The organism is Stenotrophomonas sp. GSD10 (assembly GCF_056172695.1).
Window position 1 is genome coordinate 3,488,243 of the sequence record NZ_JAOCMC010000002.1, and the last position, 57,671, is coordinate 3,545,913.

Annotated in this window: 45 protein-coding genes and 1 pseudogene (1 of these 46 cut by a window edge); 17 read left to right on the forward strand and 29 right to left on the reverse strand. The window is 66.7% G+C overall.

The window, feature by feature from the left end:
- The first annotated feature begins 623 nt into the window (after nucleotides 1-623).
- A complete protein-coding gene (locus tag N4G47_RS16320; protein ID WP_475288761.1) occupies nucleotides 624-1,598 on the forward strand; it encodes an MBL fold metallo-hydrolase in 975 nt (324 codons plus the stop codon).
- A 97-nt stretch (nucleotides 1,599-1,695) separates the two neighbouring features.
- On the opposite strand, the gene yihA is transcribed toward N4G47_RS16320, so the two are convergent.
- Nucleotides 1,696-2,298, reverse strand: coding sequence for a ribosome biogenesis GTP-binding protein YihA/YsxC (gene yihA, locus N4G47_RS16325; RefSeq protein ID WP_107232034.1), 603 nt, complete (start codon nucleotides 2,296-2,298; stop codon nucleotides 1,696-1,698).
- Nucleotides 2,299-2,454: 156 nt separating this feature from the next.
- Here yihA and N4G47_RS16330 point away from each other — a divergent pair, with 156 nt between their 5' ends.
- The 4 genes from N4G47_RS16330 to N4G47_RS16345 all read left to right on the forward strand — a co-directional run bounded on the left by N4G47_RS16330 (nucleotide 2,455) and on the right by N4G47_RS16345 (nucleotide 5,741).
- Nucleotides 2,455-3,255: a c-type cytochrome gene (locus N4G47_RS16330; RefSeq protein WP_107232033.1), complete on the forward strand. Its 801-nt coding sequence runs from the start codon at nucleotides 2,455-2,457 to the stop codon at nucleotides 3,253-3,255.
- Nucleotides 3,256-3,361: 106 nt separating this feature from the next.
- On the forward strand, nucleotides 3,362-4,009 hold the full coding sequence (locus N4G47_RS16335; RefSeq protein WP_057497386.1) for a thiol:disulfide interchange protein DsbA/DsbL: 648 nt from the start codon (nucleotides 3,362-3,364) through the stop codon (nucleotides 4,007-4,009).
- Between the two features lie 107 nt (nucleotides 4,010-4,116).
- A complete protein-coding gene (locus tag N4G47_RS16340) occupies nucleotides 4,117-4,950 on the forward strand; it encodes a thiol:disulfide interchange protein DsbA/DsbL (RefSeq protein ID WP_475288765.1) in 834 nt (277 codons plus the stop codon).
- A 53-nt stretch (nucleotides 4,951-5,003) separates the two neighbouring features.
- Nucleotides 5,004-5,741 (forward strand): endonuclease/exonuclease/phosphatase family protein, encoded by a 738-nt coding sequence (locus N4G47_RS16345; protein WP_181358691.1) that lies wholly within the window; start codon nucleotides 5,004-5,006, stop codon nucleotides 5,739-5,741.
- A gap of 78 nt (nucleotides 5,742-5,819) precedes the next feature.
- Here the strand turns inward: N4G47_RS16345 and N4G47_RS16350 are convergent, their stop codons facing one another.
- Nucleotides 5,820-6,695 carry an EamA family transporter gene (locus N4G47_RS16350; protein WP_475288769.1) on the reverse strand — a complete coding sequence of 292 codons (876 nt, stop codon included), beginning with the start codon at nucleotides 6,693-6,695 and terminating at the stop codon, nucleotides 5,820-5,822.
- An 86-nt stretch (nucleotides 6,696-6,781) separates the two neighbouring features.
- Here N4G47_RS16350 and N4G47_RS16355 point away from each other — a divergent pair, with 86 nt between their 5' ends.
- The 3 genes from N4G47_RS16355 (at nucleotide 6,782) to fhuE (ending at nucleotide 10,215) form a co-directional block, all read left to right on the forward strand.
- Nucleotides 6,782-7,249: an Lrp/AsnC family transcriptional regulator gene (locus N4G47_RS16355; protein WP_475289961.1), complete on the forward strand. Its 468-nt coding sequence runs from the start codon at nucleotides 6,782-6,784 to the stop codon at nucleotides 7,247-7,249.
- 66 nt (nucleotides 7,250-7,315) lie between these two features.
- Nucleotides 7,316-7,876: a M23 family metallopeptidase gene (locus N4G47_RS16360; RefSeq protein ID WP_475289962.1), complete on the forward strand. Its 561-nt coding sequence runs from the start codon at nucleotides 7,316-7,318 to the stop codon at nucleotides 7,874-7,876.
- 176 nt (nucleotides 7,877-8,052) lie between these two features.
- Nucleotides 8,053-10,215 (forward strand): ferric-rhodotorulic acid/ferric-coprogen receptor FhuE, encoded by a 2,163-nt coding sequence (gene fhuE / locus N4G47_RS16365; protein ID WP_475288773.1) that lies wholly within the window; start codon nucleotides 8,053-8,055, stop codon nucleotides 10,213-10,215.
- 282 nt (nucleotides 10,216-10,497) lie between these two features.
- On the opposite strand, the gene N4G47_RS16370 is transcribed toward fhuE, so the two are convergent.
- The gene (locus N4G47_RS16370; protein WP_475289963.1) at nucleotides 10,498-13,308 is read right to left on the reverse strand and encodes a TonB-dependent receptor; all 2,811 of its coding nucleotides are present in this window, start codon (nucleotides 13,306-13,308) and stop codon (nucleotides 10,498-10,500) included.
- 360 nt (nucleotides 13,309-13,668) lie between these two features.
- On the reverse strand, nucleotides 13,669-14,076 hold the full coding sequence (locus tag N4G47_RS16375; protein WP_475288776.1) for an ExbD/TolR family protein: 408 nt from the start codon (nucleotides 14,074-14,076) through the stop codon (nucleotides 13,669-13,671).
- Between the two features lie 150 nt (nucleotides 14,077-14,226).
- Between N4G47_RS16375 and N4G47_RS16380 the strand changes: the two are divergent.
- Both N4G47_RS16380 and N4G47_RS16385 read left to right on the forward strand, forming a co-directional pair.
- Nucleotides 14,227-16,211, forward strand: a pseudogene (locus N4G47_RS16380) (transglycosylase SLT domain-containing protein).
- Nucleotides 16,212-16,329: 118 nt separating this feature from the next.
- Nucleotides 16,330-17,550: a multifunctional CCA addition/repair protein gene (locus N4G47_RS16385; RefSeq protein WP_475288778.1), complete on the forward strand. Its 1,221-nt coding sequence runs from the start codon at nucleotides 16,330-16,332 to the stop codon at nucleotides 17,548-17,550.
- A gap of 43 nt (nucleotides 17,551-17,593) precedes the next feature.
- Here N4G47_RS16385 and N4G47_RS16390 read toward each other — a convergent pair whose 3' ends face one another.
- The 10 genes from N4G47_RS16390 to N4G47_RS16435 all read right to left on the reverse strand — a co-directional run bounded on the left by N4G47_RS16390 (nucleotide 17,594) and on the right by N4G47_RS16435 (nucleotide 29,051).
- The gene (locus N4G47_RS16390) at nucleotides 17,594-18,340 is read right to left on the reverse strand and encodes a putative type VI secretion system effector (RefSeq protein ID WP_475288780.1); all 747 of its coding nucleotides are present in this window, start codon (nucleotides 18,338-18,340) and stop codon (nucleotides 17,594-17,596) included.
- 231 nt (nucleotides 18,341-18,571) lie between these two features.
- On the reverse strand, nucleotides 18,572-19,222 hold the full coding sequence (locus tag N4G47_RS16395) for a putative type VI secretion system effector (protein WP_475288783.1): 651 nt from the start codon (nucleotides 19,220-19,222) through the stop codon (nucleotides 18,572-18,574).
- Between the two features lie 383 nt (nucleotides 19,223-19,605).
- Entirely contained in the window at nucleotides 19,606-20,355 is a 750-nt protein-coding gene (locus N4G47_RS16400) for a putative type VI secretion system effector (protein WP_475288786.1), read from the reverse strand.
- Nucleotides 20,356-20,903: 548 nt separating this feature from the next.
- Nucleotides 20,904-23,270: a T6SS effector BTH_I2691 family protein gene (locus N4G47_RS16405; protein ID WP_475288791.1), complete on the reverse strand. Its 2,367-nt coding sequence runs from the start codon at nucleotides 23,268-23,270 to the stop codon at nucleotides 20,904-20,906.
- Nucleotides 23,267-23,620 (reverse strand): hypothetical protein, encoded by a 354-nt coding sequence (locus N4G47_RS16410; RefSeq protein ID WP_475288795.1) that lies wholly within the window; start codon nucleotides 23,618-23,620, stop codon nucleotides 23,267-23,269. The genes N4G47_RS16405 and N4G47_RS16410 overlap by 4 nt, the downstream gene beginning before the upstream one ends.
- Nucleotides 23,584-24,195 carry a DUF4123 domain-containing protein gene (locus tag N4G47_RS16415; RefSeq protein ID WP_475288799.1) on the reverse strand — a complete coding sequence of 204 codons (612 nt, stop codon included), beginning with the start codon at nucleotides 24,193-24,195 and terminating at the stop codon, nucleotides 23,584-23,586. The genes N4G47_RS16410 and N4G47_RS16415 overlap by 37 nt, the downstream gene beginning before the upstream one ends.
- The gene (locus tag N4G47_RS16420) at nucleotides 24,185-26,941 is read right to left on the reverse strand and encodes a type VI secretion system Vgr family protein (RefSeq protein ID WP_475288803.1); all 2,757 of its coding nucleotides are present in this window, start codon (nucleotides 26,939-26,941) and stop codon (nucleotides 24,185-24,187) included. Before N4G47_RS16420 ends, N4G47_RS16415 begins: the two co-directional genes overlap by 11 nt.
- Before the next feature lie 250 nt (nucleotides 26,942-27,191).
- On the reverse strand, nucleotides 27,192-27,626 hold the full coding sequence (locus tag N4G47_RS16425) for an SseB family protein (RefSeq protein ID WP_107232016.1): 435 nt from the start codon (nucleotides 27,624-27,626) through the stop codon (nucleotides 27,192-27,194).
- A gap of 49 nt (nucleotides 27,627-27,675) precedes the next feature.
- A complete protein-coding gene (locus N4G47_RS16430; protein ID WP_475289964.1) occupies nucleotides 27,676-28,011 on the reverse strand; it encodes a hypothetical protein in 336 nt (111 codons plus the stop codon).
- Complete coding sequence (locus tag N4G47_RS16435) at nucleotides 28,011-29,051, reverse strand: S41 family peptidase (RefSeq protein ID WP_475288807.1); 1,041 nt, start codon at nucleotides 29,049-29,051, stop codon at nucleotides 28,011-28,013. The genes N4G47_RS16430 and N4G47_RS16435 overlap by 1 nt, the downstream gene beginning before the upstream one ends.
- Nucleotides 29,052-29,466: 415 nt before the next feature.
- Here N4G47_RS16435 and N4G47_RS16440 point away from each other — a divergent pair, with 415 nt between their 5' ends.
- Entirely contained in the window at nucleotides 29,467-29,901 is a 435-nt protein-coding gene (locus N4G47_RS16440; protein WP_475288809.1) for a hypothetical protein, read from the forward strand.
- Nucleotides 29,902-30,150: 249 nt separating this feature from the next.
- On the opposite strand, the gene N4G47_RS16445 is transcribed toward N4G47_RS16440, so the two are convergent.
- The 6 genes from N4G47_RS16445 to N4G47_RS16470 all read right to left on the reverse strand — a co-directional run bounded on the left by N4G47_RS16445 (nucleotide 30,151) and on the right by N4G47_RS16470 (nucleotide 39,004).
- Nucleotides 30,151-33,174: an autotransporter family protein gene (locus N4G47_RS16445; RefSeq protein ID WP_475288811.1), complete on the reverse strand. Its 3,024-nt coding sequence runs from the start codon at nucleotides 33,172-33,174 to the stop codon at nucleotides 30,151-30,153.
- A 182-nt stretch (nucleotides 33,175-33,356) separates the two neighbouring features.
- Nucleotides 33,357-34,424: an acyltransferase family protein gene (locus N4G47_RS16450; protein ID WP_475288813.1), complete on the reverse strand. Its 1,068-nt coding sequence runs from the start codon at nucleotides 34,422-34,424 to the stop codon at nucleotides 33,357-33,359.
- Nucleotides 34,424-35,572, reverse strand: a complete 1,149-nt coding sequence (gene nagA, locus N4G47_RS16455) for an N-acetylglucosamine-6-phosphate deacetylase (protein WP_475288815.1) — start codon at nucleotides 35,570-35,572, stop codon at nucleotides 34,424-34,426. The genes N4G47_RS16450 and nagA overlap by 1 nt, the downstream gene beginning before the upstream one ends.
- Entirely contained in the window at nucleotides 35,572-36,600 is a 1,029-nt protein-coding gene (locus N4G47_RS16460; RefSeq protein WP_107232007.1) for an SIS domain-containing protein, read from the reverse strand. The genes nagA and N4G47_RS16460 overlap by 1 nt, the downstream gene beginning before the upstream one ends.
- Before the next feature lie 7 nt (nucleotides 36,601-36,607).
- Nucleotides 36,608-37,675 (reverse strand): LacI family DNA-binding transcriptional regulator, encoded by a 1,068-nt coding sequence (locus N4G47_RS16465; protein ID WP_006391719.1) that lies wholly within the window; start codon nucleotides 37,673-37,675, stop codon nucleotides 36,608-36,610.
- A 39-nt stretch (nucleotides 37,676-37,714) separates the two neighbouring features.
- Entirely contained in the window at nucleotides 37,715-39,004 is a 1,290-nt protein-coding gene (locus N4G47_RS16470; protein WP_107232006.1) for a sugar MFS transporter, read from the reverse strand.
- Nucleotides 39,005-39,380: 376 nt separating this feature from the next.
- On the opposite strand from N4G47_RS16470, the gene N4G47_RS16475 reads away from it, so the two are divergent.
- From N4G47_RS16475 to N4G47_RS16485, 3 genes are all read left to right on the forward strand, one after another.
- Nucleotides 39,381-40,397 carry a glucokinase family protein gene (locus tag N4G47_RS16475; RefSeq protein WP_475288820.1) on the forward strand — a complete coding sequence of 339 codons (1,017 nt, stop codon included), beginning with the start codon at nucleotides 39,381-39,383 and terminating at the stop codon, nucleotides 40,395-40,397.
- 143 nt (nucleotides 40,398-40,540) lie between these two features.
- Nucleotides 40,541-43,204 carry a TonB-dependent receptor gene (locus N4G47_RS16480; protein WP_107232004.1) on the forward strand — a complete coding sequence of 888 codons (2,664 nt, stop codon included), beginning with the start codon at nucleotides 40,541-40,543 and terminating at the stop codon, nucleotides 43,202-43,204.
- Nucleotides 43,205-43,315: 111 nt separating this feature from the next.
- Entirely contained in the window at nucleotides 43,316-45,673 is a 2,358-nt protein-coding gene (locus N4G47_RS16485; RefSeq protein WP_475288823.1) for a beta-N-acetylhexosaminidase, read from the forward strand.
- Between the two features lie 120 nt (nucleotides 45,674-45,793).
- On the opposite strand, the gene N4G47_RS16490 is transcribed toward N4G47_RS16485, so the two are convergent.
- Both N4G47_RS16490 and N4G47_RS16495 read right to left on the reverse strand, forming a co-directional pair.
- Nucleotides 45,794-46,195, reverse strand: a complete 402-nt coding sequence (locus N4G47_RS16490; RefSeq protein ID WP_309338264.1) for a VanZ family protein — start codon at nucleotides 46,193-46,195, stop codon at nucleotides 45,794-45,796.
- Complete coding sequence (locus N4G47_RS16495) at nucleotides 46,183-47,367, reverse strand: class I SAM-dependent methyltransferase (protein WP_475288825.1); 1,185 nt, start codon at nucleotides 47,365-47,367, stop codon at nucleotides 46,183-46,185. The genes N4G47_RS16490 and N4G47_RS16495 overlap by 13 nt, the downstream gene beginning before the upstream one ends.
- A 59-nt stretch (nucleotides 47,368-47,426) precedes the next feature.
- Here N4G47_RS16495 and N4G47_RS16500 point away from each other — a divergent pair, with 59 nt between their 5' ends.
- Nucleotides 47,427-48,164, forward strand: a complete 738-nt coding sequence (locus N4G47_RS16500; protein ID WP_475288826.1) for a pteridine reductase — start codon at nucleotides 47,427-47,429, stop codon at nucleotides 48,162-48,164.
- 31 nt (nucleotides 48,165-48,195) lie between these two features.
- Here N4G47_RS16500 and folK read toward each other — a convergent pair whose 3' ends face one another.
- Nucleotides 48,196-48,681: a 2-amino-4-hydroxy-6-hydroxymethyldihydropteridine diphosphokinase gene (gene folK / locus N4G47_RS16505; RefSeq protein WP_475288828.1), complete on the reverse strand. Its 486-nt coding sequence runs from the start codon at nucleotides 48,679-48,681 to the stop codon at nucleotides 48,196-48,198.
- A 92-nt stretch (nucleotides 48,682-48,773) separates the two neighbouring features.
- Here folK and N4G47_RS16510 point away from each other — a divergent pair, with 92 nt between their 5' ends.
- Nucleotides 48,774-49,517, forward strand: a complete 744-nt coding sequence (locus N4G47_RS16510; RefSeq protein WP_475288830.1) for a proteasome-type protease — start codon at nucleotides 48,774-48,776, stop codon at nucleotides 49,515-49,517.
- 75 nt (nucleotides 49,518-49,592) lie between these two features.
- Here the strand turns inward: N4G47_RS16510 and N4G47_RS16515 are convergent, their stop codons facing one another.
- The 4 genes from N4G47_RS16515 to N4G47_RS16530 form a co-directional block, all read right to left on the reverse strand.
- A complete protein-coding gene (locus tag N4G47_RS16515; protein WP_475288832.1) occupies nucleotides 49,593-51,104 on the reverse strand; it encodes an ATP-binding response regulator in 1,512 nt (503 codons plus the stop codon).
- Between the two features lie 4 nt (nucleotides 51,105-51,108).
- Nucleotides 51,109-51,549: a response regulator gene (locus N4G47_RS16520; protein ID WP_057496590.1), complete on the reverse strand. Its 441-nt coding sequence runs from the start codon at nucleotides 51,547-51,549 to the stop codon at nucleotides 51,109-51,111.
- Entirely contained in the window at nucleotides 51,546-53,363 is a 1,818-nt protein-coding gene (locus tag N4G47_RS16525; RefSeq protein ID WP_475288834.1) for a sensor histidine kinase, read from the reverse strand. Before N4G47_RS16525 ends, N4G47_RS16520 begins: the two co-directional genes overlap by 4 nt.
- A gap of 252 nt (nucleotides 53,364-53,615) precedes the next feature.
- Entirely contained in the window at nucleotides 53,616-53,999 is a 384-nt protein-coding gene (locus tag N4G47_RS16530) for a BON domain-containing protein (protein ID WP_049447825.1), read from the reverse strand.
- A gap of 170 nt (nucleotides 54,000-54,169) precedes the next feature.
- Here N4G47_RS16530 and N4G47_RS16535 point away from each other — a divergent pair, with 170 nt between their 5' ends.
- Nucleotides 54,170-55,213 carry an oxidoreductase gene (locus N4G47_RS16535; protein WP_475288836.1) on the forward strand — a complete coding sequence of 348 codons (1,044 nt, stop codon included), beginning with the start codon at nucleotides 54,170-54,172 and terminating at the stop codon, nucleotides 55,211-55,213.
- A gap of 371 nt (nucleotides 55,214-55,584) precedes the next feature.
- On the opposite strand, the gene gnd is transcribed toward N4G47_RS16535, so the two are convergent.
- Together gnd and N4G47_RS16545 are read right to left on the reverse strand one after the other, a co-directional pair.
- The gene (gnd, locus tag N4G47_RS16540) at nucleotides 55,585-56,490 is read right to left on the reverse strand and encodes a phosphogluconate dehydrogenase (NAD(+)-dependent, decarboxylating) (RefSeq protein ID WP_107231993.1); all 906 of its coding nucleotides are present in this window, start codon (nucleotides 56,488-56,490) and stop codon (nucleotides 55,585-55,587) included.
- A 10-nt stretch (nucleotides 56,491-56,500) separates the two neighbouring features.
- Nucleotides 56,501-57,671, reverse strand: partial view of a hypothetical protein gene (locus N4G47_RS16545; RefSeq protein ID WP_475289965.1) — the 3' portion only. Its footprint extends 68 nt past the window's final position; 1,171 of the gene's 1,239 nt are visible here — the last part of the coding sequence; its start codon lies beyond the right edge, outside the window; it ends in the stop codon at nucleotides 56,501-56,503.

Consider the following 57,671-nt stretch of genomic DNA (forward strand, 5'->3'; position numbering starts at 1 on the left):
AGGGCTTGCAGCCCTGCACCTGCAGAAGCAACGGCAACAGCGAAAGCAACAGCGAAAGCAACAGCAACAGCGTGCATTCCGTGGGATGGCGGGGCGGTGCCGGAGTGCGGGGACGCCGTGAACCCATCCCTGGGGGCTTGGCAGCCGCATCCATGCGGCTGACACCCCGCACTCCGGCACCGCCCCACCTTCGACAGGTTCACTCGGCTGTTGGTAGGTGTCGACCTTGGTCGACACGTCTGTCAGAGATCGAATGAATTTCTGGGTCAGATCCGTTTTCCTGCGGAAAACGGATCTGACCCCAAGGGCATTCCCAACAGATCGCAGGAATCTGTCGAAGGCGGGGTGGGTCCGGTTGCGGGAGTGTCCGCGGCATGGATGCCGCGGCCAAGCCCCCATGGACGGGTTTACGGCGTCTCCCGCAACCGGACCCACCCCGCCTCCCCACAGGAAACTCGGCTCTTGACGTTGACGTTGACGTTGACGTTGATTCTGCGGGTGCAGGGCTGCAAGCCCTGCAAGCAACACCCCTGAGCATTCCGCGCACTGCTTTGAGCGCCGTGCGCACGCCGGCCCCGGCACGCTAGGCCAACGGAACCACCCGTCGTCCACCGAGAACCGCCATGACCCTGCGTCACCTGCCGCTGCGCTCCGCCCTGCTGCTGGCCTTGTCCTCCCTGCCCTTGGCCTCACTGGCCGAAGCCACCTCGCCCGCCCCCACCCAGCAGGTACCCGGTGTCTACCACCAGCGCATCGGCGCGCTGCAGGTCACCGCCCTGTTCGACGGCGTGGTCGCGCTGGGCCGGCAGGAAGTGGTCGACGTTGCACCCTCGCTGGTCAGCCGCCTGCTCGATGGCCGCTACGTACCCGAAGACAAGAAAGGTCTGCAGACCGCAATCAATGCCTTCCTGGTGCGCCAGGGCAACCACCTGACCCTGGTCGATACCGGCACCGCGCAGTGCTTCGGCCCTGGCCTGGGCCAGGTGCTGGGCAACCTGCGTGCGGCCGGCGTGGACCCGGCCGAGGTGGATGACGTGCTGCTCACCCATGCCCATCCGGACCACCTGTGCGGCGTGCTCGACGCCCAGGGCAAGCCGGCCTACCCCAATGCCATGGTGTGGCTGTCCAAGGCCGATGCCGATTACTGGCTCGATCCCGCCAGCGAGGCCGGCGCGCCGCAGGGCGTGCGTTTCGCCTTCCCGTTGGCGCGCAACGCGGTGGCGCCGTACCAGGCCGCCGGTCATCTGCGCACCTTCAGCCCCGGCGATGCCCTGCCCGGCGGCGCGGTGGCGATGGATACCCACGGCCATACTCCCGGCCACGTCTCCTATCGGTTCGACAGCCAGGACCAGTCGTTGCTGGTGTGGGGCGACGTGCTGCACTTCCATGCGGTGCAGTTCGCGCACCCGGAGGCGGCGTTCGAAGCGGACTCGGACCGCAAGGCGGCCACCGCCAGCCGTCGCAGCCTGCTGCAGCAGGCCACCACCAAGGGTTGGTGGGTGGCCGGTGCGCACCTGCCGTTCCCCGGCCTGGGCCACGTGCGCAGCGAAGGCCAGGCGTATGCCTGGGTGCCGGCGGAGTATTCGCCGTTGAAATGAGGTGCCGCCGGGCATGGCGACGTTGCCGGCCAGCGGCCGGCACTACCAGGAAACAGGTCGGTAGCGCCCGGCTGCCAGCCGGGCAACCGGAAATGCCTTACGCCAGACCCAGCCAGCCGCCGATCACGCCGCGGGCTTCGTCCACGCCGGTGCGGTCCTCACCGGAGAACACCTGCACGCTGACGCTGTCGCCGTAGGCCGAATGCAGTTCCTTTCGCACCTTCTGCAGGGTCTGCATCTGCTGGCTGCGGCTGAGCTTGTCGGCCTTGGTCAGCAGCGCGTGCGCCGGCATGCCGCGCTGTACGGCATAGGACAGCATCTGCCGGTCGTAGTCCTTCAGCGGATGGCGGATGTCCATCACCACCACCAGGCCCTTGAGGGCTTCGCGGGTGCGGAAGTACTTGTCGATGAAGGCCTGCCAGTGCGCCTGCAGTTCCAGCGGCACCTTGGCGTAGCCGTAACCGGGCAGGTCGACCAGGCTGGCTTCGGGGGTGATCTGGAAGAACACCAGCTGCTGGGTGCGGCCGGGCGTCTTGGAAACACGGGCCAGCGCGTTCTGGCGGGTCAGCGCGTTGAGCGCACTGGACTTGCCGGCGTTGGAGCGGCCGGCGAAGGCGACCTCGGCCCCTTCATCGGGCGGCAGCTGCCGCGCGTTGTGGGCCGAAAGGTGGTAACGGGCGCGTTCGATGAGCAATGACATATGCCTAGGATCGCATGTTGCGGCGCCGCGCGCCCGTTCCGGGGGCCGCGCGGGGCATTTTGCTGCACTGCTGCGTTGACCGTGCGCGGAAACGCCGTTGATAATCCGGGCGATGCCGGCGGCCACCGCCCGGCCCGGTCCATACGGAGCTTTAGCATGCGCCACGCTCGCGTTCTTGCCGTATCCGCCCTTGCCACTGCTGTCGTCGTTGCCGCCGCTGCGTTCGCGCAGACCACGCTGACCCCGCTGCCCGACAACGGGCCGATCAACACCGCCTCATTGGAAGTGGATTTCAGCAAGACCCACTGGGGCGATGCCAAGGCCGGCCAGACCAAGGCCTCGGCCTGCGCGGCCTGCCATGGCGCCGACGGCAATTCCACGGTCGAGATGTACCCGTCCATTGCCGGCCAGAGCGAGCGCTACGTGGCCCAGCAGATGGCCCTGATCGCCAATGGGCAGCGCAGTTCCGGCGCAGCGGTGGCGATGGTGCCGTTCGTGCAGAACCTTACCCCGCAGGACATGCGCGATATCGGCGCGTTCTTCGCCACCCAGAAGGCCACCGCCGGCATCGCCGACGATACGGTCGTCGCCGACGGCCCCTACAAGGGCATGAAGTTCTACGAGATCGGCCAGCAGCTGTACCGCGGAGGCGACGCCAAGCGTGGGCTGCCGGCCTGCATGGCCTGCCACGGCCCCAGTGGCGCCGGCAATCCGGGCCCGGCCTATCCGCATATCGGCGGCCAGCACGCCAGCTATGTCGCCCGCCGCCTGCAGGAGTACCAGGCCGGGCAGACCCACGAGACCGACAAGACCCACTTCCAGATCATGGCCACGGTGGCGCAGAAGCTGAGCGAACAGGAAGTGCAGGCGCTGTCGAGCTACCTGCAGGGCCTGCACAACAAGGCCGACGATGTGGCCGCTGCGGCCACGCCGGCACAACCGGTCGCCGCCCCCTGACCACCACTGGTCGGCGCGGGCCGCCACCAGCGCCCGCTCCTGCGGTATGTTTCCTTCACGCCGGCGACTGCGCCGGCGTTGTTTTTTTCAACGGAGATGCGTGTCGATGAGGTTGATTTCCCGCCTGCTGTTGTCCCTGCTGGTCCTGCTGCCGCTGGCCGCGACCGCCGCCCCCGCCAGCGCGCCGCTGGTGGAAGGCAAAGACTACGAACGCATCGCCCAGCCCGGCCCGTTCCAGCCGCTGGCCGGCAAGATCGAGGTGGTCGAGGTGTTCGGCTACACCTGCCCGCACTGCGCCCACTTCGAACCGCAGCTGGCGGCCTGGGCGGCCAAACTGCCCGCCGACGTGCGCTTCACCCCGGTCCCGGCCGCCTTTGGTGGCCCCTGGGATGCCTGGGCCCTGGCCTATTACGCCGCTGACGAAGTGGGCGTGGCCAAGCGCAGCCATGCCGCCGTGTTCAAGGCCCTGCACCAGGACGGCTCGCTGCCGATGCAGAACGTTTCGGCCGATGAGCTCGCCACCTTCTACAAGGCCTACGGCGTGACCCCGGACCGCTACCTGCAGGCGCTGCGTGGCGAGGCCGTGCAGAAGAAGGTTGATGCCGCCCGCGCATTCGCCCAGCGCACCAAGGTGCCGGGCACCCCGGCCATCATCATCAATGGCCAGTACCTGGTGCGTGGCAGCAACTTCGACGACCAGCTGCGCATCGCTTCGGCGCTGATCGCCCAGGCCCGCGCCGCCCGCGGCCGCTGAACCAACCCCTACCCTCGACACGGCGCTGTCGCCGCCGCGTGTCATCATTTCCCCTTGGCCGGTGCTGCGGTGCCGGTCCCACCTTTCCAGATGCTGGAGACGTTTCCATGAAGACCCGTTTCGCCGCCCTCGCCCTCGCAGCGCTGCTGCCGATCCTGGCGGCCTGCAAGGCCGACGACGGCACCGCCAACACCACCGCGGCCCCGGCCGAACCGGCCGCTGCGCCGGCCAGCACTGAACCGGCGGCGCCTGCCGCAGGCGCCGAAGGCGCCGCACCGGCCGCTGCCGAAGGCGACAAGGCCGCTGCCGACGACGCGCCGGCCGCCGCTCCGGCGCCGACCACCACCGCACTGACCGGCCCGGCCCCGGTCGAAGGCGCCGACTACCAGCTGATCCCGAACGGCCAGCCGTTCCAGCCGGCCGCCGGCAAGGTCGAAGTCGTCGAGATCTTCGGCTATGTCTGCCCGGCCTGTGCCGCGTTCCAGCCGCTGGTCGGCCCGTGGAAGGCCGGCCTGCCGAGCGACGTGAACTTCGTCTACGTGCCGGCCATGTTCGGCGGCACCTGGGACAACTACGCCCGTGCCTTCTACGCCGCGCAGACCCTGGGCGTGCAGGAGAAGACCCACGAAGCGCTGTATGCCGCCATCCACTCGCAGAAGACCCTGAAGGGCGAGCGCGGCACCGATTCGGTTGACGACATCGCCAAGTTCTACGGCGCCTACGGCGTGGATCCGAAGCAGTTCGCCGCCACCATGGGCAGCTTCGCGGTGAATGCCAAGACCAACTCGGCCAAGCAGTTCGCCCAGCGCAGCCAGATCAGCGGCACCCCGTCGATCATCGTCAACGGCAAGTACCTGGTGAAGGGCAAGAGCTTCCCGGACATGCTGCGCATTGCCGACCACCTGATCGCCCGCGAGCGCGGTGCCGCCCAGGCTCACTGATCCAAAGGACGTTGTTCCCGGCCGTGAATTCCCCACGTACACGGACCCTGCGCTTGCTGACGGCCAACATCCAGGCCGGCTCAAGTACCCGCCGCTACAGCGACTATGTGACCCGCAGCTGGTCACATGCGCTGCCGGCGGGGCGCAAGCGCAGCAGCCTGGACGCGATCGCCAGCCTGGCGCGCGAACATGACATCGTCGGCCTGCAGGAGGCCGACCCGGGCAGCCTGCGCTCGGGCTTCACCAACCAGACCCACTACCTGGCCCAGCGCGCCGGCTTCAACTACTGGAGCCACCAGCCGAACCGGCGCATGGGCGGGGTCGCCTCCAGCGCCAACGGCTTGCTGAGCAAGCTCGAACCGGTGGAAGTGCAGGACCACGCCCTGCCCGGCCGCATCGGCGGGCGCGGCGTACTGCTGGCCAGGTTCGGCGACGGCGCCGACGGCCTGGCGGTGGCGGTGGCGCATCTGTCACTGGGTGCGGGCTCGCGGATGTCGCAGCTGGGCTTCATCGCCGAGCTGCTGTCCGACCACCCGAACGCGGTGCTGATGGGCGATTTCAACTGCCTGGCCGAGCGGCCGGAAATGCAGGTGCTGTACCAGAAGACCCGGCTGCAGCCGCCGGGCTGCATCGTGCCGACCTTCCCCAGCTGGCGGCCGGACCGCGCCATCGACCACATCCTGGTCAGCAGCGGCCTGCAGACCCGCAGCGTGGAAGCCGTACCGGCCGCGTTCTCCGATCACCTCGCCCTGGCCATGGCGATCGACGTACCGGCCAACGCCCTCCGCTGACCGCTCCTGGTAGGTGCCAACCTTGGTTGGCACGCCGCTCTGGTGGGTGCGGACCGTTGGTCCGCACGCTCTCCGGCGCTACCCGGCCTGAACCGCCGGCACCTTCAGCCGCCGCGCGGTCATCGTGCTGCCCACCGAGGCCAGCACTGTGCAGCCGATCGCCAGCCACTGCAGCCCATGCAGGTGCTCGTGCAGCAGCAACATCGCCCACAGCGCGGCCACCGCCGGCTCCATGCTGATCAGGATGCCGAAGGTCTCCTTCGGCAGGCGCTTGAGCGCCATCATCTCCAGCGACATCGGGATCGCGCTGGAGACCAGCGCCACCAGCAGGCCGGCCGCCAGGATCTTCGGATCGAGCAGCGCGGCACCGGCATGCACCACGCCCACCGGCACCACCACCAGCGAAGCCGCCAGCAGGCCCAGCGACACCGAGTGCCCCGCGTGCAGGTGTCCGGCGCGCTTGCCGAACACGATGTACAGGCCCCAGCACGCGGCTGCACCCATCGCATACAGCACGCCGGCCGGGTCCAGCGCCGGGCCGCCACCGATCGGCAGCAGCAACAGCAGCCCCACCGCCGCACAGCCCACCCAGAGGAAATCGATCGGCCGCCGCGACGACAGAATCGCCACCGTCAACGGCCCGGTAAACTCGATGGCCACCGCAATGCCGAACGGAATCGTGCGCAGCGCCATGTAGAACAACAGGTTCATCAGGCCCAGGGTCAGCCCGTAACGCAGGATGGTGATCGCATCCGGGCGGCTGGTCTTCCAGCGCCAGGGCCGCCAGAACAGCAGCAGCAACAGCGCCGAAAAGCCCACGCGCAGCGCGCTGGTGCCCTGCGCGCCGATCAGCGGAAACAGCTGTTTGGCATAAGAGGTGCCGATGGCCAGCGAGGTGACCGAGCCGAGCACCGCCAGCGCCGGCAACATCGGCGCAAGTCGTGAGGTCTGCATGCGCAAAGTCTATTGCGCCAGGGCCGAGCACTTGGCTCAATTGACAGCCTGTTCGTGCAACTTCTGCTCACCATGGCCACCGCCCCCTGCTCGACAGTTTCGACCGCGCCATCCTCGACCTGCTGCAGCGGGACAACACCCTGCCGCAACGCGAAATCGCCGAGGTCGTGCACCTGTCCACCCCGGCCGTGCAACGGCGGATCAAGCGCCTGCAGGACAGCGGGGTGATCGCCGCCAATGTGGCCGTGGTCGCCGCGGCGAAGGTCGGGCGGCCGCTGACCATCATCGTCGAGGTGCGCGTGGTCAGCGAGCAGCGTGAACGCGTAGCGCCGTTCAAGCGCCGCGTGCAGGACGACCCGGCCGTGCAGCAGTGCTACTCGATTACCGGTGATGGCGACTTCCTGCTGCTGCTTTCAGCCGCGTCTATGGAAGAGTACGAGGCGATCACCGAACGCCTGTTCGGCGCCGATGACAACATCGAGCGCTTCCGTACGTCGGTGGCGCTGGGCACGCTGAAGCGCAGTTTCGAGGTGCCGTTGCTACCACACCCGTAGAGTCGAGCTTGCTCGACTGCTTTGGGACCGCAAGGCAACAGCCGTCGAGCATGGCTCGACTCTACAATCGAAAACCATGAGCACAACGCCCTCCCCGCCCGTCGCCTGCGCCGCTGGCTGCTGCGTGGCCTGTTCCTGGCCATTGCCATCGTTGCAGCGGTGGCGTTGTGGAACAGCCGCTGGGCTGCCGTGCCGAAGATGCTCTGGTCGCTTTCGCAGATGCCGGCCGCCATGCACCTGCCGGTCCCGGTGGACGGCATACGCCCAAGCCAGATCGCCGACACCTTCGGCGCCCCGCGCGGAGGTGATCGCTCGCACGCCGGCATCGACATCTTCGCCAGGCGCGGTACACCGGTGCGCAGTGCCACGGCCGGCGTCATCGCCGATGTGCGCGATGGAGGGCTGGGCGGCCGCCAGGTGTGGGTCATCGGTCCGGCCCGCGAGCGCTACTACTACGCGCATCTGGAGGACTGGGCCGAGGGCCTGGCGCGCGGCCAGGTAGTGCAGGCCGGTGACCTGCTCGGCCAGGTCGGCGACAGCGGCAACGCCAGGGGCACGCCGCCCCACCTGCACTGGGGCATCTACGGCGCCGACGGCGCACGCGACCCGCTGCCACTGCTGCGCTGACCCACCTGCCTGCATGAACAATTGCCCCGTTCGTTCATGATTTGTAAATAGGAATAGTTCGTATTAACATTTCTTTCGTTTCCGGTGGTGCCAGGACGGCCTGCCCGCCCTTCCCCCACCCGTAGCGCCTCGCCTCCTGGATGCCGGCCGAACGCGCGTGCTCGTCCAGGAACTCCATGACCGCTCCCACCTTCCGTACCCCGCAACCGCAGCGGCTGTCCGTTGCCGTGCTCGTTGCACTGTGTGCCCTGGCCCCGGCCGCTTTCGCCGAAACCGCCGCCGACCCGGCCACCCTCGACAAGGTGGTGGTGAAGGGCGAGCGTGCCGAAGGCTACTCGGTGCGCCGCACCTCGGCCGGTACCCGCTTCGACCTGGCGCCGCGCGAGATTCCGCAGTCGGTCAGCATCATCAGCCACCAGCGCATCGAAGATCAGAACCTGGACGACATCATCGACGTGCTGGGCAACACCACCGGCATCACCAGCACCCAGTCCGACAGCGAGCGCACCGAGTTCTATGCGCGTGGTTTCTACATCGACGCCTACCAGTTCGATGGCCTGCCCACGCAGATGGTGCAGAACTGGAGCTACGGTGACTCCGGCCTGGACCTGGCGCTGTATGACCGCGTGGAAGTGGTGCGCGGCGCCACCGGCCTGCTCAGCGGCGCCGGCAATCCGTCCGCATCGGTGAACCTGATCCGCAAGCACGCCGACAGCGCCGAGCTGGCCGGCAGCGTGTCGGTCAACGTCGGCAGCTGGGGCCGCACCCGCACCACCGTGGATGTGGGCAGCGCGCTCAATGCCAGCGGCACTGTGCGCGGCCGCGTGATCGGCAGCTACCTGGACACCGACGCGCAGATGGACCGCTACAACCAGCACAAGACGCTGGGCTATGCAGTGATCGATGCCGACCTGACCCCGGACACGCAGCTGAGCGTGGGCTACGACTACCAGCAGAAGCGCGCCAACGGCGCCACCTGGGGTGGATTCCCGATGCTGTACTCCGACGGCTCGCGCACCGGCTTCGACGAATCGTTCAACGCCAGCCCGAACTGGACCTACTGGGATACCACCAGCAAGCGCGCCTTCGCCACCCTGCAGCATGCCTTCAGCAATGGCTGGAAGTTCAAGCTCGGCGCCACCCACGATGAGACCAAGGCCGACGACAAGCTGTTCTACCCCGCCTACAACGACTGGACCAGCGGCGCGTCGTACTTCGACAAGACCACCGGCGCGGGCATCTCGCCTTCGGCCGGCTTCTACAACACCGAGCGCAAGGTCACCGGCGTGGACGGCTATGTCGACGGTCCGTTCCAGCTGTTCGGCCGCGAACATCAGTTCATGGCTGGCCTGAGCTACAACAAGCGCGACTACGCCAACTACGGCGACTACCAGATCGGCGGCGCCGGCCAGACCTGGAACCCGTTTGCCAGCTACCTGAACTGGACCGGCAACATCAGCGAGCCGAACTGGAACCCGCTCGCACTGGCCAGCGAAGGCACCATCACCCAGAAGGCTGGCTATGCCGCCGCGCGCCTGTCGCTGGCCGATCCGCTGAAGCTGATCATCGGCGCCCGCTACACCGACTGGAAGAGCGAAGGCGAAGGCGCCGACCGCGCGCACAAGGTCACCACGCCGTATGCCGGCCTGGTATTCGGCATCAACGACACCTACTCGACCTACGCCAGCTACACCGAGATCTTCCAGCCGCAGACGCTGAAGGACCGCAACGGCAGCTACCTGGATCCGGTGGACGGCAAGAGCTACGAAGTGGGCGTCAAGGGTGCCTGGTTCGACAACCGCCTGAACGCCTCGCTGGCAGTGTTCCGCATCGAACAGGACAACGTCGGCCAGTCCACCGGTGAGCCGGTCATCGGCGGTACCGGCGGCGAAACCGCCTACCGCGCCGCGCGTGGCACGGTCAGCCGTGGCTTCGAGTTCGAGCTGAACGGTGAACTGGCCCCGGGCTGGAATGCCACCTTCGGTGCGTCGCGCTACGTGGCCAAGGACATCAACGGTGCCGACATCAACACCAACCTGCCGCAGACCGCGCTGAAGCTGTTCACCAGCTACACCCCGCAGTCGCTGCAGGCACTGACCGTCGGTGGCGGTGCCAACTGGCAGAACCGCATCTACTATCCGGTGCCGGCCTACGGTCGCATCGAGCAGAGCGGCTATGCGCTGGTCAGCGCCTTCGTGCGCTACCGCATCTCGCCGGAATTCAGCGTGCAGGCCAACCTCAACAACCTGCTGGACAAGCAGTACCTGTCGCAGATCAACGGCTACGGCGCGTTCGGTGATGGCCGCAACGGCTCGCTGACCTTCACCTGGTCGTTCTGATCCAGACGCGGCGCCGGTGCAACCCGGCGCCGCGCTGTCCGTAGCGTCGAGCTTGCTCGACTGCCCTGCGCTTGTAGAGTCGAGCCATGCTCGACTGCCCTGCGCTTGTAGAGTCGAGCCATGCTCGACTGAACTGCTCTTGTAGAGTCGAGCCATGCTCGACTGAACTGCGAAAAGCAGTCGAGCGAGCTCGACTCTACCAAAGCACGGCAAGCACACCGCCCGCCCGGTCCAAGCGAAGCAAGCGCCGCGCCGGGAGGATCCCGGCGCGGCATCCCGCCATCAGAACCGCAGATCCGCGCGCAGGTACCAGTAGCGCCCACGCGGGATGTCGTAGGTCGAAGCGTCGTAGCCGTTCAACGAGCACGACAGGCAGATCGGCGGATCCTTGTCGAACACGTTGTTCAGGCCGGCACTCAGCTGCAGCCCCTTCATCCAGTCGATCTTGTAACCCACCTGCAGGTCGTGGAAGGTGGTGGCCGAGAGCGTATTGGTGCCTGCCGCCTGGTTGCTGCATACCGGGAAGGCCACCGCGTCACCGCAGTTCTCGGTCAGCTCGGAGATGTGCCGCACCGTCCAGTTGGCGCTCCATCGGTCCAGCGTCCAGGCGATGCTGGCATTGCTGGTCCATTCCGGAATCGAGCTGTCGGCCACTTCCACGCCCGGCTTCTGCGGCTGCCTCTGCCCGGCCGCGCCGGTGGCCTCGTAACGGCCGACGAAGGTGTTCTTCCAGCCCAGCTTGAACTGGCCGATCGAGCTCTGCGGCAGTGTCCAGAACAGGTCCACGTCCCAGCCATCGGTCTTGATCGAACCGAGGTTGGTCAGGCGGTTGTTGAAGCTGCTGACCGCACCGGTGCTGGCGCGGGTGATGCCATCGCAGTAGACCGGGTCGAGCGTATCCACGCACAGGTCCAGCTGGGTCTGCGCGTTGATCGCCTGGATCGCACCGTCGATGGCATGGCGGTAGAAGGTCACTTCCACGTCGAAGCGCTCCGACCAGGAGGTGTTGTTGCCGAACCACGGGCTCCACACGAAGCCGGCGCTGAAGCTGCGTGAACGTTCCGGCTCCAGGTCACGGTTGCCGCCGGTGGTCACCGAAATCTGCGAGTTGGCCTGCTGGAAGCCAGCCGGCACGCCCAGCGCAGCACAGTTGGCGGCGCTGCCGCGCGGCGGCGTGCCACCCAGGCCTACCGAGCACGGATCGAACAGCTGCAGATCGGCACGCGCGGCCGAGCCGTACAGCTCACCGATCGACGGCGCGCGGAAGCCCTCGGCGTAGGTGGTGCGCAGCACGAAGTCATCGGTCACCTGCCAGCGCAGGCCGTACTTGGGGGTGAACTCACCGCCGAAGGTGGAGTAGTCCGAATAGCGGCCGGCCAGGCTCAGGTCCAGCTTCTTGCCCAGCGCGGAGTCGGCGAAGATCGGCACGCTCAGCTCCAGGTACGCCTCGTTGACGTCATACGAACCGGAGGTCGGCTGCGACGGCACGCCGTTGTAGTGGCCGATCACGGTCAGCGGATCCGGCTGGTACCAGCCCTTGTACTTGCGGTACTCGTAGCCGCTGGCGAACGACACCGCGCCGGCTGGCAAGGTGAACAGTTCGCTGGACAGGTTGGCGGTGAACAGGCTCAGTTCGTTCTGGCTGCGGTCGCGCACCACCGGCTGGATCCACTTCAGCATGTCCGGGGTGATCGAACCGGCGCCGCCGAAGATGTTCAGCGGCACGCAGCCCGGAGTGGCCGCACACACCGCCGGGTCACCCAGGGCCATGTTGACGTTGTAGATGTTGTAGCTGCCGTAGTTGGTCTGTTCGGCCTTGTTCTTGCTGTACATGCCGTTGACGTCCCAGTACCAGTTGCGGTCGGCAGCATGGAAGTCACCGACCAGGCCGGTGGCCACGTAGGTGGTGTTCACCTCCTGCTTGAACACGCGTGCGCCGCCTTCCACCGGACGCCGGCCGATCAGGCTCATGTTGCCCGAGGACACCAGGTCGAAGCCGAACGGGTTGTACGGGTTCAGGCGCGAGACCACGATGTTGTCGGCCAGCGGGTTGCCGGTGGCGCCATCGGGGCCGAAGAACAGCGGTTCCGGGCCGGCCTGGTTGGTCGACTCGCGGCGGTTGCCCAATGCCTTGATGTACCACTGCACGTTGTCGGTGATGTCGAAGCGGAACTGGCCGAACAGGCCTTTGCGTTCCGACGGCGTCAGCACCATGTTGTATTCGGCGAAGTTGAAGCGGTCGGCGCTGGTGAAGCAGTGGTAGTCATCGCTGCGGTTGCAGCCGGCGCTGCCGTCATAGCGCGGGTTGCTCACGCCGGTGTTGGGCACGATGTCCTGCTCGGCACCGGTGTTGGGATCGACGAAGGCGAAGCGCCCCTGCGGAATGCCGCCGCTGCCGAAGGCCAGGCCGGTGCCCGGAATCGGGAAGCGCGACTGCTCGCGGTCGCGGGCGAACACCGGGTCCTGCTTGGTCCAGCTGGCACCCAGGAACAGGCTGTAGCGGTCGCCGCTGGTGCCCCAGGCCAGGTCCACGCCCTTCTGCGTGCCATCGCCCTTGCTGTACTCGCCGTAGTTCAACGTGACCTGGCCGCCATCGAACTCGCGGCGGGTGATGATGTTGACCACACCGGCGATGGCATCGGAGCCGTACAGCGACGATGCGCCGTCCTCCAGCACTTCGATGCGTTCGACGATCGCCAGCGGAATGGTGTTCAGATCGGTGGCTGCGCCCACGCCCGACGCCGAGGACTCGTTGACCCAGCGGATGCCATCGACCAGCACCAGCACGCGCTTGGCACCGAGATGACGCAGGTCGACCTGGGCCGAACCGGCACCCACGCCACTGCCATCAGGCGGGAAACCGAAGTTGCCGGACGAATTGAACTTGGCGTTGAGCGCCGAGCCGGAACCGGTGAGCTGCTGCAGCACTTCGCCAATCGAACTCAGGCCGGTGCGCTCGATGTCGCCGCGGGTCAGGGTCTGGATCGGCACCTGGCCTTCCACTTCAGCACGCTTGATGCGGGTGCCGGTGACTTCCACCGCGTCCAGATTGGTGGTGGATTGCGCAGCGGCACCCAACGGTGCCAGGGCCATCACGCACAGCGCAACGGCAACCGCCAACGGGCGGTGGTGCAGGTGATTCATTCGCTCTCTCTCCAAAGGAATGTCGGGACATGGGCTGCCGCGCTCCCCCTGCATGGCGGCAGCGTCTCCTTTGTAAACAAGCGGTAAAAATCACGGCGTGATGACGAACACCCTTTCACGTGGATTTGACGCAATTTTCTGCTGATTGCGTCAGAAACCCACCCATCAAGACCGGACGGTACTGTTCACTGGAAGCGAGCTTGATGCCGGCTGCGACAGCCCGCGCCGAGTTCTGCCGCTTTCAAAGAGAGGTAGTGGCGCTCGCACCGCAACGGCGGCCCACTGAGCGCAGGCCGCCGCCAGTCAGGCCTACTGGACGAACGCGATGCGCTGCATGTCACTCGCCTCGGCTGCGGCCAGGATCCGCGCCATGCCTTCGTACTCGGCGGCTGGATCGGTGGCGATGCGCAGCTCCGGCAGGTTGCCTGCGTGTTCGCTCACTTGTGCCTGCAGGCGCGCCTGCAGCTCGTTGAAGGCCATCGGTTGGCCATTCCAGCTGAGCTGGTTGGATGCATCCAGGCGCAGCTCGATCGGCGGCGGCGGTTCGGGGCGATCGACCACGCGATCGGTGGCCTGTGGCAACTGCACGGCAATCGGCCGGGCCACGATCGGCGCGGTCACGATGAAGATGATCAACAGCACCAGCATCACATCCACCAGAGGCGTGACATTGATCTCCGCCAGTGGGCCGCTCCTTCCTGCGCTACTGAACGCCATGTGCCGCTCCCTGCAGCCGGGCGGTTCGCCCAAGTCCGACGTTACGATGGGCGACCGTGCCCGCGGCAGCAACGCTGTAGCGTCATTCAGCTGTCGTTGCCGGCGCTGCACGTGCACGCGATGCGAAACTGAATTCAGCCAACGCCCGCTATGCTGGTCGCCATGACCCGACGCACTTCGACCGCCCTGTCCCTGCTGCCCTTGGCCACCACGCTGCTGATCGGCTGCGCCAATGCCCAGTCCCTCGACGCCCAGAACGCGCAACTGAAGACCGCCATCGCTGCTGCCGAACGTGGCCAGTTCGATCCCGGCCAGGCCGCCGCGCTCAGCCGCCATCCCGCCTATGGCTGGCTGGAGTACGCCAACCTGCGCCGCAACATCGACACCGTCGATCGCGCACAGGCGCAGGCCTTCCTCAAGCGCTACGACGGCCAGGCCGTGGCCACGACCTTCCGCAGCGTGTGGCTGCCCTCGCTCGCGCGCCGCCAGGACTGGCCCACGCTGCTGGCCAACTGGGCGCCCACCGACAACGTGGGCCTGCGCTGCGCGCAGCTCACGGCCCGCCAGGTGACCGGCAAGGTCGATCCGCAGTGGATCAGCGAAGCACAGGATCTGTGGCGCAAGAATGGCAAGTCGCTGCCGGACGGCTGCGACGCGGTGTTCGCCGTGCTGCAGGCGCAGGGGGGCTGAGTGACGCCCTGCGCTGGGAACGCATCGATGCCGCCGCCGACGCACAGCAACCGGCAGTGATGCGCAGCGCCGCGCGCGGCCTGCCTGCCGCCGAGCTGGCCCAGGCCAACAGCTACGCCGCCTTCGTCGACACGCCCAATGCCAGCGCGCTGAACTGGCCGCGCACCGAGCGCAGCCGGCGCATCGCCACCGATGGCCTGGAAAAGCTGGCCAAGGCCGACCCGGGCGCCACCGAACAGCAGCTGCCGCAGTACGCACAGGCGCTGGGCCTGAGCGCCGCGCAGCAAGGCCAGGTGCTGTACCAGATCGCACTGTGGACTGTGGCCTCCTACCTGCCCGACTCGGCGCGCCGCCTCAACGCGGTACCGGAATCGGCCTACGACGAGCGCCTGCACGAATGGCGTGTACGCGAAGCGATGTCGCGCGGCGATTGGCCGGCAGCGCTGGCCGCGATCCGCAAGATGGGCAGCAAGCAGCGCAGCGATTCGCGCTGGGCCTATTTCGAAGGCCGCATGCTGGAAAAGACCGGCCAGGCATCGCAGGCGCAGCCGCTGTTCCGCGACGCCGCCCGCGCCCCGACCTTCCACGGCTTCCTGGCCGCCGACAAGCTGCAGCAAGGCTACACCCTGTGCCCGTGGAAGCCCAACGACAGCGCCCAGGCGCAGGCCACGATCGCGCGCGACCCGGCCATCCAGCGGGCGATGGCGCTGTACCAGATCGACCGCACCGGCTGGGCCGTGGCCGAATGGAACAGCGCATTGTCGCGCTTCGATGACACCCAGCGCCGTCTTGCCGTGCGCGTGGCACAGGACAACGGCTGGTTCGACCGCGCCGTGTTCGCCCTCGGCAAGCAGCCGCAGGAACAGCGCCTGTACGACCTGCGCTTCCCGCTGCACCACGATGCCACCATCCGCCGCGAAGCCGCACGCAATGCACTGGACCCGGCCTGGGTGGCCGCCGAGATCCGCGCCGAGAGCACCTTCACCCCGCGCGCGCGCTCGCCTGCCAATGCGATGGGCCTGATGCAGGTACTACCGACCACCGGCGCCGGCGTGGCCAAGTCGATCGGCCTGACCGGTTACGGCGGCGCCGACAGCCTGTACGACCCGGACACCAACATCGCCATCGGCACGGCCTACCTGCGCCAGCTGATGAACAAGTACGACGGCCTGCCGTACGTGACCATTGCCGCCTACAACGCCGGCCCGACCCCGACCGCGCGTTGGCAGAGCCAGCGCCCGGGCTACGACCCGGACCTGTGGATCGAGACCATCAGCTACAAGGAAACGCGCGAGTACGTGGCCCGCGTGCTGGCCTTCAGCGTGATCTACGACTGGCGCCTCAACGGTGATGCCCTGCCGTTGAGCGACCGCCTGATGGGTCGGCTGGTCGACAAGCGCAAGAACTTCAGCTGCGCCGCCAACGCCGACCAGGGCGGGGATTGATCACCGATTCTCTGTAGAGCCGAGCCCACGCTCGGCCGCCGTTCGCCCCGGCCACGATGCCATACGAGGAGCCGAGCATGGGCTCGGCGCTACAGGTCGAGCGTGCGATGATCCCCCCATGAAGATCTATCTTGTCGGCGGCGCCGTGCGCGACCGCCTGCTGCAGCGTCCTGCCGGCGACCGCGACTGGGTGGTGGTCGGCGCCACGCCCGCGCAGATGGAGGCGCTGGGTTACACCGCCGTGGGCCGCGATTTCCCGGTGTTCCTGCACCCGAAGAGCGGCGAGGAATACGCACTGGCGCGCACCGAGCGCAAGTCCGGCCGCGGCTATCGCGGCTTCGTGGTCGATGCCGATCCGGCAGTGACGCTGGAAGAGGACCTGCAGCGCCGCGACTTCACCATCAACGCGATTGCCTGCGACGAGGACACCGGCACGCTGGTCGATCCTTATGGCGGCGTGCGCGATCTTGAGCAGCGCGTGCTGCGTCATGTCGGCCCGGCCTTCGTCGAAGACCCGCTGCGTGTGCTGCGCGCGGCGCGCTTCATGGCGCGCTTTGCACCGCTGGGCTTCACCGTCGCACCGGAGACGATGGCGCTGATGCGCGAGGTCGCCGCCAGTGGCGAGCTGGATGCACTGGTGCCGGAACGGGTGTGGCAGGAACTGCGCAAGGCCCTGGTCAGCGCACAGCCCTCGGCGTTCCTGCGCACGCTGCACGACGCGCATGCGCTGGGCCCGATCCTGCCCGAGCTGGAAGCGCTGTACGGCGTACCGCAGCGTGCCGAGTTCCACCCGGAAGTCGACACCGGCATCCACCAGGAAATGGTCAGCGACATGGCCGCGAAACTGGCGCCGGGCGATGACCTGGTCGGCTTTGCCGCACTCACCCACGATCTCGGCAAGGGTCTGACACCGCCGGAAGAATGGCCGCGCCACGTCATGCATGAGCAACGCGGCATCGAGCCGCTGAAGGCACTGTGTGCACGACTGAAGGTGCCGACCGAGCACCAGCAGCTGGCCGAAGCGGTCTGCCGCGAGCACCTGAACGTGCATCGTATCGACGAACTGCGCGATGCCACGGTGCTGGACCTATTGGGTCGCTGTGATGCGCTGCGCCGCCCGGAACGCGTAGCCCGCATCGCGCTGTGCTGCGAGGCCGACAAACGCGGCCGGCTGGGCTTTGAGGACAGCGACTACCCGCAGGGCGAAACGCTCAAGCGCCTGCATCAGGCTGCAATGTCGGTACAGGCGCGGGACCTGGATACGACGCACCTGAAAGGCCCAGCGATTGGTGAAGCGCTGGCCAAGGCACGGGTAAAGGCGATTGCGGCGGCTCGGTAGGGATGAGCGGTTTGCTGGGGAGGATGGTGCGAGGAGCTGCTGGTCAGTACCTGAAATAGGTATCGCCCAGCGCGGGATGGTCGCCCGGCTGACGCTTCTGCTTGGTGATACGCCTCAGATTGATGCGCTTTGCGTTGGGCCAACCCAGCGTTTCGAATATCGCATCGGCCATCTTTGCGAACCGCGTGAAATGGCGGCCAATTCTGTATCCAAAGTAGAAGCAAACCAGAACGCATACCAAGTAAGCATCCGCAATCATCTCCAGGGGTGCCAGTCCGTCTCCCGTGAGAGCGTTGATCAGGGAAAACACGATGTAGATCATGTACAAGGGTACAGATAGAGCCAGCGAGTACCTGGCCACCGCGATCCAGTGGGCCCAGCTACCTGAACTGACATACGGATAAGAGACGATGAGTCTCTTCTGCTCATCAAGCACAGACAAGGCAATGAAGTTCCCCGCCTTGTCGCGACGCCCGACCACTCGCACGGAGTCGCCCTCTTTGAAGGGCCAGTTCCAGAACAGCCCCTTCACCAGCATTTCGCCAAACCGGAATTCAACTCTGGTGGCGGGTTCTTTCGTTTCCTCATTGGACATCATCGCCATGCCGGCGGCGGACCCGCTGAGGCCCAGCGCGGCGGCAACGGCGCCCGTGGCCGCCATCTTCTCGCGATCCCCGTCGCGCCAGAAGACGTTCTGCACCACATGTCTGACCCGTAGGTTGGAAATGACACCGGCATCTGTTTCGAACAGCACTTTGCCAGGTGTCCGCAATCGACTTTGAGTACTCACTACAATCTCCGCAAGGCACAGGCCTCCCAAGGGCGATAGACATCAGCCGCCTTCAGCACGCATAACCCCGCAACACTAATAGAAGCATGCGTCACCAAGTGCAACGCGATCATCCTAATTTCTCTGACCAAGGAGAACTGACTTTAATTTCCCAACAAACTCACATCACTCAGTACCTGAAATAGGTATCACCCAATGCGACATGATCACCTTTTTGACGCGCCGCCCTCGTTATCTTCCGCAAGTCAATTGCCGCCGCTCGATTCCAACCAAGCGCAGAGAATATCGAATCCGCCATCTTCGCAAAGCGAGTGAATCTGCGCCCAATCCGGCAACCAACCACGAGAGAAAAGCCACCCCTGCAAAATATGCGTACACAAGAATCTCAACCGACAATGATGTGACCACATACAAAATACCCAAGAAGACTGCCCAGTATGGAACGGCGAACATAAGAGAATATTTCACTACAGAAATCCAGTGCGCCCAACTTCCCGCACTTACATGCGGATAGGAAACGATTAATCTCTTACTCTCATCAAGCACTGACAGCGCGAAGAATTTCCCTTCGCCATTCCGCGTTCCGACGACCCTGACGAAATCTCCATCACTGAAAGGCCAGTTCCAAAGCAGCCCTTCAACAGGTACCTCGCCGAGTAAAAACTCAACCCTCGCAACCGGCTCTTCCATTTCTTCTGAAGACATCACTGCCATACCGGCAGCGACTCCGCTATGACCCAGAGCGGCGGACAAGGCACCAGTCGCAGCCATTCCCACGCGATCTCCCTCTCGCCAGAAAATATTCTCCATGACGTACTGAACCCTCTGGCCGGAAATAGTTCCGATCTCTGTTTCAAGCAACCCGTCCTCGTCAACCCTCACTTGAGCACCCCACCTATTGAGACCGCATCGAAACCGAACCAATAGCCCTGTCAAATGCCAATTGCTGTTCCTTTGCAGTCGCATAGACCTCGTCAGGCGAGCGGCGCCCTCTCAACCTGTCACCAACCCTCTTACCGAAGACGTTGGTCATACACCACTTCTCCAGGTCATTCGCGCCAACAGCCCATATCAAAACTTCGACGAGCAGAAGACCCAAAGCCACCTCCCGACCACTCAATCGCAAGATCCACACGCCGACACGCTTCACTGCTTGCGATGCGACTATATGTCCGCCTTCCCTTCCTGCGGCAACTTCAAGTCCAGCATGCAGCCCTCTCAGGCCTAAAGTAAGTGCACGCCTCCCGGCCACAACTAATTCTCGTTCAGTACCTGAAGTACGTGTCACCCAACGCAGGGTGGTCACCCGCGCTCTTCTTCAAGTTTGTGATACGCCTCAGATTCAGATATTTCCCATTGACCCAGCCAAGAGAATTGAATATTGCGTCAGCCATCCTTGCATAACGCGTGAAGCGAGAACCAATCCTAATCCCAATAATGCAAGACACAAAAACGCAACCAGCGAATGTGTATATCAACCACTCCAGAAACAACCAATCCAACGGCGTTTCGTCAATCGACCCTATTCCCACCGCAATAGTAAATACCGCAGCACTTGGCAACGAGAACATCAGCGTATATTTCAAGACACCGATCCAGTGCGCCCCGCTCCCAGAGCTGACATGGGGGTATGAAACAATCAACCTCTTATTCTCATCCAAAACTGACAGGGCAAAGAATTTCTCGCCGGCGACCCTCTTTCCAACGATCTTCACTCGATCCCCTTCACTGAAGGGCCAGTTCCAAAGCAACCCTTCCACTTGAGTTTCGCCAAGTCGGAACTCGACTCTGGTAACGGGCTCAGCCATCTCCTCAGCTGACATCATCGCCATCCCGGCTGCGGGTCCGCTCAGCCCCAGCGCGGCTGCAATGGCACCAGTAGCCGCGATGCGTGATCGATCACCTTCACGCCAGAATACAGTTTCTACAACGTGCTTGACTTGAAGATCGGAGATGATACCGGTTTCGATATCAAGCGCCCCCTTCTCGGATGACACGTCAGCGTCAATTTTCATCGGACCCTCAACGTAACCGAGCCAATTGCCTGGTCAAACGCCAGCTTCTGTTCTCGCGTTGTGGAATAGGTCATTGCACCGAGGGTACGTTCACCCTTTCCACGCTCTGCATTCTTTCCGAATGCGTTGTTCATACACCACTTTTCCAAGTCGTTCGGACTGATGGCCCATATCGAGACTTCAATGACAAGCAGAGCTAATGCAACTTGCCACCCACCCAATCGCAGAATCCATACACCAAGTCGTTTCATTGCCTTCGATGCAACTACACTCCCCCTCCGTAGCCGCCGCCGCTTCAAGCCCTGCCCTCACCCCTCTGAGACCCAAGGTCAATGAGTTGCGCCCCAGACTGCGCTCGATGACCGGAGATGAGTAGGCGAGTGCGGTCAGGAACTGCGCTCCGCCAGTAACCCAAGTAACAAACGCTTTAATATTCAAAAGCACACTGACAGCGAGCTCTTGCTGCTTGCGAGCCTCCTTAGCGTCCAAGTTGCTGTAGTAAGCCCCAATAAAGCTGCCGACTCCCGCCATCACGCTCCCGGCAACCTTCATCCGTATGGCACTGGCGCTGCCTTCGCCAAAAACTCCTTCGCCACAGCCTCATGCACACCGGCATACACAGCCACAAGCGACATTCCAGAGGCCAATAACGTCGCGTAGTCTCGCGTCTGCTTGTCCACCTTCGTGGCCAGATGGATGAAGTTCACCATCTCCAGCACGCCGGTCAGCGAGTTCAGGCGCACCACGTTGCGGCTGCTTTCTGCCGCAGCCTGCCAACGCGTGCGCATCGCCAGCGCACCGTGATGCAGCTCCAGGTCCCGAAGTGCGAACTGCATCGGCAGCGCGCTGCCCTTGGCGCGATAGAACTGAATACGCTCCAGGAAGTAACGCTTGCCCTGCTGGCCGCTGCTCAGTTCTTCGGCCACCAGGCTGACGGCCTCATCGCGCTCCATCAACGCCCGCGTCAGAAGCACGAACCGGACCATGGCATTGCCGGCGGTGTCCTGGATGCCCTTCATCGGGAATCGATTCAGCAGGAACGCGCCGGTGGTGGTGACAAATCGATCAATGCCGCTGTTGCGAAGGATGCGGGCACTGGCGGTGGATGGCACTGCCTCCTTCTGCGCAGCCTCAATCTTGCGATAGTTGGAGATGAAGGTCTTCAGATGCGCCGTCCCGGACACAAAGGCCGCCCAGCTCGCACCTGCAGCGGACAGCACGGTGTTGGCCCCAGCCTCAGCCGCCTTGAGCGTCTGCTGCAGCTCCAGCCTGGCAGCGTCCTGATTCTGCGCAATGACTCGCCACAGCAAGGACGATCTTCCGGTCACAGCCAGATCGCCAGCCAGTTCAGTCAACAGCGTTCGGCCGATCTCGTGCATGCCAAGCACCGCGATGGCGTCGGTGATGATCTCCTCGAACCACACTCCCTGCGCCGCAGATTGACCATCAAAGTCCTCCAGCGTTGCGAGCAGAAGATCATGGCGGAGCCACGCAACCAGCACCGACATCTTCGGTCCCAGCCGGTCGAGTACCTGTTGCGTCATCGCGTCCATGTTCCCCTTGAACGCGGTGAAACGGGGCTCGTCAATCAGTGGCCAGTACTTGCTATTCCACGCGTCCTGGGCGTCCTTCAGATAGAGCGGCAGGAACTGGCGCTCATACTCCCGCGCGAGTTCCCGCTTCTCCTCCTCGGAAAGCTTTACCTTGGGATCCCATGAGGGAAGCGAGGGATTGTCGAGGCGGCGCTGACGCTCCACTTCGCGCACCGTCTGTGCCGCGTAGTTCCCTGCCATTACCGCACCATTGAGCTCCAGCAAGCGCGAGATCTGTTCGATCTGGTCAACAGCGCTGACTTCCAGCTCGCGCTCGCTCTTGAACTGGTTGATGCAGGCAACCAGGTCGTTGCAATAGCCGCTGAGCTCGTGCACGACGCCAACCGCATCCCACAGCCCCAGCAGCATGGGCGGGTACTCCTGCCGATCACTGCCAATGCGCCCGTTGCTGCTGTGTTGCTGCAGGCGTTCAAAACGCTGTTGACGCGGGTCGACACCTTCGCTGCGAGGATAGTCCCGCCGTGACCAGGGGTAACGCGTTCCATGCGCGTGCAGCCGCGCCTTGCGAAGCGCTCCGTCCGGATTGGAGGCACCCGGGAGCGCACTGCTGTACGGAAGGTCTGGCGGATCACCTGAGCGGTTGTCCAGCCATCGATATTCCATGATCGAGGCCAGCCCGGCGGCATCCTTCAATGGCGCTTGATCGCCTTCTGCTCTCGCCGATGTGATCCATGTGGCTGGTTCGATCGGCTGCATCCGCTCAGCGCGCAGGTCCGGATCAGCCCCATATCGATCCAGCGTCGCTGGCGTCCAGGGATGTTGGGAGTAGGCGAGCCAGACCGTTCCGCACAGCTGCGGGCGCTGGATGGTGATGAACTCCGTGCGCATCGGATCGTGGCCACTGCGGCCACAGCTGGGCAGGCCACCGCCTGCGATCGCGCGCGCACTGTAGGCGGTGGGTTGTCGCCACAGGGTGCCGTTCTCGGCGATGGCGTAGCATTCCCAGTACTCCGGACCGTAGGGGCCCTGCTCGTAGTGCAGGTACAGCAGACCCTGGCGCAACGTTCGGAGCGCGTAGGTGTATTCCGCCTCACTGACATCAACATCGCTGGCGTGTGCGGGCGACAGGCCACCAAGGCCGACGTTGCAGCTGGCAGGTACCACCGTGTAGCGCACCGGTAGGATGGCCAGTCCAGTGGAGCGACAGATGTCGCAAACCAAGCGGTTCGGAGATTCCGATGGCACCGCGGTTACAGCAGGAAGGTCGGATATTGTTTGGCCGGCCTCGCTGCGGATTCCCCTATTGCTGGTACCCGCATAGGAACCACTCGCGTTGTTTCCATCTTCGTCGTGCGGCGTCATGTGGATTCCCCTCCCTTGATTGCAGATGCGTCTGCCGACGCCGCCGCGCGGATGCGCTGCCACTCCGCGTCTTCAAACCGCAATACGAGTTCGCCGTACCGCTCACCCTTCGCGACTTGCGCCAGCAGCGCCTGGACCGTGGGATGCCTGTGGAAATGAGGCCCGATAGAAAGCCCATGCGTGGCGAACAGATCCAGATCAGCACCGCTGGACACACCACAACGGCGCCCCTCTCCGACACTGCGCTGCACCTGCGCGAACGTGGCGCGATCCGGCGGCGTTCCGGCTTGCAGCGCGCCGATCCACGCCTGGTTCAATGCACCAATGGATTCCAGCTCGGGCCAGGACACGGCAGGGTCACCGGGCAGTGCAGGCGCCACGGCGTTGCTGATGGCCCACTCCCCCATCTATCCAGGAACATCCACGTGGTGACACCTTCAAACCGATACGCCCGTTGCGAGCGCGATGAGCACCGCAGGAACAGATCCGTCACCATCGGGTCGTAGAAGCGCAACCACCGCTTCCGGCCCTGCGCATGCGGGCAGTGCGCGACCGCACGCTCGGCCAGCTGCCTGGCCAGCTGTGGTGTCAGCAACGGCGTCCATACCCATGCACACGCACGTTGTGGGCGCGCGGCCAGCAGCGACGATGCCGAGCGCTGTGCCATCGCCATTTCCACCGCCTGGCCAGACAACAGGGAATGCGTACCTTTTCCCAGGTCGAGGGGGATCAGGGACGGCCACAGGGCCTTCGGTATCTGTCGAATGGCGACGGGGACCGGCGTTATCCCAACCGATTCCAGCAACGCGTCGAAGGCCTCATCGCTCTCGCATCGATCTTCCGCCGGCTGCATCAGCAGGTGGCATTGCCCCGCACTGCTGCGGTCGATGGCAACCAGCTGTTCGCACAATGCTTCAACCGACATCGGCGCAGGCCTCCTGCCGGCGCACGGCGGCATTCAAGTGCGGCTCACAGCCCTTGAAGCGCCCTTCAGGCACCTTCGCCTCCCCCGCCACACTCGCCGGCCCCACCCAATCCCGCTGGCTGGCCTTGAACTCCACCTTCCCCGGCGCGCCCAGCTCGATGTTGTCGCCCTCGATGCGGATGTAGGCACCGGCCGCCGTCGCCAGCAGATGCTTGCTCGGTGCCGACAGCTGCACATCCGCCTCAGTGCTGGCGATACGCACCTGGGTCTTGGCCGCCACGATCATCTGGTGCTTGTGCGCACGCGCACTCACCTTGCCCTGCGCGGCGTGCAGCGCGATGCCGCGCTCCTGGTTCGGGCTTTCGCCGCTGGGCTGCACGCCGGCGGTGTACAGCACCAACCCGCCGGCCACCGCCATCGTCAGTGAGCCCTGTGTCATCCAGTTCAGCGCCACGCCGCTGGCCAGCGTGGTGTGGGTGCCGCTTACCCAGACCTGGTCGGCCGGGGTCAGGCTCAGCACGCCGGCCACGCCGCTGCCCAGCAGTACCGGCGCGCTCCAGCCCGGCGCTTCGCCGTCGCCTCCGGCGATGCTGCCGGCGGCGCTGCCGCTGTGGGTGGCGCGCAGCGTCTCCTGCAACTCGGTCAGCGTGGCATCCACCGGCAGTTCGGTCGGGTCGTTGGGCAGCTGTGCCTGCTGGTTGATCGCCGATTCGGCCAGCTGCTGCAGCAGCTGCTGGCTTTCCTGCAGCTGGCTCAATGCCTGCGGCGCGGCCATCTGCGGCGTGCCCTGTTCGGTGGTCAGCAGCAGGCCGCGACCGGCGCGCAGCGCGCCCTGGGCCTGGGTGGACAGCTCCACGCCAAAGCCGCGCTCGCCCTCGCGTACGTTGTCCTGGCCACCCTTCAGATGGCCCAGGGTCAGCGTGGTCTGGTGCTGGGTGGTGGACAGCTGCGCGCGGCCCTGCCCCGGGGTGTCGTCGAAACGCAGCTGCTGGTAGCCACCGGTACCGCCCTGGCTGTCGGCCAGCGCCTGGCTCTTGAAGCCGGTGTACACCGCGGCGTGGTCATTGCCCTCGAACCAGGCGGCGGCGTTGCCAGTGGCGCTGGCGCCGCCGCCGTTGATCTGGTTGTGTTGTGCATCCTGCTGGCCGCGCCCGTTGTAGACCGCACCGACCACCACCGGGCGGTCGATGTCGCCTTCCAGGAACGCCACCAGCACTTCCTGCCCGCGCCGCGGCAGCACCACGCCGCCCCAGTTGTCGCCGGCCCAAGGGGTCATCACCCGCACCCAGGTCCAGGCGCCGCCGTTGGCCGGGGCGTTGTCGTCGCCACCGGGATGGGCCAGGCCGCTGCTGGCGTTGCCGCCGCGCTGCCACGGGAACTGCACCTTGATGCGGTGGTCGCGGTCGGACAGCAGCGGCTCGCCGTCGCTGACCACGATCGCGCTGAGCGTACCGGTGATGGTCGGGCGCGGATGCAGGTGCGCGCCGTGGCCGTCTTCGGTCTGCGGCCGGTAGCTGACCTCGGCCGGAATGGCGACGAAGCGGTTGTCGTAGAACGCGGTGGACACCTCGCCCGGAGCATCGCCGTAGGCCAGACCGGACAGCGCGCCCGGCAATGCCGGCGCGGCCACGCTGGACGGGCCCAGCGCCTGCTCCAGCGCATCAAACACGTCGGCATCGAGGTTGTTGCGCGCCTGGTGATGCACCGACAGGCACAGGAACTGTGCGTCTTCACCCACCTGCGGATGCTGCGACAGGCCGAAGCGCGCGCCCGGGGCCAGTGCCCGCCACTGGCCGGCACCGTCGATGGTATGCGCGCGCACGCGCAATGCGTCCAGGTGCTGCTGCGCGCGGCGCTGGCCGCGTGCATTGTCCTGCCAGCCGTAGGGCCCGCAGGTATCGCGGTCGACGATGCCCAGGTCGTTGTTCTGCGCGGCCTCGGCGCTGGCCTGGCGGCGCTCCAGGGTGCGGTAGTCCCAGGTGGCGCGCTCGACCTTGCCCGGTCGCCAGCGGTGCGCGGTGGACCACTGCTGCACGCTGTCGCTGCGCTCGCTTTCGTCGCGGCGATGGAAGCGCACGCTACCCAATTCGGCGGTGTCGTGGCTGTGGTCGGCCAGCACCAGCGTGTGCGCGCCGAAGTCCGTGCCGCCGGGCTCGCCGGCATGCTCGAACCAGTAATAGATGCCCTCTTCGGCCAGCAGGCGCTGGACGAAGGCCAGGTCGCTCTCCTGATATTGGGTGGTCAGGCTGCGCCGTGCGTACTGGCTGGCGTCACCCAGCGACCAGCGCCAGACCGGCGTCAGACCGCTGTAATCGGCGAACAGGTCTTCGACGATCTCGACCACGGTCTTGTCGTGGAAGACGTAGCTGTCCACCCGCTGCGACAGGAACGCCAGCCACGGCTGCAGGCGCAGCCGGTAGCGGGCCAGGCCGCCGTTGCTGCCCAGCCGCTCGGCGGCGGTGATGCGGCCATGCAGCGGGCGCACGCTGCCATCGGCCTGTTGCAGCTGCAGCAGCGCGCCCTGCCCGATCAGCGGCGCCAGCTGCAGCCCGGCGTCCAGCGACAGGGCGGTGATCGTCCACTGGAAGCCGAGGCCGTCGATCTGCTCGACGCCATCGAGGGTTTCGGCGACCAGCACGTCGGGGCCACACGGTGTATGCAGTCTCAGGAAGCGATGCGCGTCCCGAGGCGGCGCCAACGCCGAGCGCAGGGCAATCCATTGCGAAGAAGGTACGGAGCCATCCATGGGGCAACGCGCACAGGGCCGAGGGGCTGTGATCGTGTTGCGGGAACAGGGGCCGATGAAGAGGCAAAGACGACACGGCAGACAGGGCCACCGTGAAACGCAGGCGCTGCCTACGTGTTGTGTGCGCTAGGAAAAATACGAAACGCGCGCAAGGCATCGAACAGAACGGCGGTATCCGCCAGCAGGCCCGTCTGAAAACGGCAGCGGGCCGCGGTAGTGCCGGCCGCTGGCCGGCAACCACCTCACTGGATCAATGCGCCATGCCGCGCGTAATCGCCGCCGCGCGCTGCTTCAGCTGGGTCACCGCGTCGGGGATCATTTCCATGCCCACATCCAGGCCCGGGTTCAGCACCAGGCCGACGCCGTCGCCGATACCGGCCAGCAGCGCATGCACCGCGATCGGCATCGCGTGGGCGAACTGCGGCAGCTGCTCGTGCCACAGGCCGGCGCGCTCGGGGGCGGTGAACACCGCGAACATCGGCTCGCCGCTCTCGCTGGTCAGCACCAGCGGCGAGATGCTCTCGTCCCACGCACCGTCCTCACCGATGGCCTTGTCCAGCAGCACGAACGCCGTCGAGGTCAGCAGGCCATCGAGGAACTGCGATGCGGTCAACGTGCCGTCCTGGGCCTGCAGCAGGCTTACCTCGAGGTCGTTGAGGGGTTCGAACGGGGTGTCGTGGTCCATGGTCGGTTCCGGTACGTGATTGCAGGGCAGACTTTAACAGGCCCGGTCCTCAACCGATGAATCCGTGCCGCCACATCCACCCGGCCGCCGCCAGCGCGGCCACCCCCACCAGCATCAGCGGCAGGCCGAAACGATGCCGCCACGGGATCGGCACCCCGCCCAGCTGCTGGTCCATGCTGTCGGTATCCAGTACCCAGCCGTGTTCGCAGCGGGTGCAGGCCAGCTCGTAACGGTGCTGGTAGGTGAAGCCGAACAGCAGGTCGATGCGCGCCATCCTGTAGCGCAGCTGCGGGGCGAAGTCGGTTTCGGTCTGGCAGTGCAGGCAGTGGTGCGCTTCGGTGGGGCCCACCACCATCACCCGCTCCTGCTGGCCGATCAGCAGCATCATGTGCGGCCCTGGCAGGCAGGCTGGGCCAGCAGCCACTGTTGCGCCGCCGCCAGCGTGGCCGCATCCCCTTCGGTGTGCTGGTCCGGTTCGATCTTCAGGCCGTCGCCGCGGCCGTCACGATCCTGCATCACGCTGGTGGTCAGCACCAGGCGGCTGCCGTCGGCCAGGGTGTGCACGACGTTGCCGGTCGAGACGCCTGCCGTCGGCTGGCCGAAGCTGCGCGCCTGCGCGCGGCCACGCCACGCCAGCGCCGAGGCCTCGCCCGAACTGCCGGTGCGCGGCCCGAACAGCACCGCCACCGGCGCGCCGGGCTGCCGCAGCACATGGCCGGACTGGCCGAAATCCAGCAAGGGTTTGCCTGCCAGCTGTACGGCAGTGGCCGTCAACGTCCAGCGCTCCGGCCCGTGCGCGGTTTCGAACCTCCCCACATCCTCGTTGTTCAGCACCGAGGTGCGCAGCAGCGGTGCCATGCCCAGCAGCATCGGCCACATGGTGCCGCCGCCGTTGTCACGCAGGTCGACGATCCAGCCACAGCGCGCGCCGTCGTCCTTGCTGCGGATCACCTGCTGCCACCGTGCGGCGCGCTGGATGTCCTGGCGGAATTTTTCCTGTGGCGTCGCGCCGGGGGTGGCGGCATAGCCCTCGATGACCACCCAGCCGATACGCGCATCCACCGCATCGGCGACCTTGGCCCTGTCCACCGCGGCAGCGCCGGCCTGCTGCGCGCGCGCCAGGGAGTCGCGCTGGCGCTGAGTCGTCGTCCATAGACCATGGCGACCGGTGCTGACCGCGATGGCTTCGCGCAGCAACGCCAGCCGTTGCGTGGGGTCGCCCTGCACCGATTGCAGACGTGCACGCGTGGCGGGCCAATCCACCCGGTCGCGATACAAGGCCTGCCGTTCAAGCAGGTTGAGGATCTGCACCTGTGCCTCTGCCGAGGGCAGCTCGACTTCCTTCGGCGTATCGGCCGTGGCATTGGCCGCCAACAGCGCGATCATCAGAGCGCCGATGCGACGCACTCCCTTGCGAACCTGCATGCGACGTTTCCTTGTCGTTGACTCAGGCCGCAGCATAGCTCGCGGGCGATGCGCTTTGCCATGCGCCAGCTGTCGTATCTGGCTCCGCCGCAGGCCGAGGGAAGACGGCCTCGATGCGATCAGCACTTTGCAACTTTGCCCATGTCTTCGCTGCGTGGAACGCGGGAAGGTGGCCTCCGTCGGCGCCCCTTGTGCCGGCCGGGATTGGCGTCCTGAATGAAGTTACCTGAAGGCGGGCTTGCGACCATGTCGCGGGCGCGAATACTGCACCGTCCGTCGTTCTGCGGCGGGCGGTGCGTGGGGATCTTCCCGATCCGCCGGCTTCGTCTCCTTTGGGTAGCTTCACCGGCACGCCAACCCGCACCGCCCGCCACCTTGCATCCCGCAGGTGGCCTTGCCTTGTGAGGTTGCTGCCATGACCACGCTCTACCCCACCTATCCCCGCCTGCAAGCGCTGCTCGGCGCTGCCCTGCCCGGCCTGCAGCTGTCCAATGCCGCCGCCGAAGCGTTGGAAGATGCGCTCACCGACGCCCATGAACACGCGCCGCCCTCGGCGTTCTTCGCGCGATTGCGTGGCATTGCGCGGGGCCACGCCGTCGATGGGCAGGCGTGGCGCGAGCGGCAACTCAGCGAGGCACGCGGTCGGGAGCTGGCCGAGGCGACGCGCTGTATGGTGGCGGTGGTTGCGTGTGGCGGTGTGTTGTTGGCGGCGCAGTCCGCGCGCGAGATGGATGATGCGCAGGGGCAGTGTCCGCCGCAGGTGGAGGAAGGGTTGCTGCATGCGGTGGTGGTATTGGCCGATCATGCCGGGGCGCTGGTGGAACCGGATGCGTGCGCACCGTTGTTGTAGAGCCGAGCCTATGCTCGGCTGCGCTGGAGATCTGTGCCGACCAAGGTCGGCACCTACCAGAGCGGGGTCGTGGCGTCGGTGGGGTTGTGCCGACCAAGGTCGGCACCTACCAGAGCTGGGTCGTGGCGTCGGTGGGATCTGTGCCGACCAAGGTCGGCACCTACCAGAGCAGCGGTCGTGGCGTCGGTGGGATCTGTGCCGACCAAGGTCGGCACCTACCAGAGCGGGGCCGCCCGGAACGCGACGGCGCTACCAGTCCGCACGCAGGCCGATGTTGCCTTCGATGATGCGGCGCTTCTCGTTACGGTCGCCGCCCAGTTCGCGGGTGTAATCAGCCACGGCGTACGCACTGATGGTGCGGTTGAAACGCCCGACCACACCCACGCCGGCCTCCAGCGCGCGCGAACGCTGCGCATTGATGATCTCGTCGTCGTCGAAGCGGATGCGGTCTTCGCCAGAGCGACCGTGCCAGTAGTTGAGCTTGAAATACGGCTGCCAGCCGTTGTCGGCCAGCTGGTAATCGCCGGCCAGGCGCAGGCCGACGCGGCCGGTCCAGGCGTTGTCGTTGTCGAAGCGCACGCTCGACACCGCATCGCGTCGGTCATCCAGCGAGGTGCGTTGCCAGATCACCTGCAGCTGCGGCTCCAGCCACCATGCGGACTGACCGAAGTGCAGCAGCGGTTTGCCGGCTTCCACCGACACGCTGGTGCCGTCGCCGCTCACGCCGAAGCCCAGCCCGCGCGAGGAACGCACGCGGCCGTCATAGCGGCTCTGCATCGCCACGGCATCGATGTAGCCCCCGCGGCTGTCGGTGAACGTCCAGTACAGGCCCACGTGCTTGTCATCCAGCCTGTTCTGGCCCACCTGCACGTTCTCCCAGCCCAGCGCCAGGCCGGTGGTCCTGCCCTGCGCGCGGCTACGGCCGACGAACACGCCGATCTGGTTGCGATGGTTGTCGGAAGCAGCGGCCCACACATCCAGACCGGCCTGCAATCCCATCACATCGCCGTCGAAGCCGGGCTGTGCATCGCCCTTCCAGTGGATCTCGCTGCTCTGCCCCACCAACCGGCCCCAAGCGGTGCGGAAGGCGCCCTGGTTGTACAGCAGGCGCTGCTCGCCCTGGCGCTCGTGGAACGTGCCGAGGCTGGCCAGCGAGGTCTCGCGCAGCAATGGCGGCACCACCGCATAGGCAGCAGTTTCCACGCGGTACAGCGGCACCACCGCGCCTTCAGCCGGACGCGCGCCGGGGGTTGGCGGTGTGCCGGTGCCGGGCAACGCACCACCGGCCACCGGTACATCGGGCACCGCCGGGTCACTGGGCGGTCCCACCGGTGCGGGTTCCGGCGGCGGCGGCGGCGGTGCGGTCTCGCCCGCGGTCAGGTCGGGATCGGTTGCGCCTTCGGGCGGCGGTGGCGGCGCCGGGGTGATCGGTGGCGGCGGTGCCACCGGCGGCGTCAGCGGTGGCGGCGTGGCGGTGCCATTTCCATTCGGTGCGGGGGTGGGTCCAGTGACCAGGGTCGAGCGCAGGTACCAGTTCTCGCTGGTACCGGCACTCACTCCGCCCTTGAACAGGAAGTACTCGTAGGCACCGGCCGCCACCGGTGCGAACAACGAGAACGCGCCAGGCGCGGTACTCGCGCCGTTCAGCGCCTGCACCACCAGGATGCCATCAGCCAGCGTGGCCGCACCGCCGCCGCCGGCATTGAGGATGCCGATGCCGGTGCTGCCGGTGGCCATGCCGCCATCGATCACCAGCCGGTCGCTGGTCGAGTTGTCCGCGCCCAGCACCGTGCGCAGGTACAGGCCGCCACCATCGCCCCGGTAGTTGCCGCGCACGGTGAATACATCGCCGGCACCGCTGCCGGTCAGGTCGATGCGCCCGGCGTTGACCATGTCCACCAGTGCGGCGCTGTTGAACGGGCGGATCGCGTGGCCGCCACTGCCAGCGTAGACGGTACTGGTGTCATCCACGGTCAGCGTGCCGGTGCCGGTTGCGCTGTCGCCCAGCACAAGATCGCCGTCGAAGCTCAGTTCGGTACTGTTGGCCAGGCCGATCGCTTCCCAGTTCTGGAAGCGGCTGACGCCTGCGGTCTTGACGTTGCTGAGGTTGAGCTGGTCCACGCCGCTGCCACCCTCGAACAGGGGTACCGCGCCGAGGTTGCCCTGGTTGAGGTTGCTGAGGTTGGCCACGTCGTTGTCCGGGCCCATGTCGATCACGCCGTAGACGATGCCACCGCCATTCCAGTTGAAGGTGTCGTTGCCGGTGCTGAGCAGCACCTGCCCGCGCACGGTGCCATCGGTGATGGTCACGCTGTCGTTGCCGCCGCTGACGCTGATATTGCCGCCGATGTACGCGGTGCCGGAAATGATGATGGTATCGGTGTCGAAACCGGTGACCACGTTGCCATCCACCGTGCCGCCTGACTGATCCCAGAGATTCTTGTCCAGCTTCATGTTGACGCGGCCGATGCGGCCACCGGTCATCCAGGCCTGGTCACCGTCCTCGAACGCACCGACGATGCGGCCCCCGCTCATGCGGAACGTATCGATGTTGTCGCCCTGCTGCAGCGCGCCCACGGTGCCGCCGGTCATGACGAAATCATCGCGGCCACTGCCCTGCGTCACCAGCCCGGTGACGGTGCCGCCATTGACCGTCATCTGGTCATCGCCCGTGCCTTGGTCAACGCTGTCGATCGTGCCATTGCCGAGCAGCAGCACATCGTTGCCATCGCCCTGCAGCACGCCGCCGCTGATGCTGCCGGCCTGCATCTCCAGGCGATCATTGCCGGCATCGAACTGCACGCCGGTGCGCCCGCTGATCGTCCCGCGGTTGACCAGCACGCTGTCACCGGCACCCACGAACTGCAAGGCCGTAGTGTTGCCGGTACTGATGCTGCCGGTGTTGTCGACACGGCTGCCGCCACCGAGCTGCACGGCCACGCCACCGACGGCGCTGATCGTGCCCAGGTTGGACAGCAGATGCCCGCCTGCGCCGAGCAGCGCGATGGCACTGGCGCCGCCGCTCTGCTGCAACTGCGCGCCGCTGGCGACATTGACGGTAACGCCAGCCGCACCCGTGGCGGTGATCGGCACCGTCTGTGGGTTCGGCGCGTTGGCGTTGCAGGTGACGGTCTGGCCGGCGACCGAGGCGGCGGTATCGCAACCTGCCCACGCGGCGCCGGCGGACAACAGCAGGGAGGGGACAGCCAGGGCCTGCAGCACGGAAACAGAGAGGCGGCGCGGGCGAAGCGCACGCGGGACGGCACGGGACATACAGCACTCCTGGACAGGGGGAACAGGAACTGCGGATATGCGGCACTGCGCTGGCAGTCTGCCGTGCGGTGAACGGTTTCGATAGATGAATTTATGCGCTGAACATCACATTTTGAATGTGAAGTTGGACGATCATCACGAGCGTGTTATCTGGCTGAAATCGTTCAGCCTCGCAGGTGGGGTCAGATCTTCAGGTAAATCCTGCGCTTGTCCAGCCACCACGCCACGCCCCACCAAAGCGCAACGAACGCCAGCGCCTGCAGCATCGAGGCCAGCTCGAGCGCCTGCGGCATTGCGGTGGCCAGTTGCTGCCAGATCCAGCCCCAGGCGCCGGTAGCCAGCAGCACCACCGACATCACCGATGCGCCCAGGTAGGCGGTGATCGCGTTGACGCCGAAGCGCCGGCCCAGCGCCGGCCAACCCTTCTGGTCGATCAGCCAGTGCCCCAGCCACAGCGCCAACGCCGCAAGACCGCCCGTCCACAGCACGTAGCTGGGCGTCCACAACTGCTTGTTCAACGGCAGCACAAGGGCCAGCAGCAGGCCGAGCACGGCGGTCGCCACACCCAGCCCGGCCAGTGCAGCAGCACGCCCGTTGCGCAGCAGGCCACCGGCCAGCAGGCCGAGCACGGTGCTGGCCAGCGCGCCCAAAGTACTCAGCAACCCTTCCGGGTCATGGCCGAGGCCGGTATCGGCGTGCCATTGATAGACCCACGGCGCGAACAGCGCGGTATCCAGACGGCTGGCCGGGTTGGTCCAAGGCGCCAGGTCACCGATGCCGAGCAGCAGCACGGCATAGCCCACCAGCAGCGCGACCAGCACGCCGGCCTGCACGCGCGGTCGTGCATACACCGCCAGCACACCGACCAGCGCCGCGCACACGGCAATGCGTTGCAGCACGCCCCAGATGCGGAAGTGATGGGTATGCAGCGCCCACCAGATCAGCAGATGCAACAGCGCACCGGCCACCAGGATGCGCAGCGCGCGCTCCAGCACGCCGCGCGCCAGTGCAGGACGTGCAGCGGCATCCAGCGCGCGCGGTGCCACGCTGAAGGCCATCGAGACGCCCACCAGGAACAGGAAGAACGGGAACACCAGATCGGTGGGCGTGCAGCCATGCCATTCCGAATGGCGCAGCGGTGCGAACACTGCACTCCAGTCACCCGGGTTGTTGACCAGCAGCATCGCCGCCACGGTGATGCCGCGCAGGGCATCGATCGAGCCCAGACGGCGTGGCGACGTACTGTTCATCAGGCGGCCTCGTACTGTCCGGCAATCCAGGTACCACGCACCTGCAGGGCGTCATCCAGCAGCACCAGGTCGGCCTGGTAACCCTCGGCGATATGGCCCAGGCGGTCGTCAACGTTGAGGAACTGCGCCGGATAGGTCGAGGCCATGCGTGCCGCTTCGGCCAGTGGCTGGCCGAGCAGCTGCACGGTGTTGCGCACGGCGGTGGCCATGTCCAGCGCAGAACCCGCCAGCGAGCCGGCGGCATTGCGCACCACGCCGTCGATGGCGGTGATGGTTTCGCCGTACAGCACGTAGCTGGGATCGTCGGCACCGACCGGCGGCATCGCGTCGGTGACCAGCAGCAGGCGACCGCGCGGCTTGGCCGCCAGCGCCACACGCAGGCTGGCCGGATGCACGTGCACGCCGTCGACGATGATGCCGATCCAGCTGTCGCGGTCTTCCAGCGCAGCACCCACCGCGCCGGGCTCGCGGCCCTGCAGCGGCGACATCGCGTTGTACAGGTGGGTGAAACCGCGCACGCCGGCATCCAGCCCGGCGCGGATCTCTTCGTAGGTGCCGGCGGTGTGACCGGCGGCGACGATCACGCCGCGCTCGACCAGCGCACGGATGGTTTCCAGCGGCACCCGTTCCGGCGCCAGTGTCAGCAGGGTCACGCCGTTGTCGAGCGAGGCCGCCAGCGCGATCTCCTCCTCATCCGGCACGCGGAACTTGCTGGCATCGTGGGTGCCCTTGCGCGCCGGTGCGATGTACGGGCCTTCCAGGTGGATGCCGATCACGCCGGGCACACCCTGTGCGATGGCCTCGTGCAGCGCTGCGATCGCCTCGCGCATCACCGCCACGTCGTCGCTGATCAGGGTCGGCAGCATCGCGGTGGTGCCGAAGCGGCGGTGCGCCTGCGCGATGGTGCGCAGTGCCGCCACGTCCGGCGTGTTGTTGAACAGTGCGCCGCCCCCGCCATTGACCTGCACGTCGATGAAGCCGGGCAGCAGCCAGCCGCCGCCCAGGTCCACCTGCTCATCGGCCTGGCCGAGCTGTGGCGCAGCGTCGGGCAGCAACGCCGTGATGTGACCGTCCTCGATCAGCACGGCCAGGTCATCGCGGAAGTCGTCGCCCACCAGGATGCGGGCATTGCGCAGCACGGTGGCCATCACACGGTCTCCGTGACCTTGTTCAGGTGCGGCGGCAGATCCGGGTTGAAGCCACGACGCAGGGCCAGCGCGTTGATCGCGCGGTAGAAGCTCTGCACGGTCAGCAGCGGCGCGCACAGCGGATGCGGTGCGGCCGCGACCGGCAGGTTGCCACCGGCACCGGCCAGCCACACCCGCGCGCCACGCGCGGTGAACTCATCGACCACTGCACGGGTGCCGGCGCCGGTTTCATCCGGCTGGGCGAAGGCCAGCACCGGGAAGCCGCGGTCAACCAGCGCCATCGGGCCATGCTTCACTTCGGCCGAGCTGTAGGCTTCGGCATGCAAGCTGCAGGTTTCCTTGAACTTCAGCGCCGCTTCCTGCGCCGCGCCCAGGCCCAGGCCACGGCCCAGCACGAACAGATTGGTGGCCTCGACCAGGCCCTCGGTCACTGCGCTCCAGTCGCACTGCCACGCCTCGCGCATGGCATCGGGCAGCAGGTCCAGCGCATTGCGCAGGCTGCTGTCCTGCTTCCAGTACGCGGCCAGCTGCAGCAGCGCGGCCAGCGAGGCCAGGTAGCTCTTGGTGGCGGCCACGCTCTTTTCGGCACCGGCATGCAGCGGGATGACCGTGTCGGCCAGCTGCGCCAGCGGCGAATCCTCGACATTGACCAGCGCAACCACGCGCGCGCCGGCGGCCTTGGCGGCCTCGGCGTTGCGCAGCAGGTCCGGGCTCTTGCCCGACTGCGAGATGACGATGAACAGCGCGCCGCGCAGCTGCAGCGGCGCGGCATACACAGACCCCACCGACGGCGAGGCCGAGGCGACCACCAGGCCCAGCTGGGTTTCCAGCAGGTACTTGCCGTAGGTGGCGGCGTGATCGGAACTGCCGCGCGCGCAGGTGACCACGAACGGCGGCGGTGCCGCGCGCAGGCTGGCGGCCAGGGTTTCCATGGTGGCGTGGTTGCGCGAGAACTGGCGGGCAACCACGTCGGCCGCTTCAGCGGCCTCGGCGAACATCAAGGTGGCGGTGGGGTCTGACAGCGACATGGCAGGCTCAGGCAGGATCGGAAGGAAGGGGGCGTGCGCCGGCCGGGCGCATCGGCGCGGTCGAACCGCGCACCACCAGCTGCGGCACGAAGCCCTGGTTGTGCAGCGGAGCGGGCGCGTCGTCGTAGGCATCGCTGCGCAGCTGCGCGATCAACAGACGCGCGGCATGGCGGGCGATGTCCTCGGTGGCCTGCTTGGCGGTGGTCAGCGGCGGCCACGACTGGCGCGAGAACGGGCTGTCCTCGAAGCCGGCGATGGACAGGTCGTAGGGCACGTTCATGCCGGCCGACTTGGCCGCGGCCAACACGCCGGCAGCAATTTCGTCATTGGAGCCGAAGATGGCGGTGGGCGGTTCGCGCAGCGCCAGCAGGCGGCGCGCACCACGGAAACCATCATCGAAGGTGTAGTCGCCCTGCACCACCAGGTGCTTGTCCACGGTCATGCCGTAGTCCTTCAGCGCGGCCTCGTAACCGGCATAGCGTTCGCCCGAGGAACGGTGCGAGATGCCGCCCCAGAGGAAGCCGATGCGCTGGTGGCCGAGCTGGATCAGATGCTCGGTGATCTCGTAGGCGGCCTCGCGGTCGTCGACGAACACGCAGGCACCGTCGGCCGGGTCTTCGGTGGCGGCGATGATGCGCACCAGCTTGATGCCGCGCGCGGTCAGCGCCTGGATCAGGTCGCGGCGCTCGGACATCGGCGCAGTCAGTACCAGCCCGGCCAGGCGCGAGCGCTGCACCCAGTCGGCCAGTTCATCGGCCAGCAGCGGCGAGCTGGAATCGCAGGGATGGATCTGCAGGCCGAACCCGGTCTCGCGGCAGGCGGCCAACACGCCGTTCTGCACGCCGATGATGTGGTACGGGTTGGGGTTGTCGTAGACCAGCCCGATCACGAAGGTGGTGCCACTGCGCAGGTTGCGCGCGGACGGATCGGGCTCGTAGTCGAGCTCGGCAATGGCACGCAGCACCCGCGCACGGGTGGCCTGCATCACTGACGGTTCGTTGTTGATCACCCGCGAGACCGTCTTCAGCGAGACCTTGGCCTTCTCCGCAACGTCCTTGATGGTCGCTCTGCGCATGGGTTTTCCCTGGGGTTGGCTGCCGTCCATCATCGCCGATCAGGCCTTGTCCTGCGGCAGGCCGGCGCGATGGCCGATCACCGAGTAGAACAGGATGTACAGGTAGCACGGCACCATCAGCAGCACGAACACCAGCTGGAAGTCGATGTGCTGCTTGAGCACGGCGAACAGCTGCGGAATGATCGCGCCGCCGGCGATGCCCATCACCAGCAGCGCCGAGCCGGTCTCGGTGAAGCGGCCCAGGCCACGGATCGCCAGCGGGAAGATGGCCGGCCACATCATCGCGTTGGCAAAGCCCAGTGCGGCCACGAAGCCCACCGAGACATAGCCGTGGGTGACCCAGGCGCCGAGGCAGAACACCACACCCAGCACCGCCGAGATGGTCAGATAGCGCGACTGCGAGACCACCTTGGGGATCAGCAGCAGGCCGACCACGTAGCCGATGAGCATGGCAAACAGGGTCAGCGAGGTGAACATCTTGGTCTGGTCCAGCGGCAGGTCGAAGCCGTGGCCGTAGGTACCAATCGCATCGCCGGCCATCACCTCCACGCCCACGTAGACGAACAGGCACAGCACGCCCAGCCACAGGTGCGGGAACTGGAAGATGCTGCGGCGCTCGGCCGCACCGGCGCTGGTGGGGGTGGCGTTGGCTTCGGCGGACTTGATTTCCGGCAGCGGCGAGAACAGCACCGCCACCGCCAGCAGCACCAGCAGGCCGGCCATGGCCAGGTACGGTGCGTGGATCTTGGCGGCGAACTCGTTGAGCAGCTGCGCCTTGGTCGCTTCATCGGCAACGGCCACGCTGGCCGACAGGTCACCGATACCGTGCAGCACCACGGTGCCGATCAGCACCGGCGCCAGCATGCCGGCGATCTTGTTGCAGATGCCCATCAGCGCGATGCGGCGCGCCGCGGTCTCGATCGGGCCGAGGATGGAGATGTAGGGGTTGATCGCGGTCTGCAGCAGGGCCAGGCCGCTGCCGATCACGAACAGGCCGCCGAGCGCGCCGGGGTACCAGCGCTGGGTGGCGAACTCACCGAACAGTGCGGCGCCGCCGGCCATCACCAGCAGGCTCAGGCTCAGGCCCTTCTTCATGCCGGTGCGGCGCAGGATCCACGACGACGGCAGCGCCAGGAAGAAGTAGGACAGGTAGAACACCATCAGCACCAGGAAGGCGCCGACCTCGCTGAGCTCGAAGGCCAGCTTGACGAAGGTGATCAACGGGCCGTTGAGCCAGGTGAAGAAGCCGATCAGGAAGAACAGCACGCCGACGATGGCGATGGAGGTGGCCACGTTCGGGCGCGCGCTTGCAGCGGGGACGGCGGACATCAGGAGGGCTCCTGCGGCGACGGCCGCAGAACGCGGCGTCGGAGAGTGGCTGGGAACAACGTTGTCACATTCTTTCGATGGACCACCGCGCTTTGTCAACTTCCAAATGCAGCGCGGCGCTACCCATGCTGCACTGCGCAACCGACTCACGGGGCAGTGTGCTGAATGCGCAGTGGGCCTTGAGGCCCATGTGGCAACGGTTCCCGCGTGAAACCCATGCTCACGCCATGTAAACGTTTACCGCCCGTCGCATTCGTTGCGGCGCAGCAACGAAAGTGTCACGAACTCGTTGACATCGTTGTCAGCGCGGTTACAGACTCCGCCCCAATCGCCGGCCCCGATCCTGGGTCCGGCCCCACCTGCAGCAGGAGCCCGCGTGACCGCCAGCCACCCCGCCCCGGCCCATGTCCTGTCCCGCGTCGCGCCCTCGTTCCTGGCTGCCGACGTGGGTGGCACCCATGTGCGGGTGGCCCGGGTCCAGGCCAGCGGTGATGAGGCCCATCCGGTGCAGGTGCTGGAGTACCGCAAATACCGCAATGCCGACCACGCCGGGCTGAGCGCGATCCTGTCCGACTTCCTCGGCAACGGCCCGCGGCCCACGCACTGCGTGGTGGCCAGCGCCGGCTATGCCCGCGAGGATGGCACGGTGATCACCGCCAACCTGCCGTGGCCGCTGTCGGCGCGCCAGGTGGAGGCCGACGTCGGCCTGCAGCGGGTCTACATCGTCAACGACTTCGAAGCGGTGGCCTACGCCGCCGCGCAGGTGGACGCCAGTGGCGTGCTGCACCTGTGCGGACCGGAGACCGCTGCACGCGGCCCGACCCTGGTGGTCGGCCCCGGCACCGGCCTCGGCGCCGCACTGTGGATTCCCACCGCGCACGGCCCGGTGGTACTGGCCACCGAAGCCGGCCAGCCGACCCTGGCGGCCAGCACCGAACTGGAAATGGCCATCGTGCGCCACATGCAGTGCGACCGCGCGCACGTGTCGATCGAGCACGCGCTGTCCGGCCCGGGCCTGATGAACCTGTACCGCGCGGTGTGCGCGCTGCAGGGGCAGGCACCGACGCTGGCCAGCCCCGATGCGGTCACCGCCGCGGCGATGGCCGACAGCGATGCGCACGCGCGCCAGGCGCTGGATGTGTTCTGCGGCCTGCTCGGCAGCACCATCGGCGACATGGCCCTGTTCTACGGCGCCCATGGGGGCGTCTACCTGGCCGGCGGCATCCTGCCGCAGATCCGCGAATACCTGCATGCCAGCACCTTCGTCGAACGCTACCTGCAGAAGGGGCCGATGGGCGAGGCGCTGGCACGCATCCCGGTGAAGGTGGTCGAGCACGGCCAGCTGGGCGTGGTCGGCGCTGCCAGCTGGTACCTGCAGCAGTCGGCCGCCTGACACCGCAACCGGCTTCAACGCAATTGCAGCACGCAGTACGTGGCACGCCAACGCACGGGACTTCGCCGCCACCCCGCGCATGTCTTTGCAACCGTAACCGAACACCGCCGCCGGCATCCAATCGAGTGATGAGGAGAGACATCATGAACACCCGCAAGACCCTGCTTTCGGCCGCCATCGTCAGCTGCATCGCCTTCAGTGCGCACGCGCAGCAGGCCGCCCCGACCGCCACCGATCTGGACACCGTGACGGTCACGGGCATCCGTGGTTCGATGGAGAAGTCGCTCGATACCAAGCGCGAAGCCAATGCGCGCGTGGAAGTGGTCACCGCCGAAGACGTCGGCAAGCTGCCGGCGCACAACGTCGCCGACACCCTGCAGCGCCTGCCGGGCGTGAACATCAGCTCGTCCAGCGCCGACGAAGGCGGCTTCGATGAAGCCGACCGTGTCAGCCTGCGCGGCACCAGCCCGAGCCTGACCCAGACCCTGATCAACGGCCACACCGTCGGCTCGGCCGACTGGTTCGTGCTCAGCCAGGGCAACAACGTCGGCCGCAGCGTCAGCTACTCGCTGCTGCCCTCCGAACTGGTCAGCTCGGTGGAAGTGAACAAGTCCTCGCAGGCCAAGCTGCAGGACGGCGGCACCACCGGTACCGTCAACATCATCACCCGCAAGCCGCTGGAATTCTCCAAGCAGATCACCGCCGAAGGCTCGATCGGCATGGTGCGCTCGGACCAGGCCAAGTCGAACGACCCGCAGTACTCGGCGCTGTTCAACTACAAGAACGACGAAGGCACCTTCGGTGTGATGGTGCAGGGCTTCAGCCAGAAGCGCGAGCTGCGCCGTGAAGCACAGGAAATCCCGGGCGGCTTCTTCAAGATCGCCGCGACCGACCCGGTGGCCCAGACCAACCCGGACCTGATCGGCGTCAACGTGCCGGGCCTGCTGGGTTCGACCCTGTTCGAACAGACCCGTGAGCGCAAGGGCGGCCTGGTTTCGCTGCAGTTCAAGCCGACCGACACCCTTACCCTGGGCCTGAACGGTTTCAGCTCCAAGCTGGAAGCCAACAACTACAACCGCAACTTCATGATGTTCGGCAACAGCTTCGCCAAGTCGCAGGCGCCGAATCCGGGCTATGTGGTCAAGGACGGCGTGCTGACCAACGCCACCTACGCGGGCGTGCCGGGCACCAACTACGCGGTGTACGACATGATCTACCGCGAGTCGACGGCCAAGTCGAGCTACGTCACCTTCGATGCCGACTGGCAGATCAGCGACAGCCTGACCGCCAAGTTCCAGGCCGGCAGCACCAAGGGCACCGGCGAGACGCCGCGCCAGTACATCGCCGAAGTCACCCTGGCCAACGGCGGTGGCGCCAGCTGGGCCACCCACGGCAACGGCTCGCCGATCGACTGGAACCTGGGCGGCGACCTCTCGCCCAACGGCGTCACCAGCTTCGGCACCTGGGGCAACCAGCAGGTCACCGCCGAGGACAAGGAGAAGTGGGCAACGCTCGACTTCAACCAGTACTTCAACGACGGCGGCGTGCTGAACTCGATCGATTTCGGCCTGCGTTTCGCTGACCACAAGCGCGAAGCGCTGTCGCCGGAAGGCGCAACGCCGGGCGATATCTGGAGCGCGCTGAAGAACGGTGCCACCTCCAACTACCCCAGCGGCTTTGCCGGTGATATCGGCGGCACCTTCCCGCGCAACATCTGGTACTTCACCCCGGGTGCGCTGAAGGACGCGGTGACCAACAACTCCACCTGGCTGGCCGGCAACGATGGCCCGACCGGTCGCCACAACTACGGTGCCGAGTGGAAGGTGCAGGAGAAGAACTTCGCCGGCTACGTGCAGGCCAACTTCCGTGGTGACTGGTGGAGCGGCAACGTCGGCCTGCGCTACGTCAACATCAAGCAGGACATCGACACCTACAACGCCGTCAGCAAGGCCGCCGATGCCGATGTCAGCAGCCTGTTCGGCATGTGGGAACGCATGGCCTTCCAGAACAAGCGCAACCGCGTGCTGCCCAGCGCCAACATCAAGTTCGACCTGGACGACAACCTCGTCCTGCGCGTGGCCGCCTCGCAGACCCAGACCCTGCCGGACTACTCGGCACTGGGCGCCTCCTCCTACGGTTCGGATCTGAACAAGACCGGTGGCGGCGGCAACCCGAACCTGAAGCCGACCCTGTCCAGCAACCTGGATGCCAACCTGGAGTGGTACTTCATGCCGCGCGGCCTGCTGTCGGTGGGCGCATACCACATGAAGCTGAAGGACTACATCGCCTTCGACGTGGTCTCGCGCCAGCTGTACAGCGAACTGACCAACCAGCTCGAGACCTACCAGATCTCCACCCCGATCAATGCCGACGGCAAGGTGACCGGCGTGGAAGTGGCCTACGAGCAGCCGATCGGCGAGTACTTCGGCGTCAACGCCAACTACACCTACGCCAACGGCACCACCGCGCATACCTGGTCGGATGGTTCGCACAACCTGCTGGGTACCTCGAAGAACACCTACAACGTGGGCGCCTACTTCGAGAACGAACGCTTCGGTGCCCGCGTCAGCTACACCCGCCGCTCCTCGTTCCTGATCAGCCTGTCCGGTACCAACCCGTACTACCAGGATGACTTCGGCACGCTGTCGGCCTCGCTGAGCTACAAGGCCACCGACTGGCTGAGCATCACCCTGGACGGTCTGAACCTCAACAACCCGACCTACAAGTACTACCAGACCGCGGCCATCCCGACCTCGTTCTACAGCAACGGCCGCCAGTACTACCTCAACTTCCGCTTCAAGTACTGATCCAGCGGCGGCAACATCGCCGAGTCGTGCACGCACGCCGGGCCTGGGTCATTCCGGGCCCGGCGTTTTTCATGTATAGCGTTCATCGCACCGTTCCAAGGAGTCGTACCGATGCTCAAGCCTTCCCGCGCCCGGATGCGCAGCGCAGTGCTGCTGGGCGGCCTGCTCGCCCTGTTGCCGGCGCTGCCGGCCCTGGCCGCCGATCCCACGCCCGCCGCTGAAGCACCCGGCCCGCAGCTGCGCGCCGGCAGCCTGATGCTGATTCCCGCCCCGGCCACCGTGCAGCGCGCCCAGGGCAGCGGCATCACCGTGCGCGCCGATACCGTGCTGCAGGCCGAAGGCGAAGCTGCGCAGCGCGTCGCCGCGCAGTTTGCCGACCTGCTGGCCCGCAGTGGCGGCCCGCGCCTGGCGCTGGCCAAGGGCAGGACAGCGGCCAAGAGCGGCAGCATCCACTTCCAGATCGTGCCTACCTTCCGCGACAGCGGTGAGAGCTACACGCTGGAAAGCAGCGCGCAGGGCGTGCTGATCCAGGCCGGCAACGAGACCGGCCTGTTCTATGGCGCCACCACCCTGGCCCAGCTCGCCACCGGCGGCAGCAACGGCGTGCTGCCGGCCGTGCAGATCCAGGACGCGCCGCGTTTCAGCTGGCGCGGTTTCATGCTCGATTCCGCCCGTCACTTCCAGAGCCTGGACGAGATCAAGCGCGTGCTCGACGCGATGGCCGCGCACAAGCTCAACACCTTCCACTGGCACCTGACCGATGACCAGGGCTGGCGCATGGAGATCAAGCGCTACCCGAAGCTGACCGAGGTGGGCAGCTGCCGCCTGCCGGCCGGTGATGGCGGCATCGATCCGGTCAGCGGCCAGGAACATCCGTACTGCGGCTTCTATACGCAGGAGCAGATCCGTGAAGTGATCGCCTATGCAGCCAAGCTGCATATCCAGGTGATTCCGGAGATCGATGTGCCGGGCCACGCGACCGCCGCGATTGCCGCGTATCCGGAGCTCGGCACGATCGATACACCGCTGAAGCCGATCAGCGAATGGGGCGTGTTCCCCAACCTGTTCAACACCGAAGACAGCACCGTCACCTTCCTGGAGAACGTGCTGGAAGAAGTGATCGACCTGTTCCCAGCCAAGTACGTGCACGTCGGTGGCGACGAGGCGGTGAAGGACCAGTGGGAAGCATCGAAGCAGGTGCAGCAGCGCATGCGTGCGCTCGGCATCAACAATGAGATGGCCATGCAGAGCCACATCATCAAGCGCCTGGAGACCTTCCTGGAGGAGCACGACCGGCGCCTGATCGGCTGGGATGAGATCCTCGAAGGCGGCCTGCCGCCACAGGCCACGGTGATGTCGTGGCAGGGCACCGAAGGCGGACTGGCAGCGGCCAGCGCCGGCCATGACGTGATCATGTCGCCGGTCGGCTACCTGTACCTGGATTACCTGCAGACCGCCTCGCCGAATGAACCGCCGGGCCGCCCGACCCAGGTCAACCTCGGCAAGCTGTACAACTTCGAACCGGTGCCGGCCGAACTGGCTGCCGACAAGCGCGAGCACATCCTCGGCCTGCAGGCCAACATGTTCACCGAGCACACGCGCAGCTATGCGCGCCTGCAGCACAACCTGTTCCCGCGCCTGGCAGCGGTGGCCGAGACCGGCTGGAGCACGCCGGAACAGCGCGACTTCCGCGATTTCCTCGCGCGCCTGCCGTCCCAGCTGCAGCGCTACCGCGCCTGGGGCCTGGCCTACGCGCAGACGCCGTTTGAAGTGGGCGTGGACTACACCGGCAACCGCGCCGCCAACACCGTGACCGTGTCGCTGGCCAATCCGCTGGGCTATGAGGTGCGCTACAGCACCGATGGCCAGCCGGTGAGCGCGCAGTCGCCGCTGTACCAGCAGCCGCTGACCGCCACGCTGCCCGCCACCGTGCAGGCGGCCGCGTTCTACCAGGGGCAGATGCTGGCGGCGAAGCCGACGGTGGCGGCGTTCACCGCACAGTCGCTGCTCAGCCGCCGCAGCGATGAGCTGCTCAGCTGCGTGGGCAAGAAGGGCCTGGTGCTGCGCCTGGAAGACGATGGCCCGCGCGAAGGCGAGCGCGCCGTGTTCAACGTGGACATCTTCCAGCCGTGCTGGCGCTGGCCGCAGGCGCAACTGGACGGCATCGGCAGCGTGGAAGTGCGTGCGGGGCGTATTCCGTACTACTTCCAGCTGGCCCACGACGAGCCCAAGCGCCGCTTCGAGAAGGCCAAGCGCGCGCATGGCGAGATGCAGGTGCGCCGTGGCGATTGCAGCGGCAAGGTGCTGGCTGAAGTAGCCCTGCCGGCCAAGCCGGATGCCGATGGCTTCGTGACCCTGCGTGCGGCACTGCCGAAGGGCACGAAGGGGAACGGTGATCTGTGCATCAACTTCACCGGCGACACGCGCCCGGCGATGTGGGTGCTGGATGAGGTGACGCTGGGTAAATAACGGCAGATCGGTCCTGGTGGGTGCCGACCTTGGTCGGCACCTCGGGCAATCCTGGTGGGTGCCAACCTTGGTCGGCACCTTGGGCAATCCTGGTAGTTGCCAACCTTGGTTGGCACGCGGTTACCCGCGCCAGCGCAGCAGCAGATCGCGCAACGGAGTCAACGCGGTGGCCAGGCCCGCCAGCACGCCCACCGTGTTGGCGATGGCGTCCATCGGATCGGCCACGCGGTCATCGGTCAATGCGCCCTGCGCGAACTCGATGCCGATGCCCATCAGTACCAGGCCCACGCCCACCCACAGCAGCGGGCGCCCGCGCCGGAACAGCTGCACCGCGCTGCCGGCCAGGATGAAATAGGCGAGGAAGTGCTCCCCCTTGTCGCTGTTTTCCGGCAGCGGGATCGGCGGCGGCGGGATCAGGCAGACCACGATCACCACCAGCACCGCCAGCGCCCACAGCGCGCCCCACAGCCGCGGCCGGCGCAGCGGCTTGATCACCGGCAACGCACTGCTCACAGGCGCCAGCTCAGGTCGCCCAGTGCAAAGGCCGGCTCGAAATCAACATCGCGCTGCAGGCCGATGGCCTGGAAGCGCTCGCCCATTTCGGTGGGCAGGGTCAGTTTCTTCACCTGGTCGCGCAGCTGGATGCGGCCAACCTCGTCGGTGCGTTCCTCGGCCAGCAGCAGCACCTGGTCCAGGCCGTTGCCGAGCAGGAAACTGGCCTGGCTGCAGTAACCGGCCAGCTCGAACCCCCCATGCATGCCTGCCTCGGCCATCGCGGTGAAATCCACCGAGGCGGTGATGTCCTGCAGGCCCGGCCAGCGGTGCACGTCGTTGTGCACGTGGTGGCGATAGAACGCGCGCACGGTGCCATCATCGCGGTCGGGCTGGTAGAACTCGCCCCGGTTGTAACCGTAGTCGACGAACAACAGCGCACCACGTTGCAGGCCGCCGGCCACCGCCTGCAGCCAGTACGGCAGCTGCGGCAGCACTTCGGAGCGGTAACCCTCGGCAAAGGGCTTTTCCAGATAGCGCTCGATGTGGCGCACCGCGCCGTTGAGCAGGATGTCGGCCGGCTGCGCGCCGCGGATGAAATTGCCGTCACCATCCAGCTCGACGGTTTCCTCATACACCTCGCCGTCGCGGATCAGGAAGCGCGGTGTCGGCAACGCGTCGATCACTTCGTTGGCAAACACCACGCCTTCCCAGTCTTCCTCGAACGGGCGGTCGACCCACTCCACGCGCGCGGCCAGCTCGGCCGGCAGGTTCAGCTGCAGGCGCTGCTGCTGGCGCTCGCGCAGGTCGGCACTGGGTTCGAGGATGGCGTAGCGCGAGGGCAGTGCGTCCAGCTCGGCCAGGCGCAGCAGCACCGCCTCGGCGAAAGCGCCGGTGCCGCCGCCCAGTTCCAGCATGCGCGCCTGTGCGCCCAGCTGCGCGAACACCGGCGCCAGCGCATTGGCCACGCTGCCGGCGAACAGGCTGCCGAGCTCGGGTGCGGTGGTGAAGTCGCCACTGCCACCGAACTTGCTGGCACCGGCGCTGTAATAGCCCCAGCCGGGGGTGTACAGGCACAGCTCCATGAAGCGGGAGAACGGCATTGCCCCGCCCTGGGCAAGGATTTCGGCACGCAGGGCGGCGGCCAGCTGGTCGCTGTGGGCCAGGGCATCGGCTTCGGGCAGGGGGAAGGTGGGCTGCATGGCGTCTTCGAATGCGGTGACAATGGTGCACAGGATAGCCGAGCCTTGGAGGACCCTCGATGAGCGACACCCACCCCGTGGTCCTGATCACCGGCAGCGCACGCCGGATCGGCGCGGCCATTGCCCGCCAGTTCCACGCCTGCGGCTGGTCGGTGGTGCTGCATGCCAACACTTCCAGCGCCGAGCTGCAGCAGGCCGCGTTCGATTTCGACAACGTGCGCCCCGGCAGCGTGCTGGCCCTGCAGGCCGACCTGCGTGACGCCGACGCCCTGCCCGACCTGGTCGAACAGGCCGTCAGCCACTTCGGCCGCCTGGACGCGCTGGTCAACAACGCCTCCAACTTCTTCCCGACCCCGCTCGGCCAGGTGACCGCCGAGGCGATGGACGAGTTGTATGCGGTCAACGCGCGCGCACCGCTGCTGCTGTCCCAGGCGGCGGCGCCCTACCTGCGCCGCCAGCACGGCTGCATCGTCAACCTGACCGACCTGCACGGCACCGACCCGATGCGCGACCACATCGCCTACACCATGGCCAAGGCCGCGCTGGAAATGGCCACGCGCTCGCTGGCGCTGGAGCTGGCGCCCAAGGTGCGGGTCAATGCCGTGGCGCCAGGCGCGATCCTGTGGCCGGAACAGGGCAAGGACGATTTCGCCCGCGAGGCGCTGCTGGCGCGCACGCCGCTGGCGCGGACCGGTACGGTCGAGGAGATTGCCGAAGCGGTGTATTGGTTGGTGGCCGAGGCCAGTTTCGTCACCGGCCACACATTGCGCGTGGATGGTGGGCGTACGGTCAGTTGAGGCGTTGCCGGCCGTTGGCCGGCAACCTCCCTCATTCCAGGTCCACCACCTCGAACGCGGCGCCGTACTGCGCGTGGGCACGCCACAGCGTGGCCAGGTCATGCCCGCTGACCGGGTCGATGAAATCCGGCGCGATGTCGGCCAGCGGTTTCAGCACGAAGGCATGCTTCAGCTCCGGGCGCGGAATGCGCAGGTGGCCGGGGCCTTCCACCACCAGGTCGCCGTAGAACACTACGTCGATGTCCAGCGTCCGGTCGGAGAAGCGCGGCCCGCTGCGGTCACGGCCATGGGCGTCTTCCAGCGCATGCAGCCAGTCGTCCAGTTCCTGCAGCGGCAGATCGGTGTCGATCGCCACGGCATTGTTGAGGAAAGCCGGGCCCTCGAAACCGACTGCGGCGGTGCGGTAGGCGGGCGAGACCTGCAGCGCGCCGAAGCGCGCGCGCAGGGCCGTCACCGCAGCGTGGAGGTAGCGGCGGGGCTGGACGTTGCTGCCCAGGCTCAGGAGCACGGTGGTCATGCGGTTCCGGTGGCGGCGTACTGGGGGGCGTGGGCATGCCGTCATCACGGCGGCCTGCCTACACTCCGGGACGCACATGATAGGGCACCGACATGACCTATTGCGTTGGAATCGAGGTGGACCAGGGCCTGGTCTTCGCCGCCGACACCCGGACCAATGCCTCGCTGGACGATGTGCGCGTGCATCGCAAGCTGCACGCGTTCGAGTACCCCGGCCAGGCAGCCTACGTGCTGATGGCGGCTGGCAACCTGGCCACCACCCAGCTGCTGGTGTCACGCCTGGGGCGTGATGCCGATGAACGGCGCACGCCCAACCTGCGCGACATGACCCACCTGTTCGAGGCCGCCGAATACGTCGGCCAACTGCTGGTGGACAGCCAGGTGCACAGCCGCCACAGCGAGCATGGCCATGACGGGGTCAACACTCAGGCCACGCTGATCTTCGGCGGCCAGATCGCCGGCGAGCGGCCGGGGCTGTACATGATCTATCCGCTGGGCAATGCCATCGCCGCGTCGCCGGAGACGCCCTACCTGCAGATCGGCGAATCCAAGTACGGCAAGCCGATCCTGGATCGCATCCTCAGCCCGGCCACGCGCCTGGAGGATGCCGCACGCACGGCGATCGTCTCGCTGGACTCCACCATCCGCTCCAATCTGTCGGTGGGTCTACCGATCGATCTGGCACTGCTGCGCGACGGTGAACTGCGTATCGGGCAGCAGCTGCGGCTGGGCGCGGATTCAGCGCTGTATGCCGACATCCACCAGAACTGGTCCCGGCGGCTGGAACAGGCGGTGGATGCGCTGCCGCGGTTCCCGTGGGAAACCACCGGACGGTAGTGCCGGCCGCTGGCCGGCATCCGCGTTGATCCTGCAGCACGGGGATGCCGGCCAGCGGCCGGCACTACCCGAATGTCAGCCCAGCGCTTCGGCCACCGCGCGGAACACCTGCTGCATCTGCAGCGGCTTGCGCAGCACGTGCACCTCCACGCCGGGCGGGAAGGCATCGGCCGGCACTGCCACCGCAGCGTCCTCGAGCACCAGTGCCGGGCCGCCATAGCCCAGCGCGGCCATCTCGCCCAGCAACTGGCTGGCCGGCAGCAGCTTGGAGCCGGCATCGGCGATCACCAGCGCCGGCAGCGCTTCCTGCTGCATCCAGCGCAGCGCGGCCGGGCCGTCGGACGCCAGCTGCAGCTGGTAGCCCTGGCTGGACAGCGCATTGCCCAGCAGCGACAGGCGCGTAGCTTCGCCATCGACCACCAGGATCGACTGGCCACTGCCCAGCGCCACCAGCTGCTCGACCGGCTCACCGGTATCGATGCTTTCATGCATCGGCAGGCGCAGCTCGAAACGTGTGCCCTGCCCCAGCGCGCTGCTGACGTGGATGCTGCCGCCCGCACCTTCGACGATGCGCTTGCAGGAAATCAGGCCCAGGCCGGTGCCATCGGCCTTGGTGGTGAAGAACGGATTGAACAGGTGCGAGAGCGTGTCCGCGTCCATGCCGATGCCTTCATCGACCACGCGGATGCACATCCAGTCCACCCCGTCGCGATGGCCGGCGTGGTTGGCGGTCAGGCTCAGGCGGCCGCCGTCGGGCATGGCCTGGATTGCGTTGAGCGCCAGGTTCAACATCACCTGCTGCAGCTCGGTGTAGTTGGCATCGACCACCAGGCCCTCATCCTGCACCTGCAGTTCCAGGCGCACCGCGTCGGGCACGTTGCTGCGCAGCAGCAGTGCCACCGCATCGAACAGGCCGTTGATCTCGATGCGTTCGCTGGGTTTGCGCGAGCCGCGCACGAACGACAGCATCGACTCGGCCATCTCGTGGCCACGACGCCCGCACTCGGCGATGACATCGGCCAGATGATGCAGCTGCGGATCATCGGTGCGTGCCTTCAGCAGGTCCGGCATGATCAGCAACGGCTGCAGGATGTTGCGCAGGTCATGGCTGAGCCCGGCGGCGAGCAGCGACAGGCTTTCCAGCCGTTGTGCGCGCATCAGTTCGGTTTCCACCCGCGCGCGCTCCACGGTACTGCGCGCATCGCGGATCGCGCGCGCCACCGCCGACGGCAGACGCGCCGGCTGGTGCTTGATGATGTAGTCGTTGGCGCCCTTCTGCAGCGCCGCCACCGCGTTCTCCTCACCCATGGTGCCGGAGACGAAGATGAAGGGTACTTCCGGCGAGGTCTCACGCACGATGCGCAGCGCATCGTCGCCAGAGAAGCCCGGCATGCTCAGGTCGGACAGCACGATGTCCGGCTGGAACGCGGCCAGCGCCCGGCGCAGCTCTGCCTCGCTCTCCACGCGCTCGAAACGGGCTTCCAGGCCCGCATCGAGCATCTGTTCGGACATCAGCTCGGCATCTTCCGGGGAATCTTCCACCAGCAGGATGCGCAGCGCCCCCAGGGCGGGACCGGTCAAGGGCATGGGCTCACTCGAGTTCCGGTGCCTGGTTGATCAACGCCCAGAACTTGCCCAGGGTCTGCACCGCGCCGAAGAACTGGTCCACATCCACCGGCTTGACCACGTAGGCATTCACGCCCATGTCCCAGCTGCGGGCCAGATCGCTTTCCTCGCGCGAGGACGACAGGATCACCACCGGCAGGCGCTTGAGTTCATCGTGCTCGCGGATCTGCCGCAGCACTTCCAGGCCATCCATGCGCGGCATCTTGATGTCCAGCAGCAGCACCGCCGGCAACCCTTCCTCGCGGTTGGCAAAGGCGCCACGGCGCAGCAGGTAATCCATCACTTCCACGCCATCTTCGACGTGCACGATGGGGTTGGCCAGGCGCGCTTCTTCCAGTGCGTCGATCGCCATTTCGGCATCGGCCGCGCTGTCTTCGGCGAGCAGGATGGTGCGCAGAGTCGTCATGCAGAAGGACCTTGTTTGTCCGCGTCGATGGCGGGAGGCAGGTAGAAGTGGAAGGTGGCGCCGACGTCCGGTTCGGCCTCGGCCCAGATGCGGCCGCCATGGCGGGTCAGCACGCGGCGCACGCTGGCCAGGCCGATGCCGGTGCCGGGGTAGTCGCTGGCCTTGTGCAGGCGCTGGAACACGCCGAACAGTTTGCCGGCATAGGCCATGTCAAAGCCTGCACCATTGTCGCTGACCGTGAACTGATGACCGCCGTCGGGCTGCTGCCGGTAGTCCACGCGGATCCGAGCCGGTTCGCGGTTGCCCGAGTACTTCACCGCATTGCCGAGCAGGTTCAGCCAGACCTGCCGGATCATGTTCTCATCGGCCACCACGATCGGCAGCGGCGCGATGCTCCATTCCACCTGATGGGCGTGGCCAGTGCTTTCGGCCTCGGCCAGCAGATTGGCATCGAGCATGGCGCGGGTATCGGCCACCAGTGACTGCATGTCCACCGCCTGCTGGCGCATCGCCGCGCGGCCCAGCCGCGAATAGACCAGCAGGTCGTCGATCAGCGCCGCCATGCGCCGTGCCGAACTGGAGATCACCTCCAGGTAGTGGCGGCTCTTGTCGTCGGCCTGCTCGCCGAGGTGGCGCGACAGCTTGTCGGAGAAGCCGGCCACATGGCGCAGCGGAGCACGCAGGTCGTGCGACACCGAGTAACTGAACGCTTCCAGTTCGCGGTTGACCTCCGACACCTGCGCCACCTTGCCTTCCAGCTGGCGGTTCAACTCTTCCACGCGCAGCTGCACGGCACGCTGCACCGTGACATCGCTGATGGTCAGCAGCACGACCTCGTCATCGGTGTCAGGCAGCGGCATGCGGCGCGCGTTGAGCAGCATGTAGCGCGAGATGCCATCGGCGGTGCGCTGCTCGTGCTCGAAGTCCCAAAGCTCGCGCCCGCGCAGCAGCACGTCGGCCAGCCGCTGGCGCACCACCGGATCCTGCCAGGCGCCATCGCCAACGGTTTCCAGCAACAGGCCGTCGGCACGTTCGTCCTGCAGCCCGTACAGCTCGGCGAAGGCCGGATTGTGCAGCTGCACGCGCAGGTCGCGGTCGAGCAGTACGATCGGCTCACGCACGGTCTGCAACACCGAGGCCGCGCGCGCGGCCGAGCGCAGCGATTGCCGCTCGGCATGCAGGCGGCGGCCGATCTGCCGCTGCAGCAGCCACAGCACCAGGCCCAGCAGCGCCAGCTGCACCACCAGCGAACTCCACGACACCAGTTCGGTCTGCTTGCGCTGGCGCGCGGCCTGCTCGGCGCGCGCGGTCAACAGCGCCTGCTCGCTGGCCTGGAGTTCTTCGACCAGACCGCGGATCGGATAGCGCGTGCTCAGGTCCTGCACCAGCGCGCGCTGGTCGCTGTCCGGCTCGGACCGGGCCAGTTCGCGGGCCACCGCCAGCCGCCCCTCCAGCATCGATTCGATGCGGCCGATGCGGATCAGCTGGTCGGGATTGTCGCGGGTCATCCGGCCCAGTTCGGCCAGCCGCCCGGGAATCTCGTTGGCCTTGGCCATGCGTTCGCGCAGGCCGGGCGCGTCGATGCCCTTGGACAGGGTCAACGCCGCCGATTCAACATCACGGACATCGGCCTGCAGCTGTTGCAGGGCCACGCCTACGGCCTGGGTATGGCTGACCCAGGCCATCGCCTGTTCGTTGTCCTGCTGCAGTTTGCGCAGCGTCAACCACGGCACCACGATGATCGCGGCGGCCGCCAGCGCCAGGGCCGGCAACCGCCAGCGGTCCCAGATGTCGTCACTGAAAACCAGTGCCATGGTTCCTCGTCAACCGAGCCGCGCATCGGTGGTCGGGACGAACCCGACGGCGGCGGAACCGGCAATATAGCGCAGGCGGTCACACGGGCGGGCGTTCCGGCCCGGCTGGCTGAACGGGTTATGGGAACCCGGCCGTAGAGTCGAGCTTGCTCGACTGCTCTGCCCATTGACCTGAGGTTGATCGATGGCGCGAGTCGAGCAAGCTCGACTCTACCCGGCAGCGGGCGCCCCACGCGGGGGCGCCCACCGGGATCAGCGCTTGGCCGCCGCGCTGACCTTCAGTGCAGCGGCGTCAACACGGGTCACGCCCTTGATGCCCTTGGCGGTGGTGACTGCCTTGTCCTTCTCGGCCTGGCTGGCCACCGCGCCACTGAGGCTGACCACGCCGTTCACCGTTTCCACCTTGATTTCGGTGCCCGGCACGTTGCTGCTGGCCAGCAGGTCGGCCTTCACCTTGGTGGTGATCCAGGTGTCGGTGACCGGTTCATTGGAATCGTGGCGATCGGCATGGGTCGCCGGATGCGTGCTGGTCGGCGGGCTCTTGGCGGCCGGGTCCTTGGCGAATGCAGCCGAGGAGGACAGCGCCAGGCCCAGGGTGAGGGCAGAAGCAATCAGCGTTCGGGTGGTATTGCTCATCGTGTCGTACTCCTTCGGGATGTGCTGCCAGTCTGGACAGATGCATGTGTGGCAGGCGTGGCGCCGCGGTCATGCCGCCGTGAATCGGAGCGTCTGCAGCGGCAACCGTTCAGTTTTGGCCTGCCAGCGCCCGTCGTTTACCCTGCCCTTCCCACTGCCGGAGCTCTGCCATGCGCCCCGACCTGCACCTGGCCCTGATCGGCTACGGCCTGGCCGGCCGTGTCTTCCATGCACCGCTGATCCAGCACACGCCCGGGCTGGTGCTGCACAGCATCGTCAGTTCGCAACGCGACACGCTGCTGCGCGCGTTCAGCGACGTGCACGTGCGCGCCACGCCACAGGAGGTGTTCGACGACCCCGCAGTGGACGCGGTGGTGATCGCCACACCCAACCAACAGCACGCCTCCCTGGCGATCGCAGCGCTGGCGGCGGGCAAGCATGTGCTGGTCGACAAACCGTTCGCACTCGACGTTGCCGAAGCCGAAGCGGTGCTGGCCGCTGCGCGTGAGGCCGGCCGCATCGCCACCGTGTTCCAGAACCGGCGCTTCGATGCCGACTTCCTCACCCTGCAGGCGCTGCTGGCCGATGGCGTGCTGGGTGAGGTGGCCGAGTGCCATGCGCACTTCGACCGCTACCGGCCGCAGGTGCGTGACCGCTGGCGCGAGCAGGAAGGACCCGGCAGCGGCCTGTGGTACGACCTGGGCCCGCACCTGCTGGACCAGATGCTGGTGCTGTTCGGCTGGCCGCAGGCGATCGATGCCGATCTGGCGGTGCAGCGCGAGGGTGGCAGCGGTATCGATTACTTCCATGCAGTGCTGCATTACCCACGGCATCGCGCGATCGTGCATGCCGGTTCACTGGTGGCTGCGCAGACGCCGCACTTCAGCGTGCATGGCAGCCAGGCCAGCTGGATCAAGCACGGCCTGGACGTGCAGGAAGCGCAGCTGCGGCGCGGTGTTGCACCGGGTGCGCCGGGCTGGGGCATCGACCCGCGGCATGGCGAACTGGTGCGCTGCGATGCCGAGGACAACGTGCAGCGCAGTACCGTGGACAACCTGCCCGGCGACTACCGGCGGCTGTACGCGCAATTCGCAGCAGTGATGCACGGCGATGGCGAAGCCACGGTGAGTCCGGAGCAGGCGTTGCAGCTGATGCGGCTGCTGCAGGCCGGCATGGACAGCGCACGCGAAGGACGGCGGGTGCGGCTGGGGTGACCGGCAGGGCTGCGCCCTGCACCCGCGGTAGTGCCGGCCGCTGGCCGGCACTAGCAACGGCAACGTCAAAAGCGGGCATTCCGTGAATGGCGTGGTGGGGCCGGTTGCGGGGGCGCCGTAAATACGTCCATGTAGGCTCGGTCGCCGCATCCATGCGGCTCACGCCCCCGCAATCGGACCCACCCCGCCTTCGACAGATTTCTGCGGCTGTTGGTAGGTGTCGACCTTGGTCGACACATCCACGCCATGCGTGGATGACGTGGAAACGATCGGAACACGCCTTTGTAGAGTCGAGCCATGCTCGACTGGCTTTTGCGTCATGGGGTCAGAGCCCTTTCCTGCGGAAAGGGATCCGACCCCGGCTGCGTGGCTTACGACTTCTTGATGGCGTGGCCGCCGAACTCGTTGCGCATCGCCGACAGCAGGCGGTCGGTGAACGAATTGGATTCGCGCGAGCGCAGCCGTTCCAGCAGCGACAGGGTGATCACCGGTGCCGGCACGTCCAGCGCGATGGCTTCGGCCACCGTCCAGCGGCCTTCGCCGGAATCCTCCACGTACGGTGCGATGCCGTCCAGCGATGGGTTGCGCTTGAGCGCTTCGGTGCTCAGGTCCAGCAGCCACGAACGCACCACGCTGCCGTGGCGCCACACCTCGGCCACCTGCGCCAGGTCCAGCTCCATCTCCTGCTTGCGCTCCATCAGTGCGAAGCCTTCGGCATAGGCCTGCATCATTCCGTACTCGATGCCGTTGTGCACCATCTTGGTGAAGTGACCGGCGCCGGACGGGCCGACACGCGCCCAGCCGCGATCCTCGGCCGGTGCCAGCGTGCGCAGCAGGGGCGCGATCTGTTCCACCACCGAAGCCTCGCCACCCACCATCAGGCTGTAGCCTTCCTGCAGGCCCCACACGCCACCGCTGGTGCCGCAGTCGACGTAGCCCAGATCGTCCTCGGCCAGCGCCTTCGCACGGCGGATCGAGTCCTGGTAGTTGGAGTTGCCACCGTCGATGACGATGTCACCCTCGGCCAGGTGCGGGGTCAGCTGGCCCAGGGTCTGGTCGACGGTCTCGCCGGCCGGCACCATCAGCCACAGCACGCGCGGCACCGGCAGTGCGGCCACGGCCGCGGCCAGCGAATCAACCACCTCCAGGCCGGCCTCGGCAGCGCGCTGGCGGGCACCTTCGCCCGGGTCGTAGCCGACCACGCGGTGGCCGCCGCGATGCAGGCGCTGGGCCATGTTGGCGCCCATGCGGCCGAGGCCGATCATTGCAATATCCATTGTTTCACCTTCAGTTGGGGTCTAGGGTCAGGCTGCCTGGCCTGCCGGTAGCCGCGCAGTGGCGCAGCTGCGCCTCGCGCCAACGCCGGTAGAGCGTGGTATGCAGATTGTGCACCGCCAGGTCGATCGAAAACGGGGTGCGCGGGTTGCGATCGAGCAGGCGGGCGATGTGGTATCCGATGGGACGTATACCGCGTGGATGCACATAGATCACGAACTGCTGGTAGAACGGATCGTCCAGCAGCTGGTCCATGCGCGCCAGCGTGGCGCGATGGCGCGGTGCCAGCGCCGCGCGCAGTTGCGCATCGCGCTCGAACAGCAGACGCTCGAAATAACGCATGCCGATGCGGGGCATGCCCTGCGCCAGCCGCCACAGCTCGGCATTGCGCTGGTCGTACCAGGCCAGGCCGCCGTGCAGCGCCAGTGCCTGCGCGGCGCCCTCGCCCACCTCGACCACCACGAAGTTCTCGGCCTGGTTGCTCAGGTCATCCAGGCTGCCCTTGTCGTACACGTGCTCGATGAAGCCGGGGACACCGACGAAGGCCTGTCGGCCCATCGCCGACGTGCGCACCGCCTTGCCATCGGCAAAGAAGTCGCCCGCATGCGCGCCGAGCAGGATGCTGTCGGTGTCATGCAGTGCGAGGAACGTGCCGATCGACAGTTCGGCGGGTTTGAATTCCGCATCGAACGCGGCATCGCCATACAGCTCGCGCTGCGTGGCCAGCTGCGCGACCTGGCGGCCCACTCCGCATTCGGCGCGCACGCGGCCGCTGTAGAACGTCTGCAACGCGTGGCTGTTGCTGGCAGTGGGCACAAAGCCACGACCGAAACTGCGCGTGCGCTGCCAGCCCTGCGAAGGCGCGCCCTGCAGGCCGAAACCGATCCACCCCATCTGCAGGCCGGAGAAGCGGAAGCCTGTGTTGCCCTGCAATGCGGTCGTTGCACGGCCGGTGGCCGCGCCCAGTTCGAAGGCATAGGCGCAGACCGTGGCCGGATCGTCCAGCAGCTGCTGCAACAGCGCCTGGCGCGATGCAGGCGGCAGATCCGCCGGCCAGCGCACGTGCAGGTCACCGGCTGCCTGCGCCGCCGCCAGCGAGGCACGCGTGCACACCGGCCCGCCCTGTATCTCGGGCGCGGCAACCGCCGCGTCTTCGAAGCGCCAGCCCAGTCGCTGCAGCAGG

Coding starts and splice junctions, on each gene's coding strand:
- N4G47_RS16430 (WP_475289964.1), bottom strand. CDS start 28,011: ATGCTGCTGATCGGCCAGCAGGAGCGGGTGATGGTGGTGGGCCCCACC.
- N4G47_RS16340 (WP_475288765.1), top strand. CDS start 4,117: ATGAAGACCCGTTTCGCCGCCCTCGCCCTCGCAGCGCTGCTGCCGATC.
- N4G47_RS16530 (WP_049447825.1), bottom strand. CDS start 53,999: ATGAGCAATACCACCCGAACGCTGATTGCTTCTGCCCTCACCCTGGGC.
- N4G47_RS16470 (WP_107232006.1), bottom strand. CDS start 39,004: ATGTCCGCCGTCCCCGCTGCAAGCGCGCGCCCGAACGTGGCCACCTCC.
- N4G47_RS16500 (WP_475288826.1), top strand. CDS start 47,427: ATGAGCGACACCCACCCCGTGGTCCTGATCACCGGCAGCGCACGCCGG.
- nagA (WP_475288815.1), bottom strand. CDS start 35,572: ATGGCCACCGTGCTGCGCAATGCCCGCATCCTGGTGGGCGACGACTTC.
- N4G47_RS16510 (WP_475288830.1), top strand. CDS start 48,774: ATGACCTATTGCGTTGGAATCGAGGTGGACCAGGGCCTGGTCTTCGCC.
- N4G47_RS16485 (WP_475288823.1), top strand. CDS start 43,316: ATGCTCAAGCCTTCCCGCGCCCGGATGCGCAGCGCAGTGCTGCTGGGC.
- N4G47_RS16350 (WP_475288769.1), bottom strand. CDS start 6,695: ATGCAGACCTCACGACTTGCGCCGATGTTGCCGGCGCTGGCGGTGCTC.
- N4G47_RS16415 (WP_475288799.1), bottom strand. CDS start 24,195: ATGTCGGTTGAAGCATTGTGCGAACAGCTGGTTGCCATCGACCGCAGC.
- N4G47_RS16370 (WP_475289963.1), bottom strand. CDS start 13,308: ATGGCCCTGGCACCGTTGGGTGCCGCTGCGCAATCCACCACCAATCTG.
- yihA (WP_107232034.1), bottom strand. CDS start 2,298: ATGTCATTGCTCATCGAACGCGCCCGTTACCACCTTTCGGCCCACAAC.
- N4G47_RS16435 (WP_475288807.1), bottom strand. CDS start 29,051: ATGCAGGTTCGCAAGGGAGTGCGTCGCATCGGCGCTCTGATGATCGCG.
- N4G47_RS16440 (WP_475288809.1), top strand. CDS start 29,467: ATGACCACGCTCTACCCCACCTATCCCCGCCTGCAAGCGCTGCTCGGC.
- N4G47_RS16425 (WP_107232016.1), bottom strand. CDS start 27,626: ATGGACCACGACACCCCGTTCGAACCCCTCAACGACCTCGAGGTAAGC.
- N4G47_RS16525 (WP_475288834.1), bottom strand. CDS start 53,363: ATGGCACTGGTTTTCAGTGACGACATCTGGGACCGCTGGCGGTTGCCG.
- N4G47_RS16495 (WP_475288825.1), bottom strand. CDS start 47,367: ATGCAGCCCACCTTCCCCCTGCCCGAAGCCGATGCCCTGGCCCACAGC.
- N4G47_RS16535 (WP_475288836.1), top strand. CDS start 54,170: ATGCGCCCCGACCTGCACCTGGCCCTGATCGGCTACGGCCTGGCCGGC.
- N4G47_RS16375 (WP_475288776.1), bottom strand. CDS start 14,076: ATGGCGTTCAGTAGCGCAGGAAGGAGCGGCCCACTGGCGGAGATCAAT.
- N4G47_RS16480 (WP_107232004.1), top strand. CDS start 40,541: ATGAACACCCGCAAGACCCTGCTTTCGGCCGCCATCGTCAGCTGCATC.
- N4G47_RS16420 (WP_475288803.1), bottom strand. CDS start 26,941: ATGGATGGCTCCGTACCTTCTTCGCAATGGATTGCCCTGCGCTCGGCG.
- N4G47_RS16520 (WP_057496590.1), bottom strand. CDS start 51,549: ATGACGACTCTGCGCACCATCCTGCTCGCCGAAGACAGCGCGGCCGAT.
- folK (WP_475288828.1), bottom strand. CDS start 48,681: ATGACCACCGTGCTCCTGAGCCTGGGCAGCAACGTCCAGCCCCGCCGC.
- N4G47_RS16405 (WP_475288791.1), bottom strand. CDS start 23,270: ATGACGCCGCACGACGAAGATGGAAACAACGCGAGTGGTTCCTATGCG.
- N4G47_RS16320 (WP_475288761.1), top strand. CDS start 624: ATGACCCTGCGTCACCTGCCGCTGCGCTCCGCCCTGCTGCTGGCCTTG.
- N4G47_RS16400 (WP_475288786.1), bottom strand. CDS start 20,355: ATGAAAATTGACGCTGACGTGTCATCCGAGAAGGGGGCGCTTGATATC.
- gnd (WP_107231993.1), bottom strand. CDS start 56,490: ATGGATATTGCAATGATCGGCCTCGGCCGCATGGGCGCCAACATGGCC.
- N4G47_RS16385 (WP_475288778.1), top strand. CDS start 16,330: ATGAAGATCTATCTTGTCGGCGGCGCCGTGCGCGACCGCCTGCTGCAG.
- N4G47_RS16335 (WP_057497386.1), top strand. CDS start 3,362: ATGAGGTTGATTTCCCGCCTGCTGTTGTCCCTGCTGGTCCTGCTGCCG.
- N4G47_RS16515 (WP_475288832.1), bottom strand. CDS start 51,104: ATGCCCTTGACCGGTCCCGCCCTGGGGGCGCTGCGCATCCTGCTGGTG.
- fhuE (WP_475288773.1), top strand. CDS start 8,053: ATGACCGCTCCCACCTTCCGTACCCCGCAACCGCAGCGGCTGTCCGTT.
- N4G47_RS16460 (WP_107232007.1), bottom strand. CDS start 36,600: ATGTCGCTGTCAGACCCCACCGCCACCTTGATGTTCGCCGAGGCCGCT.
- N4G47_RS16465 (WP_006391719.1), bottom strand. CDS start 37,675: ATGCGCAGAGCGACCATCAAGGACGTTGCGGAGAAGGCCAAGGTCTCG.
- N4G47_RS16450 (WP_475288813.1), bottom strand. CDS start 34,424: ATGAACAGTACGTCGCCACGCCGTCTGGGCTCGATCGATGCCCTGCGC.
- N4G47_RS16445 (WP_475288811.1), bottom strand. CDS start 33,174: ATGTCCCGTGCCGTCCCGCGTGCGCTTCGCCCGCGCCGCCTCTCTGTT.
- N4G47_RS16330 (WP_107232033.1), top strand. CDS start 2,455: ATGCGCCACGCTCGCGTTCTTGCCGTATCCGCCCTTGCCACTGCTGTC.